Annotated in this window: 55 protein-coding genes, 1 tRNA gene and 1 pseudogene (2 of these 57 running past the window's edge); 20 read left to right on the top strand and 37 right to left on the bottom strand. The window is 69.9% G+C overall.

All coding sequences use genetic code 11. The annotated features are described in order from the left end of the window. The 6 genes from BLT21_RS14620 to BLT21_RS14595 all read right to left on the bottom strand — a co-directional run. On the bottom strand, positions 1–580 hold the 5' portion of the coding sequence (locus BLT21_RS14620; protein ID WP_371113458.1) for an ABC transporter permease. The gene continues 386 nt to the left of window position 1, outside the view; only the first 580 of its 966 coding nucleotides appear in the window; it begins with the start codon at positions 578–580; the stop codon falls past the left edge of the window. 18 nt (positions 581–598) lie between these two features. Next, a complete protein-coding gene (locus BLT21_RS14615) occupies positions 599–2,113 on the bottom strand; it encodes an ABC transporter substrate-binding protein (protein ID WP_091503387.1) in 1,515 nt (504 codons plus the stop codon). 81 nt (positions 2,114–2,194) lie between these two features. Beyond that, positions 2,195–2,890 carry a DUF1684 domain-containing protein gene (locus BLT21_RS14610; RefSeq protein ID WP_256336098.1) on the bottom strand — a complete coding sequence of 232 codons (696 nt, stop codon included), beginning with the start codon at positions 2,888–2,890 and terminating at the stop codon, positions 2,195–2,197. A gap of 130 nt (positions 2,891–3,020) precedes the next feature. Next, positions 3,021–3,431, bottom strand: a complete 411-nt coding sequence (locus BLT21_RS14605; protein ID WP_091503382.1) for a DoxX family protein — start codon at positions 3,429–3,431, stop codon at positions 3,021–3,023. A gap of 9 nt (positions 3,432–3,440) precedes the next feature. Beyond that, positions 3,441–3,902 (bottom strand): DUF3817 domain-containing protein, encoded by a 462-nt coding sequence (locus tag BLT21_RS14600; protein WP_091503379.1) that lies wholly within the window; start codon positions 3,900–3,902, stop codon positions 3,441–3,443. Between the two features lie 22 nt (positions 3,903–3,924). Beyond that, entirely contained in the window at positions 3,925–4,350 is a 426-nt protein-coding gene (locus BLT21_RS14595) for a MarR family winged helix-turn-helix transcriptional regulator (protein WP_091503541.1), read from the bottom strand. Positions 4,351–4,752: 402 nt separating this feature from the next. Here BLT21_RS14595 and BLT21_RS14590 point away from each other — a divergent pair, with 402 nt between their 5' ends. Together BLT21_RS14590 and BLT21_RS14585 are read left to right on the top strand one after the other, a co-directional pair. Further along, entirely contained in the window at positions 4,753–5,223 is a 471-nt protein-coding gene (locus BLT21_RS14590) for a MarR family winged helix-turn-helix transcriptional regulator (protein WP_176786929.1), read from the top strand. A 35-nt stretch (positions 5,224–5,258) separates the two neighbouring features. Further along, positions 5,259–6,563: an MFS transporter gene (locus BLT21_RS14585; RefSeq protein ID WP_091503374.1), complete on the top strand. Its 1,305-nt coding sequence runs from the start codon at positions 5,259–5,261 to the stop codon at positions 6,561–6,563. An 81-nt stretch (positions 6,564–6,644) separates the two neighbouring features. Here BLT21_RS14585 and BLT21_RS14580 read toward each other — a convergent pair whose 3' ends face one another. The 6 genes from BLT21_RS14580 to nrdH form a co-directional block, all read right to left on the bottom strand. Continuing rightward, the gene (locus BLT21_RS14580) at positions 6,645–7,814 is read right to left on the bottom strand and encodes an RtcB family protein (RefSeq protein ID WP_091503372.1); all 1,170 of its coding nucleotides are present in this window, start codon (positions 7,812–7,814) and stop codon (positions 6,645–6,647) included. A 794-nt stretch (positions 7,815–8,608) separates the two neighbouring features. Beyond that, positions 8,609–8,941: a DUF3810 domain-containing protein gene (locus tag BLT21_RS14570; protein ID WP_143024997.1), complete on the bottom strand. Its 333-nt coding sequence runs from the start codon at positions 8,939–8,941 to the stop codon at positions 8,609–8,611. A gap of 357 nt (positions 8,942–9,298) precedes the next feature. After that, complete coding sequence (gene nrdF / locus BLT21_RS14565; RefSeq protein WP_091503364.1) at positions 9,299–10,276, bottom strand: class 1b ribonucleoside-diphosphate reductase subunit beta; 978 nt, start codon at positions 10,274–10,276, stop codon at positions 9,299–9,301. 430 nt (positions 10,277–10,706) lie between these two features. After that, on the bottom strand, positions 10,707–12,875 hold the full coding sequence (gene nrdE / locus BLT21_RS14555; protein WP_091503359.1) for a class 1b ribonucleoside-diphosphate reductase subunit alpha: 2,169 nt from the start codon (positions 12,873–12,875) through the stop codon (positions 10,707–10,709). Next, positions 12,845–13,288, bottom strand: a complete 444-nt coding sequence (nrdI, locus tag BLT21_RS14550) for a class Ib ribonucleoside-diphosphate reductase assembly flavoprotein NrdI (protein WP_176786937.1) — start codon at positions 13,286–13,288, stop codon at positions 12,845–12,847. Before nrdI ends, nrdE begins: the two co-directional genes overlap by 31 nt. Before the next feature lie 9 nt (positions 13,289–13,297). Further along, positions 13,298–13,531, bottom strand: a complete 234-nt coding sequence (gene nrdH, locus BLT21_RS14545; RefSeq protein ID WP_023954603.1) for a glutaredoxin-like protein NrdH — start codon at positions 13,529–13,531, stop codon at positions 13,298–13,300. Between the two features lie 359 nt (positions 13,532–13,890). Between nrdH and BLT21_RS14540 the strand changes: the two genes are divergently transcribed. Continuing rightward, on the top strand, positions 13,891–15,096 hold the full coding sequence (locus BLT21_RS14540; protein ID WP_091503355.1) for an MFS transporter: 1,206 nt from the start codon (positions 13,891–13,893) through the stop codon (positions 15,094–15,096). 26 nt (positions 15,097–15,122) lie between these two features. On the opposite strand, the gene BLT21_RS14535 is transcribed toward BLT21_RS14540, so the two are convergent. After that, on the bottom strand, positions 15,123–15,530 hold the full coding sequence (locus BLT21_RS14535; protein WP_091503353.1) for a pilus assembly protein CpaE: 408 nt from the start codon (positions 15,528–15,530) through the stop codon (positions 15,123–15,125). 66 nt (positions 15,531–15,596) lie between these two features. On the opposite strand from BLT21_RS14535, the gene BLT21_RS14530 reads away from it, so the two are divergent. Continuing rightward, the gene (locus tag BLT21_RS14530; RefSeq protein WP_256336097.1) at positions 15,597–16,757 is read left to right on the top strand and encodes an acyl-CoA dehydrogenase family protein; all 1,161 of its coding nucleotides are present in this window, start codon (positions 15,597–15,599) and stop codon (positions 16,755–16,757) included. Between the two features lie 114 nt (positions 16,758–16,871). Here BLT21_RS14530 and BLT21_RS14525 read toward each other — a convergent pair whose 3' ends face one another. Then, positions 16,872–17,144 (bottom strand): metal-sensitive transcriptional regulator, encoded by a 273-nt coding sequence (locus tag BLT21_RS14525; RefSeq protein WP_091503347.1) that lies wholly within the window; start codon positions 17,142–17,144, stop codon positions 16,872–16,874. 59 nt (positions 17,145–17,203) lie between these two features. Here BLT21_RS14525 and BLT21_RS14520 point away from each other — a divergent pair, with 59 nt between their 5' ends. Then, positions 17,204–18,484, top strand: coding sequence for a DUF445 domain-containing protein (locus tag BLT21_RS14520; RefSeq protein WP_091503345.1), 1,281 nt, complete (start codon positions 17,204–17,206; stop codon positions 18,482–18,484). 4 nt (positions 18,485–18,488) lie between these two features. Beyond that, positions 18,489–18,962, top strand: a complete 474-nt coding sequence (locus BLT21_RS14515) for a SixA phosphatase family protein (RefSeq protein ID WP_091503342.1) — start codon at positions 18,489–18,491, stop codon at positions 18,960–18,962. Positions 18,963–18,968: 6 nt separating this feature from the next. On the opposite strand, the gene BLT21_RS14510 is transcribed toward BLT21_RS14515, so the two are convergent. Next, entirely contained in the window at positions 18,969–19,445 is a 477-nt protein-coding gene (locus BLT21_RS14510; protein WP_091503538.1) for a YbaK/EbsC family protein, read from the bottom strand. Between the two features lie 94 nt (positions 19,446–19,539). Between BLT21_RS14510 and BLT21_RS14505 the strand changes: the two genes are divergently transcribed. Further along, positions 19,540–20,610 (top strand): Glu/Leu/Phe/Val dehydrogenase family protein, encoded by a 1,071-nt coding sequence (locus BLT21_RS14505; RefSeq protein WP_091503340.1) that lies wholly within the window; start codon positions 19,540–19,542, stop codon positions 20,608–20,610. Between the two features lie 310 nt (positions 20,611–20,920). Here the strand turns inward: BLT21_RS14505 and mgtE are convergent, their stop codons facing one another. The 4 genes from mgtE to BLT21_RS14485 all read right to left on the bottom strand — a co-directional run bounded on the left by mgtE (position 20,921) and on the right by BLT21_RS14485 (position 25,884). Then, positions 20,921–22,279, bottom strand: a complete 1,359-nt coding sequence (gene mgtE, locus BLT21_RS14500) for a magnesium transporter (protein WP_091503338.1) — start codon at positions 22,277–22,279, stop codon at positions 20,921–20,923. Positions 22,280–22,689: 410 nt separating this feature from the next. Beyond that, positions 22,690–23,256, bottom strand: a complete 567-nt coding sequence (locus BLT21_RS14495; RefSeq protein ID WP_218125828.1) for an NADPH-dependent FMN reductase — start codon at positions 23,254–23,256, stop codon at positions 22,690–22,692. A gap of 84 nt (positions 23,257–23,340) precedes the next feature. Next, a complete protein-coding gene (locus BLT21_RS14490) occupies positions 23,341–24,705 on the bottom strand; it encodes an SLC13 family permease (RefSeq protein ID WP_091503333.1) in 1,365 nt (454 codons plus the stop codon). Between the two features lie 66 nt (positions 24,706–24,771). Beyond that, positions 24,772–25,884, bottom strand: a complete 1,113-nt coding sequence (locus BLT21_RS14485; protein ID WP_091503330.1) for a PrpF domain-containing protein — start codon at positions 25,882–25,884, stop codon at positions 24,772–24,774. Between the two features lie 237 nt (positions 25,885–26,121). Here BLT21_RS14485 and BLT21_RS14480 point away from each other — a divergent pair, with 237 nt between their 5' ends. Continuing rightward, positions 26,122–27,033: a LysR family transcriptional regulator gene (locus tag BLT21_RS14480; RefSeq protein ID WP_091503328.1), complete on the top strand. Its 912-nt coding sequence runs from the start codon at positions 26,122–26,124 to the stop codon at positions 27,031–27,033. Between the two features lie 54 nt (positions 27,034–27,087). On the opposite strand, the gene BLT21_RS14475 is transcribed toward BLT21_RS14480, so the two are convergent. The 4 genes from BLT21_RS14475 to galU form a co-directional block, all read right to left on the bottom strand. Continuing rightward, positions 27,088–27,160 (bottom strand) — tRNA-Ala (locus BLT21_RS14475). A gap of 49 nt (positions 27,161–27,209) precedes the next feature. Continuing rightward, positions 27,210–28,109: a hypothetical protein gene (locus tag BLT21_RS14470; protein WP_091503325.1), complete on the bottom strand. Its 900-nt coding sequence runs from the start codon at positions 28,107–28,109 to the stop codon at positions 27,210–27,212. A 65-nt stretch (positions 28,110–28,174) separates the two neighbouring features. Next, positions 28,175–28,822: a GNAT family N-acetyltransferase gene (locus tag BLT21_RS14465; protein ID WP_091503323.1), complete on the bottom strand. Its 648-nt coding sequence runs from the start codon at positions 28,820–28,822 to the stop codon at positions 28,175–28,177. 19 nt (positions 28,823–28,841) lie between these two features. Then, on the bottom strand, positions 28,842–29,720 hold the full coding sequence (galU, locus tag BLT21_RS14460) for a UTP--glucose-1-phosphate uridylyltransferase GalU (RefSeq protein WP_091503320.1): 879 nt from the start codon (positions 29,718–29,720) through the stop codon (positions 28,842–28,844). A 65-nt stretch (positions 29,721–29,785) separates the two neighbouring features. Between galU and BLT21_RS14455 the strand changes: the two genes are divergently transcribed. The 3 genes from BLT21_RS14455 to mscL are packed head-to-tail and all read left to right on the top strand — an operon-like array spanning position 29,786 to position 31,202. Further along, entirely contained in the window at positions 29,786–30,382 is a 597-nt protein-coding gene (locus BLT21_RS14455) for a 5-formyltetrahydrofolate cyclo-ligase (RefSeq protein ID WP_091503318.1), read from the top strand. Positions 30,383–30,395: 13 nt separating this feature from the next. Beyond that, positions 30,396–30,674 (top strand): FmdB family zinc ribbon protein, encoded by a 279-nt coding sequence (locus BLT21_RS14450; protein WP_091503315.1) that lies wholly within the window; start codon positions 30,396–30,398, stop codon positions 30,672–30,674. Between the two features lie 30 nt (positions 30,675–30,704). Beyond that, the gene (gene mscL / locus BLT21_RS14445) at positions 30,705–31,202 is read left to right on the top strand and encodes a large conductance mechanosensitive channel protein MscL (RefSeq protein WP_091503314.1); all 498 of its coding nucleotides are present in this window, start codon (positions 30,705–30,707) and stop codon (positions 31,200–31,202) included. 5 nt (positions 31,203–31,207) lie between these two features. On the opposite strand, the gene BLT21_RS14440 is transcribed toward mscL, so the two are convergent. Continuing rightward, positions 31,208–31,402 (bottom strand): hypothetical protein, encoded by a 195-nt coding sequence (locus tag BLT21_RS14440; protein WP_091503309.1) that lies wholly within the window; start codon positions 31,400–31,402, stop codon positions 31,208–31,210. Beyond that, entirely contained in the window at positions 31,389–35,117 is a 3,729-nt protein-coding gene (locus BLT21_RS14435) for an AAA family ATPase (RefSeq protein ID WP_371113450.1), read from the bottom strand. Before BLT21_RS14435 ends, BLT21_RS14440 begins: the two co-directional genes overlap by 14 nt. A 166-nt stretch (positions 35,118–35,283) precedes the next feature. Here BLT21_RS14435 and BLT21_RS14430 point away from each other — a divergent pair, with 166 nt between their 5' ends. Beyond that, positions 35,284–35,805: a methylated-DNA--[protein]-cysteine S-methyltransferase gene (locus tag BLT21_RS14430; protein WP_091503304.1), complete on the top strand. Its 522-nt coding sequence runs from the start codon at positions 35,284–35,286 to the stop codon at positions 35,803–35,805. Positions 35,806–35,897: 92 nt separating this feature from the next. Here the strand turns inward: BLT21_RS14430 and BLT21_RS14425 are convergent, their stop codons facing one another. Both BLT21_RS14425 and BLT21_RS14420 read right to left on the bottom strand, forming a co-directional pair. Beyond that, positions 35,898–37,514, bottom strand: coding sequence for a solute symporter family protein (locus BLT21_RS14425; RefSeq protein WP_091503535.1), 1,617 nt, complete (start codon positions 37,512–37,514; stop codon positions 35,898–35,900). Positions 37,515–37,531: 17 nt separating this feature from the next. After that, positions 37,532–37,882: a DUF485 domain-containing protein gene (locus tag BLT21_RS14420; RefSeq protein WP_091503302.1), complete on the bottom strand. Its 351-nt coding sequence runs from the start codon at positions 37,880–37,882 to the stop codon at positions 37,532–37,534. 122 nt (positions 37,883–38,004) lie between these two features. Between BLT21_RS14420 and BLT21_RS14415 the strand changes: the two genes are divergently transcribed. Then, positions 38,005–38,862 (top strand): LuxR C-terminal-related transcriptional regulator, encoded by an 858-nt coding sequence (locus BLT21_RS14415; RefSeq protein WP_091503300.1) that lies wholly within the window; start codon positions 38,005–38,007, stop codon positions 38,860–38,862. A 21-nt stretch (positions 38,863–38,883) separates the two neighbouring features. Continuing rightward, positions 38,884–39,231 (top strand): histone-like nucleoid-structuring protein Lsr2, encoded by a 348-nt coding sequence (locus tag BLT21_RS14410; protein ID WP_091503533.1) that lies wholly within the window; start codon positions 38,884–38,886, stop codon positions 39,229–39,231. 39 nt (positions 39,232–39,270) lie between these two features. On the opposite strand, the gene BLT21_RS14405 is transcribed toward BLT21_RS14410, so the two are convergent. The 3 genes and pseudogenes from BLT21_RS14405 to BLT21_RS14395 form a co-directional block, all read right to left on the bottom strand. Further along, a complete protein-coding gene (locus BLT21_RS14405; RefSeq protein ID WP_091503298.1) occupies positions 39,271–40,455 on the bottom strand; it encodes a glycosyltransferase family 4 protein in 1,185 nt (394 codons plus the stop codon). 119 nt (positions 40,456–40,574) lie between these two features. Beyond that, a pseudogene (locus BLT21_RS15910) lies at positions 40,575–40,783 on the bottom strand (SDR family oxidoreductase); the annotation flags it as partial. 25 nt (positions 40,784–40,808) lie between these two features. Then, positions 40,809–41,570 (bottom strand): MBL fold metallo-hydrolase, encoded by a 762-nt coding sequence (locus BLT21_RS14395; protein WP_091503295.1) that lies wholly within the window; start codon positions 41,568–41,570, stop codon positions 40,809–40,811. Between the two features lie 206 nt (positions 41,571–41,776). On the opposite strand from BLT21_RS14395, the gene BLT21_RS14390 reads away from it, so the two are divergent. The 3 genes from BLT21_RS14390 (at position 41,777) to BLT21_RS14380 (ending at position 44,652) form a co-directional block, all read left to right on the top strand. Beyond that, a complete protein-coding gene (locus BLT21_RS14390) occupies positions 41,777–42,649 on the top strand; it encodes a manganese catalase (RefSeq protein ID WP_091503293.1) in 873 nt (290 codons plus the stop codon). Positions 42,650–42,909: 260 nt separating this feature from the next. Further along, the gene (locus tag BLT21_RS14385) at positions 42,910–44,058 is read left to right on the top strand and encodes a zinc-dependent alcohol dehydrogenase (protein ID WP_091503291.1); all 1,149 of its coding nucleotides are present in this window, start codon (positions 42,910–42,912) and stop codon (positions 44,056–44,058) included. Positions 44,059–44,061: 3 nt separating this feature from the next. After that, positions 44,062–44,652, top strand: coding sequence for a hypothetical protein (locus BLT21_RS14380; RefSeq protein WP_256336096.1), 591 nt, complete (start codon positions 44,062–44,064; stop codon positions 44,650–44,652). Between the two features lie 16 nt (positions 44,653–44,668). Here the strand turns inward: BLT21_RS14380 and BLT21_RS14375 are convergent, their stop codons facing one another. The 3 genes from BLT21_RS14375 to BLT21_RS14370 all read right to left on the bottom strand — a co-directional run bounded on the left by BLT21_RS14375 (position 44,669) and on the right by BLT21_RS14370 (position 47,488). Then, positions 44,669–45,295 (bottom strand): DUF1349 domain-containing protein, encoded by a 627-nt coding sequence (locus tag BLT21_RS14375; protein WP_091503289.1) that lies wholly within the window; start codon positions 45,293–45,295, stop codon positions 44,669–44,671. A gap of 60 nt (positions 45,296–45,355) precedes the next feature. After that, on the bottom strand, positions 45,356–45,496 hold the full coding sequence (locus BLT21_RS15905) for a hypothetical protein (RefSeq protein WP_256336094.1): 141 nt from the start codon (positions 45,494–45,496) through the stop codon (positions 45,356–45,358). Positions 45,497–45,643: 147 nt separating this feature from the next. After that, the gene (locus BLT21_RS14370; RefSeq protein ID WP_091503529.1) at positions 45,644–47,488 is read right to left on the bottom strand and encodes a DEAD/DEAH box helicase; all 1,845 of its coding nucleotides are present in this window, start codon (positions 47,486–47,488) and stop codon (positions 45,644–45,646) included. A gap of 46 nt (positions 47,489–47,534) precedes the next feature. Here BLT21_RS14370 and BLT21_RS14365 point away from each other — a divergent pair, with 46 nt between their 5' ends. Both BLT21_RS14365 and BLT21_RS14360 read left to right on the top strand, forming a co-directional pair. Then, a complete protein-coding gene (locus BLT21_RS14365) occupies positions 47,535–49,568 on the top strand; it encodes an ABC1 kinase family protein (RefSeq protein WP_176786927.1) in 2,034 nt (677 codons plus the stop codon). Between the two features lie 4 nt (positions 49,569–49,572). After that, complete coding sequence (locus BLT21_RS14360) at positions 49,573–49,926, top strand: LysR family transcriptional regulator (RefSeq protein WP_091503285.1); 354 nt, start codon at positions 49,573–49,575, stop codon at positions 49,924–49,926. A gap of 9 nt (positions 49,927–49,935) precedes the next feature. Here BLT21_RS14360 and BLT21_RS14355 read toward each other — a convergent pair whose 3' ends face one another. The 3 genes from BLT21_RS14355 to BLT21_RS14345 are packed head-to-tail and all read right to left on the bottom strand — an operon-like array spanning position 49,936 to position 54,924. After that, positions 49,936–50,526, bottom strand: coding sequence for a VanZ family protein (locus BLT21_RS14355; RefSeq protein WP_091503283.1), 591 nt, complete (start codon positions 50,524–50,526; stop codon positions 49,936–49,938). 10 nt (positions 50,527–50,536) lie between these two features. Next, a complete protein-coding gene (locus tag BLT21_RS14350; RefSeq protein ID WP_091503280.1) occupies positions 50,537–51,586 on the bottom strand; it encodes an alcohol dehydrogenase catalytic domain-containing protein in 1,050 nt (349 codons plus the stop codon). Beyond that, positions 51,583–54,924, bottom strand: coding sequence for a DUF5107 domain-containing protein (locus BLT21_RS14345; protein ID WP_091503526.1), 3,342 nt, complete (start codon positions 54,922–54,924; stop codon positions 51,583–51,585). Before BLT21_RS14345 ends, BLT21_RS14350 begins: the two co-directional genes overlap by 4 nt. A gap of 96 nt (positions 54,925–55,020) precedes the next feature. Here BLT21_RS14345 and BLT21_RS14340 point away from each other — a divergent pair, with 96 nt between their 5' ends. Then, entirely contained in the window at positions 55,021–55,893 is an 873-nt protein-coding gene (locus BLT21_RS14340; RefSeq protein WP_371113449.1) for a helix-turn-helix transcriptional regulator, read from the top strand. A 16-nt stretch (positions 55,894–55,909) separates the two neighbouring features. On the opposite strand, the gene BLT21_RS14335 is transcribed toward BLT21_RS14340, so the two are convergent. Next, positions 55,910–56,138, bottom strand: partial view of a cellulase-like family protein gene (locus tag BLT21_RS14335; protein WP_091503278.1) — the 3' portion only. Its footprint extends 1,106 nt past the window's final position; 229 of the gene's 1,335 nt are visible here — the last part of the coding sequence; its start codon lies off the right edge, out of view — the gene reads right to left on this strand; the stop codon is at positions 55,910–55,912.

Below are 56,138 nucleotides of genomic sequence, written 5' to 3'. Positions count from 1 at the left end.
GCGCCAGGTCGCTGCCCGCGACGAGGGCGATCGTCAGCACCGGCAGGGTCAGCGACACGAGGGCGGCCCCGGGATCCTCCCAGTCGCGACGAGGGAAGCCGCCCGCCGGCAGCAGCCGCCAGTTGAGTGCGAACACCGCCACCAGCAGGATCCCCACCCAGAAGACGGGGATCGCGCCGCCCAGCTGCGACACCGCCGAGAAGGCGGTGCCGTACCAGGTGCGCGCCCGCCACGCCGCGATGAAGCCGACTGGAACGGCGATGACCACCGACAGCGCGAAGGCGATCAAGGTCAGAGGCAGCGTGACGTTGAGGCGCCGCAGGATCTCGTCGCCCACCGGCAGGTTGTTGGTGAACGAGCGGCCGAGGTCGAAGCTCGCGAGCTGTCCGAGATACGAGACGAACTGCTCCGGGATCGGCCGATCCACACCCAAGCGCGCGGCGGCCGCCGCGATCTCGGCATCCGTCGCGCCCACCGAGATGAGCGCGAACACGGGATTGCCGAGCACGCGCAGCACGACGAACAGGATCACCACGGCCAGCGCGAACGCCAGCAGCAGCAATCCTGTCCGTCGAAGCAGATACCGGGTGATGGGAGATCAGGCCTTCGTGATGTCGGAGACGTAGAAGAGCGAGTTCAGTCCATTCTTCGGCACGCCCGAGACGCCCTCGGCCGCGACGCGCAGCTGCGGGTTCAGGTAGAGCCAGACGCTCGCCGCGTCGTCCGAGATCTGCTGATTGGCCTTCTTGATGAGCTCGGTCTGCTCCTCGACGGACGACGCCGCCTCGGATTCGGCGAGCCACGTCTGCACATCGGCGTTGTCGTAGCCCCAGTAGAAGTCGGGGTTGCCGTAGAAGTTGATGTCGCGGTCGTTGACGTGGCCCTGGAGGGTCGCCTCGAAGTTGTTCTCCGTGTAGACCTTCTGGTACCACTCGTCATCGGTGATGATGTTGATGTTCAGCGTGATGCCGACCTTCGCGAGCTCCGACTTGAGGAACTCCGCCACCGTCGAGTGCACGCCCGAGTCGGGGGTGTCGACGGTGAACGAGAAGCCCGCCTCCTGGCCGGCTTCGGCGAGCAGCTGCTCGGCCAGCTCGGGGTCGTACGGGTTGTTGTCCGCGAGATCGAGATACCAGGGCTCGGACGGGGGCACCATCGAACCGATGAGCTCACCGCGGCCGTCCCAGATCGCATCGAGCAGCTTCTCGCGATCGATCGCCGAGTAGATCGCCTTGCGGACGCGCACGTCGTTGAACGGAGCGATGCGGTCGTTGAATGCGAGCAGCTCCTTCGTCGTCGAGGTTCCCTCGATGATCTGGAAGCCCGCGGCCTCGAACTCGCCGATGCTGTCGGGGTTCGACTGGCTCGTGACGAGGTCGACCGCACCGGTCGTCAGCGCGTTGTTCAGAGCTGTCGGGTCGGCGTAGTACTGATAGACGACGCCGCCGTTCGCGGGAGCATCCCCCCAGTAGTCGTCGTTCACGTCGAGGGTGATCGAGTCGCCCTTGCGGTAGTCGCCCAGCTCGTAGGGGCCCGTTCCGTCGGCCGTCGCGGTGAGGTCGCCGGCCTCTTCGTTGACGATCCACACGTAGCCGAGGTTGTAGGTGAAGCTGATGGACGGCTGCGACAGGGTCACCTCGACCGTCTTGTCGTCGACGGCGGCGACGCTGTCGATGACGCTCAACTGACGCTTGCGAGCGGCGATCGAATCGTCGCCCACGAAGCGCTCGAGACTGTACTTGACGTCCTCGGCGGTGAGCTCCTTGCCGGAGTGGAACGTCGCGTCCTCGAGCGTGAAGGTGTACACGAGGCCGTCGGCCGACACGGCGGTCTCGGCCGCGAGGAGCGGCTCGACCTGCGCGTCGTCGGTGATGCGGAACAGGCCCTCGTACACATTGCCGGTGAAGACCTCGGTGACTCCGGACGAACCGCCGAAGATCTGGTCGAGATTGGTCGGCTCATTCTGCGATCCGACGACGATCTCGGCATCCGGGTCGCTCGCGCCCGCCGAACCGGCGGGGTCGGCGGAACCGGAGCAGCCGGCCAGGACGAGGAGGCCGGCCGTCGCTGCCGCGGAGGCGACGACGAGCCGGGAGAAGCCGCGTGAAGTCACGGGTGTTCCTTTGCTGTGGAGGGGTGCGGTGGTGCGTGGTGCGGCGCGCCACCGTGTCGCGGGATGCGGGTGGGGGGGGTGTCAGAGGGAGAAGTCGCCGGCGAACCGGACCTTCTTCTCGCCGGCGCGAACCGGGAAGGGCAGACGGTTCTGCAGCGGCGGCAGCGGGCAGTTCATCTGGTTCGAGAAGCCGCAGGGCGGCACGACCGCCCGGTTGAAGTCGACCGTCACCGGCGTGCTGTCGCCGGGCGCGAGGTCGCCCGTGGCGCCGGGATGATCGAGGAAGAGGAAGCGACCGGCGCCATAGCTCTCTGCGCCGTTGGTCTGATCGCCGAACACCAGATGGAGCTTGGGCCCGCCGTAGTTCGTGTCGAATGCGGCGAGTCGGTACTCCGTGCCATCGATGACGAACACGAGGTCGCCGGACACCGGCAGCCCGCGCGTCGCGCCACCGTCCTTGATGTGCTCGAAGGGCACGACGCGGTCTTCGTCGACGAGCTCGAAGCGGCCCTCGATCACCCACGCGGGGTCGAAGTCGTAGCGCTCGATCTCCTCGAACGCCTCATTCGCCGGGGAGTCCTGCTGCCAGATCCGATAACCCTCCTGCGGGAGGCCGGTCTCGATGTCCGTCCGCTGGAGGCGGGTGAGGAGAGCGTCGACGGGATGCCCGGCACGTGCCGCCGCATCGTCGACGGCGGGCTCACCGGGAGCCGACCAGTGCGTGAGGACGAGAGCGAGCGAACCCTGCGGGGCCGTCACCGCGGCACGGCGCGACACGGCCCAGTCTCGGTACTCGGACGCTGCCGAGGAATCGGACGCTGTGGACGCGGACGCGGATGTGCTCACCATGACAGGCAACCAAACGCACGGCCCCGACGAGAAATTCCGTGTCGGACTGTTGCAGGCGTCACCCCGCGCGCCCGGGCGTGTCGTTCCCGCCGCCTCCTGCCCACAGCGCCCACGCCACGAGGACCGGCTGCAGGAAGAGTCGTCCGAAACGGCGGCGGTCCGTGTCGAGGCCGGGTGCCGAGGCACCCGTACGCCACTGATGCACGTTCCCCGGCAGGACGGCGACGAAGAACGCCGCGATCGCCGCCCCGATCCGCCGGCGTTCCTTCGGCAGCGCGACGAGACCGGCGCCGAGCACGATCTCGACGGCGCCGCTGGCGACGACGATCATGTCCTTGTCCGTGCGCAGCACCCGTGTCGCCCAGTCGGGGACCGCGATGCGGTACCCGCGCCGGAGAACGGTGAGGTGAGCCGTGCCGGCGGCGATCAGCAGGGCGGCGAGGGCGAAGCGGGCAACAGTGCGCAGCATCCGCTCACGCTACGCCCGCCCGGGAGGCCCGATGACCAGCAGCGCGACATATGCGGTGACGATACCGACCGCGAGGATCACGGCGAGGACGATCGGTCGACGAACGAACCAGCGCAGGAACCCGTCGAGCGGCCGCCGGTCTCGCGGGTCTTCTGTCGCCTCCGTGCGCCACTCTCCGGCGAGGAGGCCGCGCCGCCGCAGCACCATCTCGGTGGGCACCGTCGCGTACGGGACGATCGCGGCACCGACGGCGCACACGGTCGGCACGATCGACCATCTGTTGTTCCATGCGACGAGCACGGCGGTCGCCCCGTAACAGAGGAACACGAAACCGTGGATGCCGCCGCCGATCGTCACGGCGACCGGCAGGTCGAACGCCGACCTGATCACCAGACCGAGGATCAGCAGCGTCCACGAGATCGCCTCCGCGATCGCGAGTGAGCGGAAAGCGGTCAGCGGAGTTCGGAACACCTCCGCACCCTATCGAGCGCGGTCAGACGATTCCTGCGCGGATGCCGTCCATCGAGGCCGCGAGACCCGGCATGTGGTCGCTGAGGGTCGAATCGAGCTCGAGGAGGCGTTGGTGCGCGAGCTCCATGACCTGGAGGCCCTTCGCCGTGATGCGTAGATCGGACGCCGAGCCCGCGTGGGCGGTCGCGTCGGCGACGAGCCCCTCGTCGACGAGAGTGCGCACGGCGGTGTGGGCCGACTGCACCGTGATGTGCGAGCGGCGCGCCAGTTCGGAGAACGAGATGCCCGGCTCGGAGCCGATGTGGCCGAGAAGGCCGAACTTGCGTGTGGACAGTCCGAGGTCGCGCAGTGCCGCCGAGAGCCGGCCCTCCCACGACGCCGATACGGCGATGAGCGCGATGACCGGGCTGAACCTCGGTTCGCGCGTGGGGACAGTGGTTTCCGACACGACCACGATTGTAGGAGGAGCGGCCCGCTCCGCGCGGGTGATCCGATCGACGGGAGTTGTGTCGCGGCTATGAGGGTCGTCCGGCGACACGGGCACGCACGCGTAACGCGCCGTCGACCGTTCGTCAAGGACCACGCATCGCGCATCGGCGATAGTCAAGATGGGAGCACGGACGAAGCGGGAGGATCATCATGATCGCGTACGAAGAGCAGGACGAGCAGAATACCGACATCCGCGGCGAGAAGCCGTTCGGTCAATGGCTCGGCCTCATCAACGGCGGCCGCTGACACCACACGAATGCCCCCGGCATCCTCTCTCGCGAGGAGGATGCCGGGGGCATCGTCATGCGCGGAGCTCTCGCGCAAGAACATAGTTCATCTATGCATGTTGTATAGTCAAGCTATGCAGTTGATAGATGGGGCGGCAGCGGACATCAACCCGGACGCCGCGGCTCACCTGTCGCCCGTCCGCCTGATGTCATCGTCGAGCCGGTTCAACCGTGCCGTCGCGCGGCGCGTCGAGACCAGCGCCGCGGCGGGCACCTGGCGGGCACTGGCCGCCCTCGACGAGCTCGGGCCGACCCGCGTGAGCGACCTCGCCGAATGGCAGCGCGTGAGCCAGCCCACCATGACGACGCTCGTGCGGCGCATGGAACAGGAGGGGCTCGTGCAGCGCGAGCCCGACCCCGGGGACGGCCGGGCCTCGCTCGTGTCGATCACCGAAGAGGGACGTCACCAGTTCGAGGTGTTCCGCGCCCAGGCGATCGAGGTGACCGCTCCCGCATGGGGCCGGCTGAGCGACTCGGACCGCGCGGTGCTCGTGCGCGCCGCGGAGCTGCTCGCCGCGTTGCTCGAGGAGCCCGAACTGCGATGACCACGACAGAGAGGAAGGCACGCGTGACAAGCGCAATGAAGTCAGACCGGACGGCACACGACCGGACGAATGCGACAGCCGAGACCGCGAAGGCGTCGATCTGGCGGCAGCCCGTCGCGGTGTGGGCGATCGCCTTCGCTTGCACGGTGTCGTTCATGGGCATCGGCCTGGTCGACCCGATCCTGCCCGCGATCAGCCGCGAGCTCGATGCGACGCCGTCCGAGACGATGCTGCTGTTCACCAGCTACCTCTTCATCACCGGCATCGTCATGCTGTTCGCCAGCTGGGTGTCATCGAGGCTCGGCGTCAAGAAGACCCTGCTCCTCGGGCTCGCCCTCATCGTGGTCTTCGCCGCCGCTGCCGGGATGTCGGGCGGCGTGGTGGAGATCATCGGCTTCCGCGCCGGCTGGGGTGTCGGCAACGCCCTGTTCATCGCCACCGCCCTCGCGGCGATCGTGGGAGCGGCCAGTGGCGGCAGCCGCCAGGCGATCGTGCTCTATGAGGCATCCCTCGGCATCGGCCTCGCCGTGGGGCCGCTCCTCGGGGGCGCGCTCGGCGAGCTGTCATGGCGCGGACCGTTCTTCGGCACCGCAGCGCTGATGGCGATCGCCCTGCTGGCGATCCTCGTGGTGTTCCGCTCCCCCGCTCCGGCCGCGGGGGCCGTCGCACCGGCCAAGGTGTCGTTCCTCGCCTCGTTCCGCGCGTTGCGGAATCCGGCGCTGCTGACCCTCTCGCTGACGGCGTTCTTCTACAACGTCGCGTTCTTCGTGCTGCTGGCCTACAGCCCGTATCCCATCGAGGAGGCCGCGGCGCAGGCCGGCATGACGTTCGGCGCGCACGAGCTCGGTCTCGTCTTCTTCGGTTGGGGACTCGCCGTCGCGCTCACATCGGTCCTGGTCGCGCCCGTCCTGACGCGCCGACTCGGACTGCGTCCGGTGCTCTTCACGATGCTCGGGCTGCTTGCGGTCGCTGAGGCCGTCCTCGCGGTCGGCATCGACAGCGCGACCGTGCTGATCGTCACGGTGATCGTCGCGGGCCTGTTCCTCGGGGTGCTGAACACGGCACTCACCGAGGCCGTCATGGAGGCGACCGACCTGCCCCGGAACGTCGCGAGCGGCACCTATTCCGGCGTGCGGTTCATCGGCGGTGCGATCGCGCCCGCCGTGGCCGGTCCGCTGGCCGCTGCACTCACTCCCAGCGCGCCGTACTGGCTGGGTGTGGCCGCGCTCGTCGTCGCGATCGTGATCCTCGCGGCCGCCGGCCGCACCCTCGGCCACCTCGGTCGCCCGCACGAGAGCGCCGTGGCCGAGGCGTCCGACATCGGTCAGGGCGACGCCTGACCAGAGGGCATCTGCACGTCGGAGGGTGGACTCCTGGGAGCCACCCTCCGACATGCTTTCTTCCTCCGATGGGGATGCGGGTCAGTCGCCCTTCACGTTCACCAGCTGCCGCAGCGTGTGCCGCACCTCGACCAGGCCGGCGGCATCCTCCATCACCCGGTCGATCGGCTTGTACGCCTGCGGGATCTCGTCGATGAAGGCGTCCGTGTCGCGGAACTCGATGCCCACCATCGCTTCACGCAGCTGGTCGTGCGTGAAGGTTCGGCGCGCGGCCGACCGCGAGTACTCACGGCCCGCCCCGTGGGGCGACGAGTTCAGTGACAGCGGGTTCCCCAGACCGGAGACGACGTACGACGCCGTGCCCATCGACCCCGGGATGAGGCCCGGCCTGCCGGCATCCGCCTGGATCGCCCCCTTGCGCGACACCCACACCTGCTTGCCGAAGTGCTTCTCGCTCTCGGTGAAGTTGTGGTGGCAGTTGATGCGCTCGAGCTCCTCGACGTCTGCGCCCATCGTCTCCGACAGCTGCCGAGTCACGCGGTCCATCATCTCTTCGCGGTTGAGGAGCGCGAAGTGCTGCGCCCACCGGAGCTCGCGGATGTAGCGCCGGAACTCCTCCGTCCCCTCGACGAGGTACGCGAGGTCGGTGTCCGGCAGGTCGATCCACCACTGCTTGGCGAGCCGCTGCGCGACCCCGATGTGGTGCGTCGCGATCTTGTTGCCCACTCCCCGCGAACCGGAGTGCAGGAACATCCAGACCGCGTCGGCCTCGTCGACAGACACCTCGATGAAGTGGTTGCCCGACCCGAGCGATCCGAGCTGGTTCCGCCAGTGCCCGGCGTAACGGGCGGGGTCGAACTCGCTCTTCTCCGCCAGCTCCTCCAGCTCGGCGATGCGCGGTTCGGCGGTCGCGACGATCTTGCGGTTGTCCCGACCCGCCGACAGCGGGATCGCCCGCTCGATCTGCTCGCGCAGCGACCCCAGGTCGCGAGCGATCAGCTGCGACTTCGTGAACTGCGTGCGGACGGCGATCATGCCGCATCCGATGTCGACGCCGACGGCGGCCGGCATGATCGCCCCGAGCGTCGGGATCACCGATCCGACGGTCGCCCCCTTGCCGAGGTGCGCGTCCGGCATGAGCGCCAAATGCGGGTGAATGAACGGCATGCTCGACGCGGTGCGAGCCTGATCGAGAGTCTTCTCGTCGATGATGCTCGCCCACGACAGCAGCCTGTTCGAGAGCTTCTCCATGGTTCCTTTCCTTGTGATGGCGGTCCGGGAACGGGCGCATGGAGAGGAACACACGAACGCCCCGGACCTGTGCGGTGCGGGGCGTTCTGACAGTGGCGGTGTCAGACGTCTCGCACCGGAGGGTACGGCTCATAGCGGAGCTGGAACTGGTCCAGGTCCGCTGCGATCAGGCGCTCATTGCGCATGGTCATGCCGTTCCTCCGGTGATGCTGTGCGGATTCGCGCAGCCTCGTCACGTTACGGGACGAGGAAGCGCGCCGTCAACGGCGAAGGTGGCGCGTGCAAAGGGAATCGGCTCGGCCAGCGTCTTTCGCTCGTTGGTTCTGCGTCGCATCACCGAAGCTGTCTATACCAATAGCACTCAGGTCGCAGCAAGGTCTGGACGAGGTATCTGACACACGAGCACATTGCGATGGTGCACGGCATAAGGCGCTTCGCGAGCGCGTACCTGAGCGAGATCTTCAATGAGCCCGACGCGGGGAAGCGACACGCAGCGGTCGACCGTCTCATCCATCCCGATGTCTGCCACGTCAGCTTCGACAGCTCGGTGTACGGACGGGCCGGGTTCGAACGTCGGATAGAGGAGCTGCGCTCGAGCCTCCCGCATGCTGCCCGCGCAGAGCTACGGCATCCACCCGTTGTTCGCGCGAACACGATGACCTTCAGCTGGCGCTTGGTCGAAGAACGCGGCCAGGTTTTCGCTTTCGGGAGCGCATTCGTCGTCTTCACCGGACGCCTAGCCGCGTGGATCTACACCACGGTCAACGCAGACACCGGCCAGCGACCTTCGTGAGTCACCCAGACAGGATCCGCAAGCGGGCGGCCGCGCGCTCTTCCGCAGTGATCGCCCCCGACTCGGCTAACCGATCGATCTCCGCGAGCTGACTCTCGAGGTCCGCGCGACGCGGACGCAGCACCTGACTGTCGAGCAGAGCATTCGCGACATCGGCCTCGATCGTGTCTGGGTTCCTTCCTGCCCGCCGCAGGACTCGCCGGTTCCGCACGATCGCGTAGATGACGTAGACGAACGCCAGGACGATCAGCACAGACACGACCCCGAACACGATCGGGAACCAATTCGAGATCTCTGACCCAGGCATAGCGGAAATGCTCGATTCGCCGATCATCCCGACACCGTAGCCGCCCAGCTGCGGCGCGGAAACCCCCCAAGATGACCCCGCGCACGATGCCTGTCCTCGCCCAGTGAGCACCCGAGCAGGTCCACGCGGTCGCCGCCAGACCGGTACGCGACGCCGTCGGGACAGACGGTCGAGCGGCGACGTCGAGCGCCGCTGCTGGATGTGGGCGGGCGGCGTCCGGGAGCTCAGCGGCGATCGTGGTGAGCAGAGCGCGCGCTGCTGCCGTGTCGTAGCGGGTGTGGGCAGAACGTGGTCAGAACGACGAAAGGCCCCCGGCTGACCGCCCAGATGGGCGACCGGCCGGGGGCCTTTGTGACGCTCTAGATCCGCGGAATCACGCGGGACTCAGAAGTCCCAGTCCTCGTCTTCGGTGGCCTCGGCCTTGCCGATGACGTACGACGAGCCCGACCCCGAGAAGAAGTCGTGGTTCTCGTCGGCGTTCGGCGAGAGGGCCGACAGGATCGCCGGGTTCACGTTGGTGACCGTGGCGGGGAACATCGCCTCGAAGCCGAGGTTCATCAGCGCCTTGTTGGCGTTGTAGTGCAGGAACTTCTTGACGTCCTCGGTCAGGCCGACGGCGTCGTAGAGATCCTGCGTGTACTGCACCTCGTTGTCGTAGAGCTCGTAGAGCAGCGAGAACGTGTAGTCCTTGATCTCGTCGCGCTCGGCCTGCGTGAGCTGCTCGTAGCCCTTCTGGAACTTGTAGCCGATGTAGTAACCGTGCACGGCCTCATCGCGGATGATGAGGCGGATGATGTCCGCGGTGTTGGTCAGCTTCGCCTTCGCCGACCAGTGCAGCGGCAGGTAGAAGCCCGAGTAGAACAGGAACGACTCGAGCAGGGTCGAGGCGACCTTGCGCTTGAGGGGCTCGTCGCCACGGTAATAATCCATGACGATCGAGGCCTTCTTCTGAAGGTTCGGGTTCTCGACCGACCAGCGGAACGCGTCGTCGATCTCGGGCGTCGAGGCGAGCGTCGAGAAGATCGACGAGTAGCTCTTCGCGTGCACCGACTCCATGAACGCGATGTTCGTGTAGACGGCCTCCTCATGCGGGGTGATCGCATCAGGGATGAGCGAGACGGCGCCGACGGTGCCCTGGATCGTGTCGAGGAGCGTCAGCCCCGTGAACACGCGCATCGTGAGCGTTTGCTCGTCAGGGGTCAGCGTGTTCCACGACTGGATGTCGTTCGACAGCGGCACCTTCTCGGGCAGCCAGAAGTTGTTCACCAGACGGTTCCAGACCTCGAGGTCCTTATCGTCCTGGATGCGGTTCCAGTTGATCGCCTGCACGTGGTCGATGAGCTTGAGCGGTTCGGGAGTCATGGCTGTTCCTTGGCTTCTCAGCATGCGGGGCGAGCAGTGCGCTCGCCCCGCATGGATCAGATCATTTGTCGGATTGTTGTCTGAGGACTGCGGGCCGCGTCCCTCGCCGTCACGAACTGCCCTGACCCCGCATCCCGATGGACCGGGGTCCGGTTCGCCGTTCCGGCTCCGACGCGCTCCGTGGTTGTGTACTGCGGCCAGCGTGCAGCAGTCGCGTTGGATACGAACTGCCCAGTGCGGGCGCTACGGTTGACGGTCGCCATGGCTTCCGTCCTTCCTCCGCCGATGAGGCGGATTGTCCGCGGTGAGCCTGAAGTACTTCTCTCCAGTTCAACTCGTACTAGGCTGTTCGGACGGTTGTGCAAACCGAAAGCCTCGCTCCGCGGGGTGATCTGAGGCCGAAGTGTTAGCGCACTTCGGCCTCAGACAATCACAGCATGCAGCTGACGCACTCGGACATGTCGGTGCCCTCGAGAGCCATCTGCCGCAGGCGGATGTAGTAGATCGTCTTGATGCCCTTGCGCCAGGCGTAGATCTGCGCCTTGTTGATGTCGCGCGTGGTCGCGGTGTCCTTGAAGAACAGCGTGAGCGACAGGCCCTGATCGACGTGCTGGGTGGCGGCGGCGTAGGTGTCGATGACCTTCTCGTAGCCGATCTCGTACGCGTCTTCGTAGTACTCGAGGTTGTCGTTCGTCATGAACGGCGCCGGGTAGTACACGCGACCGAGCTTGCCTTCCTTGCGGATCTCGATCTTCGACGCGATGGGGTGGATCGACGACGTCGAGTTGTTGATGTACGAGATCGACCCGGTCGGCGGCACCGCCTGCAGGTTCTGGTTGTAGATGCCGTGCTGCTGGACCGAGGCCTTCAGCTCGCGCCAGTCGTCCTGCGTGGGGATGTGGATGCCGTCGAACAGACCCTTCACCTTGTCGGTCTGCGGCGCCCACTCCTGCTCGATGTACTTGTCGAAGAACTCCCCCGACGCGTAGGTCGAATCGGCGAAGCCCTCGAAGGACGACTCGCGCTCGATCGCGATCTTGTTCGACGCCTGCAGGGCGTGGAACAGCACCGTGTAGAAGTAGATGTTCGTGAAGTCGATGCCCTCTTCCGAGCCGTAGAACACGTGCTCACGAGCGAGGTATCCGTGCAGGTTCATCTGGCCGAGACCGATCGCGTGGGACCGGTCGTTGCCGTCCTCGATGGAGCGCACCGATGCGATGTGGCTCTGGTCGCTCACCGCGGTGAGGGCGCGGATGCTGGTCTCGACCGTCTGGGCGAGGTCCTTGCCGTCCATCGCCAGGGCGATGTTCATCGACCCGAGGTTGCAGGAGATGTCCTTGCCGATCTGGGCGTACGAGAGGTCCTCGTTGTAGGTCGTCGGGGTGTTGACCTGCAGGATCTCCGAGCAGAGGTTGGACATGTTGATCCGACCCTTGATCGGGTTGGCCTTGTTCACCGTGTCCTCGAACATGATGTAGGGGTAGCCCGACTCGAACTGGATCTCGGCGAGGGTCTGGAAGAACTCGCGCGCGTTGATCTTCGTCTTCTTGATGCGAGCGTCGTCGACCATCTCGCGGTACTTCTCGGTGACCGAGATGTCGCCGAACGGGACGCCGTAGACCTTCTCGACGTCGTAGGGCGAGAAGAGGTACATGTCTTCGCCGTTGCGAGCGAGCTCGAAGGTGATGTCGGGGATCACGACGCCGAGCGAGAGCGTCTTGATGCGGATCTTCTCGTCGGCGTTCTCGCGCTTGGTGTCGAGGAACTTGAGGATGTCGGGGTGGTGGGCCGACAGGTACACGGCACCCGCGCCCTGGCGTGCGCCGAGCTGATTCGCGTAGCTGAAGCTGTCTTCGAGCAGCTTCATGACGGGGATGATGCCCGACGACTGGTTCTCGATCTGCTTGATCGGGGCGCCCGCCTCGCGGATGTTCGACAGCAGCAGGGCGACGCCACCGCCGCGCTTCGACAGCTGCAGCGCCGAGTTGATGCCGCGGGCGATCGACTCCATGTTGTCTTCGATGCGGAGCAGGAAGCACGACACGAGCTCGCCGCGCTGCGCCTTGCCCGTGTTGAGGAAGGTGGGCGTGGCGGGCTGGAAGCGACCGGAGATGATCTCGTCGACGATCTGCGTCGCGAGCTTCTCGTCGCCGTCGGCGAGGCCGAGCGCCGTCATGACGACCCGGTCCTCGAAACGCTCGAGGTAGCGCTTGCCGTCGAACGTCTTGAGCGTGTAGCTCGTGTAGTACTTGAACGCGCCGAGGAAGGTCTCGAAGCGGAACTTCTTGCCGTACGCGAAGTCGTTGAGCTGCTGGATGAAGTCGAGCGAGTACTTCTCGATGACCGCCGGCTCGTAGTACTCCTTCTCGACGAGGTAGTCGAGGCGCTCCTTGAGCGAGTGGAAGAAGACCGTGTTCTGGTTGACGTGCTGCAGGAAGTACTCCCGCGCCGCACGCTTGTCGGCGTCGAACTGGATCTTGCCGTCCGCGCCGTAGAGGTTGAGCATCGCGTTGAGGGCGTGGTAGTCGAGCCCCTCGAAGCGCGTGTCGACCTTGAAGCCGTTATCGGTCAAGGCCGTTTCCAGTGCTGATTCCACCATCGTTCCAATCCTGCGCTCACGCGCTCGACGTCTTCTGGCGTGCCGAACAGTTCCACCTTGTCCAAGTGCGGCACGGAGCACTTGCGGCTGATGATGTCGCCGGCGAGGCAGTACGACTCGCCGAAATTCGTGTTGCCGGTGGAGATGACTCCACGGAGCAGGGTGCGGTTGCGCACGTCGTTCAAGAAGCGGACGACCTGCTTGGGCACCGCACCCTTCTCCTCACCGCGTCCCTGTCCCCCGCCGTAGGTGGGAGTGACGAGCACGAAGGGCTCGGTCATGACGAGAGGCGTCGGTGAGGAGTGAAGGGGGATGCGGAGCGCCGGGAGACCGAGCTTGTCGATGAATCGCGCGGTGTTGCCGGAGACGCTCGAGAAGTACACGAGCAGAGGCGCCCGCGTCGCGACCGCCATGCTCATGGTTCAGGCGAAGCGAGCGGCCAGCTCGTCGATCTTGTCGGGACGGAAGCCCGACCAGTGGTCCTCGTCGGTGATGACGACGGGGGCCTGCAGGTAACCGAGCGACTTGACGCGCTCGAGCGCTGCCGGGTCCTCGGAGAGGTCGAGGACGTCGTATTCGATGCCCTTGGAGTCCAGCGCACGGTACGTCGCGTTGCACTGCACGCAGGAGGGCTTGGTGTAGACCGTGATCGCCATGTCGAGTGTGGTTTCCCTTCGCTTCTTACGCATCTCCGGCTGAGAACCCGCCGGGACCTCAATACTACATATGGGTGCCGACATCGGGGGGCACCACAAGGGGTAGTAGTTACAAGTCTGTAGTTTTGCACCGCTCTCCCCAGGTACAACACATCTTGTCCACCGTTTCATCCACAGTTCTGCGGCCGAACCGGGGGCCCGATCGACCCGTGTTTCCGCGCCTCTCGTCGTCGCGCGCCGAGTCTGTCCACAGGTCGGACGGTAGACCGGCCCACAGACATCCGATTCGGACGGATCTCGTCGCGTCGGCGTGTCGCGGCGTGTCGCCGGAAGGCCGCCGGAATCGCTACCGTGGAGGGGTGGCGGGATACGGAGAACTGCTGCGCACACCGGGTGTCGCGCGCATCATCGCCGCACAGTTGACCGCGCGCTTTCCGAACGGGATGACGAGCCTCGCCGTCCTGCTTCACATCGAGCACGTCACCGGCTCCTACGGGGCGGCCGGTCTGGTCCTGGCGGCCACGTCAGTCGGACAGGCGATCGCGGGACCCGTGACGAGCCGGTGGATGGGCGTATGGGGCATGCGGCGCGTGCTCACGCTCACCCTGGCGGTATGCGCGGCCGCGATCGCTCTGCTCGCGCTGCTCGAGGTCCCGCTGCCTGTCTACATGATGCTCGGTCTGGTCGCCGGGCTCTCGACGCCTCCCGTGCAGTCGGCCGTGCGGACGATCTACCCCAAGATGGTGACCTCGCGTCAGCTCACACCGCTGTTCTCGCTCGACGCGTCGCTGCAGGAGATCATCTGGATCATCGCCCCGGTGCTCATCACCGTCGTCGCGCTGCAGGCGGGCACGGTTCCCGGGCTGCTGCTCATCGTCGTCATCCTCATCGCCGGCGGCGCCTGGTTCATCCTCTCCCCCGAGGTCGGCCGCGTGCGCATCCCGCGCAGCCGGCGCAGCCTCGGCCGTGTGCTGCTCAAGCCTCCGGTCGCACTCGCGACGGCCACCGGCTTCCTCCTCATCGGCGCGTGCGCGGCGGTCGAGGCGGGGGTGGTCGCCTCCTTCGGTCACAGCGGACTCGAGTCGGGCATCGTTCTCGCCGTGTTCGCCGTGGGCAGCCTCGCCGGCGGCCTGTCGTTCGGTCACATCCCGATCGGGCGGTGGGCGATGGCGCGACGTTTCCTCATCGTCACGGTGGGACTCTCCGCGACCATCTTCTCCCTGAACGCGTGGTGGCTCGGCGGCTCGCTCCTGATCGCGGGCGTCGGCATCGCGCCCGCGTTGGCCGTGATGTTCGCCATCACCTCGGCGAGCGTGAAGTTCAGCGAGACGGCCGAGGCGTACGGCTGGATCGGAACGGGGCAGCTCATCGGCGCAGCAGCCGGCTCCGCGGTCGCAGGCTTCCTCATCGACGGGGTCGGGCCGCAGGGCGCCTACATCGCCGCGACGCTCTTCGCCGCCGCCGGGCTCATCGTCGCCGCGGCGTGCGTGCGGTGGTTCCCCGACCTGCGCGGCCGCGACTCGTCGCCGATCCCCGACACCGAGCCGGTCCACACCATCACCTGACCGCGCGCGCGGCGCGGGATGCGGTCTCAGTCGTTGACCCGCCGCAGCATGGCCAGCACGGCCGCCGCGTAGGCGTCCTCGGGCTGCGGATGCTCGAACGCGAGCTGCTGCCCGGCGAACTCGATCTCGACCCGGTGCGTGTCGGCCAGACGGCGCAGGCTGCGGAACCCGCCGCGGAGCATCTCGCGCAGCTGGTCCTCGCGCGGCAGCCATAGCGCCTCGTCCAGGGCCACCGAGTCCAGCGCCCACTCGGTCGTGCCGTTGAAGGCGAGGATCGTGCCGGTCGGGTAGCGACGCGGCTCCACCGTCATCTCGCTGACCGTGAAGACGTCGGCATCGAACTCGGGCTCGTTCAGCTGGAAGCGGTCACCCGATGCCGGATGCCAGACGAGACCGGCCTCGCGCAGGGCCAGCGCCGCGTCGGTCGAGATCATGTGCCCATCCTGCCGCACCGCGTCGAGCGCGAGGCCGGTCGGACGCAGCGAGAGCAGAATGGATGCGTGAGCGACTTCGACCCGGCCCGCTACCTCTCCGACGACCTCATCGAGCGCATCCGCACGCGCGCCGCGACCGTCGACGCCGAGAACCTCTTTCCCGACGACGACCTCGCCGAGCTGCGGGAGGCCGGCTATCTCGGCATCCTGGTTCCGCGCGAGCTGGGCGGCGCCGGGCTCTCGCTCGCGGAGGCCTCGGTGCTGCAGCAGCGTCTCGCAGGCGCCGCACCGGCTACCGCGCTCGCGATCAACATGCACCTGGTCTGGACAGGCGTCGCCAAAGTGCTCTCCGACCGCGGCGACGACGCGCTGCGCTTCGTGCAGGAGGGGGCGGCGGCCGGTGAGGTGTTCGCCTTCGGCATCAGCGAAGCCGGCAACGACCTCGTACTGTTCGGCAGCGACACCGACGCCGTTCCGCAGCCCGACGGCGGATACGCGTTCACCGGCACGAAGATCTTCACCTCGCTCGCGCCGACGTGGGACCACCTCGGGCTGCACGGTCTCGACACGACGAGCGACGACGCGCCTCGGCTGGTGTTCGCGTTCGTCGACCGCACCGATGCGGTGCACGTGCGCGACGACTGGGACACCGTCGGCATGCGGGGCACCCAGTCTCGGACGACGGAGCTGCGTGGAGCACCCGCCTCGGCCGACCGCATCGTGCGCCGCCTCGCTCCCGGCCCGAACCCCGACCCCCTCGTGTTCGGCATCTTCTCGGTGTTCGAGCTGCTGCTCGCGTCGGTGTACACGGGTCTCGCGCGGCGAGCGCTCGACCTCGCCGTCGAATCGGCGCGGGCCCGCACCTCGAAGAAGACCGGACTCGCCTACAGCCAGGATCCCGACATCCGCTGGCGTATCGCCGACATGGCGCTGGCCTACGACGGGATGCTGCCGCAGCTCGAGGCGATCGCGCGCGACATCGATGCCCGGGCCGACCACGGAGCGCTGTGGTTCGCGAAGCTCAGCGGCCTGAAGCACCGCGCCGTCTCCGCGGCGAAGGCGGTCGTCGACGAGGCGATGCTGGTGGCGGGCGGGTCGTCGTACTTCTCGCACTCCGAGCTCGGACGCCTCTACCGCGATGTGCTCGCCGGGATGTTCCACCCGTCAGACCCCGAGTCGGCCCACAGCACCGTCGCCGCCGCGTGGCTCGGCCCACTCACCCCCTGACCCGGCCCGGCGCCCGCCCGGCGCCCGTCGACTCGCCAGAGACTGCGGATGCGGGAGCCGCTCCATCCGCACCTTCTGGCGAGTCGACGGGTGGGGAGGAGAGCGGGCTGGCGGTCAGCGGGTCTCGAGGTCGTAGGCCTTCAGCAGTTCGGCCACCGCCTGCTCGCGAGCGGCACCGCCGCTCTCGAACATGTGGGTGACGTGGGTGCGCAGGTGGTTCTCGATGAGGAGCTTGTCGAGTGACGCGAGAGCCTTCTGGATCGCCCGCGACTGGGCGATGATGTCCATGCAGTAGTCCTCGTTCTCGATCATCCGGGCGAGCCCGCGTACCTGGCCTTCGAGGATGCTCGTGCGGCGCAGGGCGCGCTTCTGGATGTCATCGATCACGCGGTCAGGATACGCCGTGAGCGGGCCGTCCCGGCGAAGCCCCGTGGGAGGATGACCGGATGGCACGCACGCCGACATCCCTGCTCTCGCCCGCCGACCAGGCCCGCCGCCAGGGCCTGCGGCGCATGAAGGCCGTCGCGCTCGGCGCCCTGGTGTTCATGGCGGTCGTGTTCGCGATCTCGTTCCCCCTGCAGCAGACGATCCCCGCGTTCGGGTACGTCCGTGCGGCCGCGGAGGGCGGCATGGTGGGCGCCTTGGCCGACTGGTTCGCCGTCACGGCGCTGTTCCGGCATCCGCTCGGCCTGCCGATCCCTCACACCGCGATCATCCCGCGTCGGAAGGACGAGATCGGCCGCACGCTGGGCGAGTTCGTCGAGACGAACTTCCTCGAGTCGGGCGTCATCCGCGGCAAGCTCGAGTCGATCGGAGTGGCCGCCCGACTCGGAGGTTGGCTGCGTCGCCCCGAGAACGCCGAGCGCGTGTCGTCCGAGGCGTCGGCCGCGGCGTCCGGCATCCTCAACGCACTGAGCGACGAAGAGGTGCAGGACCTGCTCGAGGACCTCGCTCGCGACCACCTGCTCGCGCCCTCGTGGGGGCCGTCGATCGGCGGGTGGCTCGAACGCGTCGTCGAGTCGGGTGCGCATCACGGCGCCGTCGACCTCGCCGTCGACAGCATCGAGAAGTGGCTCGACGCGAACCGGTCGGTGTTCACCGGACTCGTCTCGCGGCGCCTCCCCTCCTGGCTGCCGTCGGTGGCCACGCGGCTCGTCGACGACACCGTCTACCGCGAGGCGCTCACCTTCGTGGCGGCCGTGCGCGCTGACCCCGAGCATCAGGCTCGGCGCGCGGTCGACGGCTATCTCGAGCGTCTCGCCGGCGACCTGCAGGGTGAGACCGACACCGCTTTCCGCCTCGAGGCCGCCAAGGCCGCGGTGTTCGACAGCCCGCGCGTGCGAGCCCTCGCCGCCGAGGCGTGGGGCACCGCGAAGGCGGGACTCATCCGCTCGCTCGGCGACGCCGACAGCCCGCTGCGCCGCCGGATGGCCGCCGCGCTCGTCGAGATCGGCGAGCGTCTGTCCACCGAGCCCGCTCTGCAGCAGCGCATCGACAGCAGGGTGATCGACGCGGCCGCGACGCTGGTGTCGCGGCACCGCGCCGACATCGCCTCGATCATCACCGACACCGTCGAGCGCTGGGATGCGCAAGAGACGACCGAGAAGATCGAGCTGATGGTGGGGCGCGACCTGCAGTACATCCGCCTGAACGGCACGATCGTCGGATCGCTCGCCGGGCTCGTCATCTTCACGGTCGCCCATGCGGTGTTCGGCGCGGGAGGATGAACCCATGACGACGCTGATCCTGGTCCGACACGCCAAAAGCGACTGGGGCTCCCCCGGTCTCGACGACCACGACCGGCCGCTCAACGATCGCGGGCGACGCGACGCGCCCCTGATGGCCGACCGGCTCGTCGCCTCGGGCGTCGGGGTCGATCGGATCCTGGCATCGACCGCCCTGCGCGCCCGGACGACGGCCGCCGCCTTCGGCGCCGCTCTCGGCCTCGAGCCGCAGCTGCGCGACCAGCTCTACGGCGCCGGTGCGCGGGTGCTGCTCGAGACCGCCGGCGGCAGCGGGGTCGGTGCGGTGCTCGTCGTCGCGCACGATCCCGGGATGACGGTGCTGGCCGAACGACTGTCGAACGGCGCCATCGGCGAGATGCCCACGTGCGGCGTCGCGACGTTCACCTGGCAGACCGACGACTGGGATGTCGCGACCGCGACCGATCCCGACGAGTGGGCTTTCGACAGCCCCCGCACCTGAGGCCCGTCAGACGACGGCCACGACGGTGCCGCCGGTGAGTCGGACCAGGTCGTCGAACGTCAGCGGGAAGACGGTGTGCGGCGTGCCGCCGGCCGCCCAGATCTCGTCGTAGCGCGACAGATCCTCGTCGACGAGCGTCGTGAGCGGCGCGGGGTGGCCTGTCGGTGCGACGCCGCCGATCGCTTGTCCCGTGGCCTCACGCACCTGCTCGACGCTCGCCCGGCGGATCTCATCGCGTCCCGTGTGCGCGGCGAGCGCCGCCGTGTCGACGCGGTGCGCCCCACTGGTCATGACGAGCAGCGGCTCGCCGTCCGACCAGAACACGAGACTGTTCGCGATCGCCCCGACCTCGACGCCGAGGGCCGCCGCAGCGAGGGCCGCCGTCGAGGCGGCGTCCGGCAACACGACGATCTCGCCCGGGATGCCGGCGGCGCGCAGGGACTCGTGGACGACGCGGCTGCGCGCGGGGAGATCGGTGGTCACGCTCACACTCTAGAAGGGGCACAATGGCCTGGATGCCGCAACGCCGCGGCGCGACGAGCACGAGCCCACAAGGCTTCGCCGAAAGAGGATCGCGATGACCCACGCCCTGCCCCTGCCAGATTTCACCCACGAGCGCGTGGAGGTGATCACGGGGCGACGGAGCGGACTGTTCATCGCCGCCGCGCTGCACTCCTCCGTGCTCGGCCCCGCTCTGGGCGGTGCGCGCATGTGGACCTACCCGCACTGGAGCGACGCGCTCGGCGATGCCCTGCGGCTGTCGGCCGCGATGACCCTGAAGAATGCGGCGGCGGGGCTCGACGCCGGTGGCGGCAAGGCCGTCATCGGCCTGCCGCCGGGAACCGAGCTCGACGCGGAGCGGCGACGTGCGGCGTTCCTCGACCTCGGCGACGCGGTCGAGTCGCTCGGCGGGCTGTACCGCACCGCCGAGGACGTCGGCTCGACGACCGACGACATGCTCACCGTCAGCGAGCGGACGGCCCACGTCGTCGGGCTGCCCGATCGCGTCGGAGGCTCCGGAGAACCCGCCGGCCCCACCAGCGTCGGCGTGCACGCGTCTCTGCTCGCCACGCTCGAGCGCGTGACCGGTTTGGGGGAGGTCGGCGGATGCCGGATCACCGTCGCCGGGCTCGGCCAGGTCGGCAGCCGACTCGCGGTGCAGCTGGCCGCCGAGGGCGCGCACCTGACCGTGACCGACGTGAACCCCGCCAAGCGAGAGCTCGCGGCGAGCCTCGGGGCGACGTGGATCGAGCCGTCGGACGCCCACCTCGCGGCCGCCGACGTCTTCGTGCCCGCGGGGATCGGCGGAGTGCTGACCGACGAGGTCATCGACGCGCTCGATGCCCGAGCCGTCTGCGGGCCCGCGAACAACCCGCTCGCCAACCGCGCCGGCGCCGACCGGCTCGCCGCCCGCGGCATCCTGTACGCCCCCGACTTCGTCGTGAACGCGGGCGGCGTCATCTATCTCGACCTCGCAGCGAAGCAGCGCGACCGCACCGAGATCTCGACGCGCGTCGAGGGCATCGGCGATGTGCTGCGCCGCATCTTCGACGAGGCCGAGGCCCGCAGGGTCACCCCGCTCGCAGCCGCCGAGTCGCTCGCCGCCGAGCGCCTCGCCGCGGGCGCCGAGCGCTCCGCCCTGGTCTGAGCCCGCACGGCTGCGGGCGGACGGATGCCGGCCGCCCGGGATGCGAGGGATCGTCGCCGACACCCCGTGGCCGCGGCATCCGCCTCGGCGCGTCGCGCACGATCCCTTGCATCCCGGCACGGCGGCAGGGCTGGTAGGACCCCGGGCCTTCCCGGTCGGATCGCGTCGCGCCGATGCTGACCAGCGGGCATGAACCGCCGGGTTGCAAGGGATCGTCGCCGACACCCCGCGGCCGCGGCATCCGCCTCGGCGCGTCGCGCACGATCCCTTGCATCCCGGCACGGCGGCAGAGCCACAACCGGGGTCGGCCTCAGATCTGCAGGATGGCGCGGGCGATGAGGAAGTACAGGATGAGGCCGCTGGCGTCGACGAACGTCGTGATGAATGGGTTCGAGAACACCGCGGGGTCGACCCGGATCGCCCGCGCGAGCAGCGGCATGACTCCCCCGACGGTCGCGGCCATCGTGCACACCGCGACGAGGGTCACCCCGATGACGAGGCCGATGCGGGGTTCGTAGACGAGTGCGGTGGCGCCGAAGCCCACGAGACCGAGGATGCTGCCGAGGAAGAACCCGACGCGCACCTCGCGGCTCAGCACCCGCGCGATGTCGCGGGGTCGGACGTCGCCGAGCGCCAGGGCACGGGTGACGGTCGTCGCCGCTTGATTGCCGGTGTTGCCGCCGGTGCCGATCAGCAGCGGCACGAACAGCGCGAGCACCGTGACCTGCGCGAGGGTGTCTTCGAACGCCGACAGCACCTGCACCGTGAGGGTCGCGCCGACGGCGAGCACGAGGAGCCACACGACCCGCGACCGCACGATCTGACCGATCGGCGTCGAGAGGTACGGACGACGCAGCGGCTCGGCGCCACCCTGGCGCGCGGCGTCCTCGCTCTCCTCGTGCTCGAGGATGCGGGCGGCGTCGTCGACGGTCAGGATGCCGACCAGCCGCTCCTCGCTGTCGACGATCGGCAACGCGAGCAGGCCCCGTTCCGTGCAACGGCGCGCCGCGGTCTCGGCGTCGTCGTCGACGCCTGCGGTCTGGGCGGCCTGCATGATCTCGCGCACGGCGTCGCCGGGTTCGGCGGCGAGCAGGTCGCGCAGGCTGACCACACCCGCGACGCGTCGTCCGTCATCGACGACGGGCAGGGTGTAGACGGTCTCGGCGTCGTGCAGGCGCGCGCGAACCCGATCGAGAGCAGCCGCGACGGTGCTGCTGATGGGAACCGAGACGAATTCGGGGCTCATCCGACGTCCGATGGAGCCCCGCCGGTATCCGAGCACCGCGGCGGTCATTTCGCGCTCGTGCGCGGGCAGGCCCCGCATGAGTCGCGACGCGAGCGAGGCCGGCAGCTCGTCGACGAGCCATGCCCGGTCGTCGGGGTCGAGGTCGCCGAAGATGTGCGCCACCTCGACGTCGCGCAGGTCGCCGATCAGCTCGCCCTGCATGTTGGGCGAGAGCGCCTCGAACACCTGCAGCGCATGCCCTTTGGGCAGCAGACGATAGGCGACCGCACGGTGCCGCCCGTCGAGCCGCTCCAGCACGTCGGCGAGGCGGTCGGGCTCGACGTTGCCGAGAGCCGTGGCGGCCGAGGGCAGGTCTCCGCGCGACAGGGGCGCGGCGATGCCGTCGACGACGATGGTCAGTTCGTTGATCTGCTCCGGAGTCATGGAGCTCTCCTCACGTGGACGCGCGCCCACCCACGGCATCGTCACGGCGACGACGACCCGGGGAACATCGCGAAGGCTGCTGGTGCCATGCACCGCACGCTCGTCCGCTCAGAGGTCGATCTGGTCGACGCGCGGGTCGGCAGCGGGCATGGCGCTGATGATCTCGCGATGGCAACTATCACTGCTCATGGAGCACCTCACCTCGCTTCCTGTCTCTCGCACGTCGACACCGGCAGACACGGGTCCGTCGGCGGTCATGGGCCGCCGGCGGCGATAGGATGCCCCAGGCCGGTGCCCGCCGACCATCGTATGCCCTCGCGCCTGGGAGAACCGTGCACCTGATACGCGCCGCAACGACGAGAGGGCGCCCGGCCGTGAAGCAGGGCGCCCTCTCGCAGGCAGCGTTCAGATCAGCTGACGGGTGCCAGGTTCTTCGCGACGTGCGCGTGCACGGCCTTCAGCCACGAGAGTAGGAAGTCCGACGTCGACTCGTTGGTCACGGTGCCGTCGTCGTCGATCAGGCCCTCGGTGAGCTGCAGGTAGCCCTCAGGCTGCGAGAGCTCGGGCGAGGCGAGGAACGACAGGATCGATCGCAGGTGCTGCTGGGCGACCGCCGTGCCGACCGCGCCCACCGAGATGCCGATGACGGCCGAGGGCTTGCCGGCGAAGCTGTTGTCGCCCCACGGGCGGCTGGCCGTGTCGAGGGCGTTCTTCAGCACACCGGGCACCGAGCGGTTGTACTCCGGCGTGACGATGATCACGCCGTCGGCCTTCTCGACCGCGGCCTTGAACTCGGCGGCCTCGGCGGGGATGGACCCGTCGTTGTCGGCCGAGTAGAACGGCAGCTGAGCGATGGGGATCTCGGTGAGCTCGAGCTCGGCCTGCGGGGCGAGCTTGGTCAGCGCGTTCGCCAGGCGACGGTTGATCGAGGTCGAAGAGATGCTGCCGACGATGATGCCGACGTTATAGGTGGTCATGGACGAAACCTCCCGGGGGATCGATTCATTTGCATACATTGTACGCAGATCACGGCCAGCCTCTCACACCCGCATCGGAGCGCCTCACACCGAGAACGGCACGACGAGCGTCGCCCAGGCGAGCAGCGGGCCCACGAGCACGATGACACCCGAGTACCGCAGGATCCGCTGGTAGAACGCTGCCGGGTCGACGTTCTGCGCGTTCGCGAGGACCAGTGCGCCGTTGGTCGAGAACGGCGAGACGTCGACGACCTTCGCGGCGATCGCGACGGCCGAGATGGCCATCCCCCCGGCGATCGGGCTGCCCTCGATGAGCGGAAGCAGCATCGGGATGGAGATCGCGATGACCGCGGTCGACGAGGCGAACGCCGAGACGACGCCGGCCATCACACACAGCACGAGAACGCCCACGAGCGGTGAGCCGAGGCTGCCGATCCCGTTCGCGACCCATTCGATGGCCCCGGCTTCCTCGACGATGCTGATGTAGGTGATCATGCCCGCGACGAGCAGGATGGTCGACCAGCTGATGCCCTCGACGGCCGCGGTCAGGTGCTTCTTCTCTATGAACGCGATGAGCGTGCCCGCGACGAGCGCCAGGATGCCGATGTCGAGGTGGAAGACCATGGCACCGACCGCGAGCGACACCAGGGCGAGCAGGGTCAGCACCTGCGCGGGCGTCGTCCGCACGCGCGGCGTCTGCAACGTCTGAGTCAGGGTGAGCGTCGAGCCGCGCCCGGCGCCGCCCACCGAGATGTTGCCCGTCGCGGGCACGCGCGGGCCGGGAGCCGCACCGCCTCCCGCGCTCCCATCCGGGCGATCCGCGACGACCGCCGTGAACGCCCCACCGCGGAGACGGTTCTTCCACGAGAAGAACAACTGCGTGAGGATCGCGATGAGCGTCGAGTAGACGAAGGCGGTCACGAACAGGACCATGGGCGAGAAGCCCGGGGTGTCGCCGACCATCCCGCTAACGAGCAACCCCAGGACCGAGATCGGCGAGAGCGACCCGGCGAGGGCGCCGTAGACCACCGTCATGCCGACGGGAAGAGGGTCCATGCCGTGCTTGGCGGCGAAGCTGAGCGCGACCGGGGCCACGAGCGCGACCGCTGCCGGCGGGAAGGTACCCATCGCGGTGAGGATGGCGGCGATCCCGAAGAGCACCCACGGCACGAGCGCCGTGCGGCCCCGCACCAGGCGCACGCCGCGGTCGACGATGAGGTCTACCGTGCCGTTGAGCTTCGCGACCGCGAACAGGTATGTGACGCCGACGATCGTGAGGAACAGGTCGGCGGGGAAGCCGGCGAGCATCTGCTTCTCGTCGAGTCGCAGCACGAGCGTTCCGACGAGGAACGTGCCGATGAACCCGAGGATTCCGATGTTGATCGGGCGCAGAGTGGCGATCACGACCATCGCGAACAGCGCGAGGATGGAGATGAGTTCTGGTGACATCGTTGTCTCCTGACAGAGATTTGCGACGGCCGGAATCCGGGTGGTGGGCACCGGCCGCCTATTCGATCATCGGACGAGGAGGGCTTCCTCGGCCAGTCCCGGAACGTGACCGGGGAGCTGTTCGACCGGCAGCGTCACGGATGCGTCCGCGAGACGCCGCGCCGTTCGCGTGATGCCGACGGCGGGTGAGGTCCCGTGACGACCCACGCGCGTGGTGATGACGCCGGACGGGGTCCGCATCGAGACGATCTCGGCCCCTTCGTGCCGCGCGAGCCGCTCGACGACGGTGCCGGGGACGGTCGCGGCGAGCGTCAGCGCGACGCTCCCCGTGATGGCGAGGGCGGGGTGCGCCTTGCCCATCGACATCATGATGACGCCGAAGTCATGGTCGCCCGCCGTGCTGGGCGACACGATCGCGAACTTCGGCACCGCTTTGAGCGCCTCCGCCGACGTGGCAGCCAGCCCCATGCGGACGGCCCCTTCGCGACGGATCGCGTCGATGCGGGAGAGCAGTTCGGGCCGCGCGTCGATCTCGGCCGGCGTCTCGTGCCCCGTGAGCCCGAGCGCGGCCGCATCGGCGACGACGACCGGGGCGCCGGCGTCGACCAGACTGACCGGCACACCGGCGATCTCCTCCCACGGGCGACCGGACGGCAGCAGGCTGCCCGTCGTTCGGCCTGCGGGGTCGACGAACCACAGCACGACCTCGAGACCCGGGTACGGGACGCCGACGATGCGGGCGTCTCCCGACTCGTCGAACATCCCGCCCGGGGTCGGCACCTCGGCCACGATGAGCTGGCCGGTGTTGGTGTTGAAGATGCGAACCGTGGTGCGCTCACCCCGCGGCACGAGCCATCCCGCATGAAGCGCGTACGGAGCGATGGCCGCCGAGCAGTTTCCGCAGTTGCTCGACCAGTCCACGCGGCCGTCGGCGAGACCGACCTGCGCGAAGGAGTAGTCGATGTCGGCGTCGTCTCGCAAGCTGGGCGCCAGGATCACGGCCTTGCTGGTGGTCGAAGTGCCGCCGCCGAGTCCGTCGATCTGCCGCTCGTCGGGGCTCCCGTACAGGCGCAGCAGGATGTCGTCGACGGGTGCGCCGATGCGCTCGAGCTCGCTGCGGGAGAAGACCCAGCACTTGCTCGTCCCGCCCCGCATGAGTGTCGCCGGAATGTCCAACATGGCCGCCTCCTGAGGTGTCGGCATCCATGCTCGTCGTCCCGAGCATCCAGCAAAATCGCGATCTACTTCACACCCGTGAAGCGCGCCTTCACGCATAGAAGCCCGCGTTTGCGCACGCCAAAGCGATGCGACGTGCCAGATGTAATGCGGCTGACGGCCGCGTGCGTGAAGCGGAGCTTCATCCGCTTTCAGTAGAAGGCCTGCCGACTGTACGGTGAGACGAACGAGGAGGGCTGCATGCTCGATGTGAGACGACTGTCGGTGCTGGTGACGATCCTCGACCACGGCTCGCTGACCGCGGCGGCGAAGTCGCTGGGGTACTCCCCCTCCGCACTGTCGCAGCAGCTGCAGCGCCTCGAGCAGGAGGTCGGACAGCCGCTCGTGCGTCGCCAGCCGCGCGGCGTCGTCGCGACCGAGGCCGGAGCACTGCTCGCAGGTCATGCCCGCTACATCCTGCGTCGCTTGCGCGCGGCGGAATCCGAGCTCGGCGAGCTGGCGGGCCTGCGTCGCGGCCGCATCGCCGTGGGCACGTTCCCCACCATCGGCACCACGCTGATGCCGGTCGCCATCAGCCGCTTTCGCCGCGACTATCCCGACGTGCGGCTCGACGTGCACAGCGCCCGGTTCGACGAACTCGTCGCCGCACTCCACGAGAACACCATCGGGCTCTCCCTGCTGTGGGACTACGAATGGAACCGCATCGACGAGCCCGACCTGTCGTTGACGCCGCTCTTCGAGGACCCGACGGTGCTCGTGGTGTCGCAGGACCACCGGCTCGGACGCACCCGACACGTCACGATGTCGATGCTCCGCCACGAGGAATGGATCGTCCGCAAACGCGATCATCCGGTCGCCGAGGTATTGGAGCGCAGCTGCCGCGCCGCCGGCTTCACCCCGAGCATCGCGTTCGAGGCCAACGACTACCAGGAGGCACTCGCCATGGTGAGCGTGGGTCTCGGTGTCGCGCTCGCACCACGCACGGCCGTCGTCTCGGCGCGACCCGACGTGCGCATCGTCAGCCTCGGCCAGGAGGCGCCCTCGCGCCGTATCGTCATCGCCCACCGCAGCGACCGCGTGCGTCCGCCTGGTGAGCGCGCGATGCACCAGATCCTCGTCGATGTCGCTCGCGAGCAGGCGATCGCGGGCTGAACGCCCCATACGCAGAAACCGGCATCCGTGATGGATGCCGGTTTCTCGTCTCGGTGGACCTGAGGGGATTCGAACCCCTGACCTCTTCATTGCGAACGAAGCGCGCTACCAACTGCGCCACAGGCCCGGAACTCCTCCACACTACCACGGTGCCGGAGGCCCCCCGTGCGCCCGGATCAGCCCACAGCGCGCTGAGCGAGCAGCCGGCGGACGTGGTCTTCGATCTGCGCGTCGTCGACCTGCCCGTTGGGCACGAACGCCGCGGCAGGGGCCTTCGCCGCCCGGCTCGTGAGCGATGCCGGCGCGCGCCGCGCGGCCTCGCGCTGGATGGCCTCGACGACAGCGGCCTGACGGAGAGCCTCGCGTGCGGCAGCCTCATCGAGGACGGCCGCGGCACGCGAACCGGCGGATGCTGTCAGCGGTCGAGGCAGCTCTCGCGGGGTCCACGTAGCGCGTGCGTCGGCGAACTCGAACTCGGGCACCACGGCGGATGCATGCTCCGTGCGGACCGCGACCGACGGAGCCGACCTCTGAGCGCGCGACGCCCGACGGGCGACGGCGGCCATCCGGCTGAGTACGACGGCTGCGACGAGGAAGGTGGCGACACCGCTGATCAGGACCACGGCGGGACCCTGCACCGCGACGAGCCACCCACCGGCCACGATGGCGACGAGTGCCGCGAGAGCGATGACCGTGGCGGCGAGGCGGACGCGACGACGGATGCTCGCACGATGCTCGGGCGACGCGACGCGCTCGTCACGAGCGGTCCGAACCTCGCGACGAGCCTCGACCAGCTGCCGGCGCTCGCTCTCGAGCCGCAGCTGCTCCTTCTCGTGCAGCACCTGACGCGCGAGTTTCTGCTGAGCGAGGGCCGTACGCGTCGACAGCTCGACACGTACCTCGCCGGGGGTCTCGGCCGTCTCCGCGAGCACGCGCAGCGCCTGATTCAGGCGGACGGCGTTGCGCTCGGCGGCATCGTAGCGATAGCGACTGTGCCAGGTCGGCAGGAGATAGACCATCCACAACGCGACCGCGACGAGGACGATCACGCCGCCGCCGAGAACCTGCCCACCCATGCGACAACCGTACGCGGCAACGCCCAAAGGGCCGCATCACGCGACCGCGTGTCTGAAGTTCTTGTTCAGGTTGAAGGTTCGATGCCCGCGGCACGCCGGTCGGCGAGGGGCACGGTGGCCGCTCCGTCCGGCACGGTGCCGTCGAGCCAGCGGCCGAGCACGCCGCGCGGCACCTCATCGGCCAGCAGCGCGAACGAGAAGTGGTCGCGCCAGTCGCCGTCGATGTGGATGTAGCGCCGGCGGAGTCCCTCGTACCGGAACCCGAGCTTCTCGACGACGCGCAGGCTCGCCCGGTTCTCGGGTCGGATGCAGATCTCCATCCGGTGCAGGCGCAGCTCCTCGAAACACAGGTCGGTCGCCAGCGCGACCGAGATGGGAGTGATCCCCTTGCCGGCGAACCGTTCGCTCACCCAGTAGCCGATCGTGGCCGACGACAGCGAGCCGCGCGCAATACCCCAGACGTTCAGCTGGCCCGCGATCTGCCCCTCGTGTTCCATGACGAGGGGCACGCCGACACCGTCACGGTACTGCTGCAGCAGACGACGGATGCCGAGCCGCATGTCGAACGACACGGGCCCGTCGGGGCTCGTCGCCTCCCAGCGCTTCAGCCACGAACGGTTCGCGAGCAGCTCCGACTGCAACACACGGGCGTCACGCGGCCGGACGAGCCGGATGGCCACCGGTCCATGGTGGCGGGGTGCGGTGGCTTCCACGCGCGTTCCCGTTCTCGCGTCAGAGGGTCGAGACGAATTCCTGCAGCCAGGGACGCAGCTCGGGACCGAGGTCGTCACGGTCCGAGGCGAGCTGCACGATCGCCTTGATGTAGTCGAGACGGTCGCCCGTGTCGTAGCGGCGTCCGCGGAACACGACACCCAGCACACCCTCGGTCGTTGCGAGCTCCTGCAGCGCGTCGGTGAGCTGGATCTCGCCGCCCTTGCCCGGCTCGGTGCGCTCGAGGATCTCGTAGACGTTCGGCTTGAGGACGTAACGGCCGATGATCGCATAGTTCGAGGGCGCGTCCTCCTTCTTCGGCTTCTCGACGAGACCGGTGACCTTGACGACGTCCGGGTCATCGGTGGGCTCGACCGCGGCGGCACCGTACAGGTGGATCTGGTCGGGGTCGACCTCCATCAGGGCGACGACGGTCAGGCCCGAGCGCTCCTGCTCGGCGATCATCTTGGGCAGCAGCGGGTCGCGCTCGTCGATGAGGTCATCGCCGAGCATGACGGCGAAAACGGCGTCGCCCACGTGGGCCCGGGAGCGCAGCACCGCGTGCCCGAGGCCCTTGGGCTCGCCCTGACGGACGAAGTGGATGTCGGCGAGGTCGGACGACTCCTGCACCTTGCGCAGCTTGACCTCGTCGCCCTTGCGCGTGAGGTTGTGCTCGAGCTCGGGAACCGAGTCGAAGTGGTTCGAGAGGTTGTTCTTGTTGCGGCCGATGATGATGAGGACGTCGTCGATGCCGGCCTGGGTCGCCTCTTCGACGACGTACTGGATCGCGGGCTTGTCGACGACGGGCAGCATCTCCTTCGGCATCGCCTTCGTCGCGGGAAGGAAGCGGGTGCCGAGGCCTGCGGCGGGGATGACCGCCTTGATGCGCTGCTGAGACATGCGTCAACCATAGCGAGCGACTACCGCCTGCGAGGGATGCGACGCCCACCCTTTACAATCAGGGCATGTCCGACGCGATCGACAACGCCAAGCGCGCTCTGCGGGCGGACCTCCGCGAACGTCGCTCCGCGATGTCGGACGCGGCACGCGAGAGCGCGGCATCCGGCATCCGCGAGCAACTGCGCGAGCTCGTGGCTGCCACGGGCGCCCGCGCCATCTCGTGCTACCTGTCTGCTCCCACCGAGCCCGGCACCCGTGCGTTCATCGACGAGGCCGTCGCGGGCGGCGTGCGCGTGCTCCTGCCGATCAGTCGCAACGACGGACTCCTCGACTGGGTCGTCGCCGAACCGGGCGCGGCCGTCGCCGACGGTCTGTTCGGCATGCCCGAGCCGATCGGCGAGGTGCTGAGTCCCATCGCGGTCGGCGAGGTCGATCTGCTCGTCATCCCCGCCGCCGCGGTCGACGCCGCGGGGATGCGCCTCGGCTGGGGACGCGGCTACTTCGACAAGACGCTCGGTTCGATGGAGAACCGCCCGCCGGTGTACGCCGTGCTCTTCGACTCCGAACTCGTCGATGAGGTGCCGCGCGATCTGCACGATCAGCCCGTCACTGGTGTCGTCACCCCCACCCGAACCGTCGTCCTCGTTCCCGAGGCGCACTGAATTCCGAGGAACCATGCCCACCTACGCCTATGCCTGCAAGTCGTGCGGGCACCGCTTCGATGCGGTCCAGTCGTTCGCCGAGCCCGCGCTGACGGTCTGCCCCGAGTGCTCGGGCGAGCTGCGCAAGCAGTACGGATCGATCGGCGTCACCTTCAACGGCGGCGGCTTCTACCGCACCGACTCGCGCGCATCCGGATCCGGGTCGGGCGCGTCAAGCAGTGGCGGCGACTCGTCGTCTTCGGCATCATCGAAGCCCGAGGCGAAGTCCTCACCCGCCGCGGCGGGTTCGTAGACCCGGCACCGCCGGAAAGGGAGGAGAGCCATGATCAAGGGCTTCCGCGACTTCATCATGCGCGGCAACGTCATCGACCTGGCTGTCGCCGTGGTCATCGGCGGTGCGTTCACGGCGATCGTGAACGCGATCGTCACCAGTGTCATCAACCCGCTGATCGGCCTGGTGTACCAGCCTGATCCGGCGACCGGCGCGATCGGCCCCAAGCTGACCGGCATCCACGGCGAGGAAGTCACCTTCCCGCTCGGCGAGCTCATCACCGCGGTCATCAGCTTCTTCGCGGTGGCCCTCGTCGTCTACCTCGTGTTCGTCGTCCCGATGAACAAGTGGAAGGAGCGTCAGGCCGCGAAGGCCGGCGTCGTCGAGGATGCCGCCAAGCTTCCGACCGAGGCGGAGCTGCTCATCCAGATCCGCGACCTGCTCGAGCGCAACAACGCCGCCACCGAGGCGACGAGCACGGCCCCGGCTCCCGCGGACGCGCCGCTGCGTCGCTCGCAGAACACTCCCCCGGCGGCACCGTCCGCCTGAGCCGATCAATAGTGCGGCGGAACCTCGTTCCGCATCCGCGCATCGTTCGGACCGGATGCCCCGGCCGCGCCCTCGGCGCCGGCCGGGGCATCCGTCGTCTCATCGGCCGAGACCGGCTCCGGCGTCGTGCCGGGCGCAGCGGTCAGGCGCGCGCGACGGCGTCCGACGCGCTCGACCCGTTGGCGGTCACTCGATGACATCGAGCGGCTCGGTGCTGGCATCCGCCGTGGGAGCCTCGGGTTCGACGCCGAGGATCGCGGCGACGCGCGCAGCGACGCCGGCGGGGTCGCTGTAGAGGTCGAACGAGTGCACGCGGATGTAGTGCCAGCCGAGCCGTCGGAGGATCTGCGGACGCAGGCGCAGCGACTCGCGCAGCGACTGACCGATCGTCTCGGGGTCGCCCTCGACGACCACGGCCTTGCCGTCGCGCTGCGCGACCAGCGGCAGCAGCCCGCGGTAGGCGACATCCACCGCGACGCCGAGCCGACGGAGGTTCTGCGCGAGGGCGAGCGTGAGCGGGTCTGCGAGGTCTTCGAGACGGGCCTCGCGCGCCCGGGCAGCGATGCCGCCGAGGATCGACATGAGGGTCGCTGCGCCGTTCTCGAGGCGCCCGTCGTCGAACGCCGACGGACGGATCGACGAGACGATCACCATCGAGCGGCGGGCGCGTGTCATGCCGACCGTGAGCAGTCGCTCGCCGTCGGCCCCCGACAGCACACCGAAGTCGCTGAGCACACGCCCGTGCCGGGTGAGGCCGTAGCCGAGCGAGAAGACGACGCGGTCGCGGCTCTCGGCCACCGACTCCTCGAGCCCGAGCACGGCGAAAGGCTCTGCGGTCTCGCGGCCGACGAACTCGGCGACGTCCGAACGTCCGGCGAATGCGGCTTCGACGGCGGCGCGGATGCGCAGGGCGTGCTTCGTCGACGCGGTGACGACCATGAGCGACTCGGTCGGACGGTTGACGGCGTGCTCGACGACGAGGGTCACGACGCGCGCGACCTCGGCATCCGGGCTCTCGACCGCGCCGGAATCGGGGTCGGGTGCGCCCACACCGCCCTCGACGTAGTCGACGCTCAGGCTGCCGCGGCCCAGGTACGACCCCGCCCACGGGAACGAGACGATCTCGCCGCCGTAGAAGGCCTCGTTGACGAGCTCGGCGAGGTCCTCACCGCCCGCGCGATAGCTGCGGGTGAGCGTCTCGACGGGCACGATCTCGGCCAGGCGCTCGAAGACGCTGCGCTCCTCCGCGTCGGCGACCGGGTCGTCGGACGGGTCGCGATCCGCGGCGATCTCGAAGGGCGTCGGACGCTGGGTGACGGGGTCGCCGAACGCGACGACCTGCCGACCGCGGCGGAGCGCCGAGGCGGACTCGGCGACGCTCAGGGCTCCGGCATCGGCGAGCACCACGACGTCGAAGACGGGGCGTGCCGGCAGTGCGGCGACCTCGTAGGGCGACGCGATCCAGACGGGTGCGAGGGTGCGGAGCAGGCGCGGCGCGACGGCCAGCAGCTCGGCTGCCGACGCCGTGCCTTCGCGGAGCGCCGCCTTCAGTGCGGCGGTCTCGTCGGCCTCGTCGACGATCGCGATCTTCCAGCGCGTCGCGAGCTCGGCCGCGAGCTGCTGTCCCGCCGATGCGGCGTGCGCCTCGTCAACGAGGCGGAAGTCGCGCTCGAGGCGGTCGACGACGCTCGTGTTGGCGCCGAGCAGCGCGCGGTCGCTGCGGAGCATCGCCTCGAGGGCCGACTGCCACCACGCGAACTCGAACTCGGCGGCGACCCGCTCCTCGGGCACGTGCCGCACCGAGAGCTCGGTGAGCAGCCCCTCCAGGCCCAGCGAAGCGAGCTCGCCGCGCAGAGTGGCGCGCTCGACGAGATTGTCGAAGACGTCGGAGTCGGCGGCGAGGCCGGCCAGGGTGCGGACGAGATCGGGGATGGGGGTCGCGAGCAGGTCGTGACCGGGACCGAGCACGCGCGACAGCTCGGCGAGATCGGCATCGACGCGCTGCCATGAGGTCGCGACGGCGTCGAGCCCCGCGGGGATCTCGGGGACCACTCCGACCTCGGCGAGGCGGTGCCACTGCTCGCGCTGTTTCTGCACCCGGACGAGGGCATCGTGCATGTCGGTGACGTGCATGCCCGGGCGCACGTACTCCTTCGACAGCCGACGCAACCGACGTCGCGTCGCGCCGTTCATGTCGGGGGTGTCGCGCCGGGTGGAGTGCGCCTCGATCAGGTCGCCGAGCGGGCGCTCGAACACGGTCAGGCTGAAGCGGTCGAGCGAGGCACGGATGCCCTGAAGCAGCCGGATGTACGCGCCGAGCTCAGCGAGGGTCGTGAAGGGCCGCATCCGCGTCTGCCCGATGAGTTCGTACGCGCGCTCGAGGATCTCGGGGATCTCGGCGCGGTGCAGCCGGCCCGCCAGCGCGTGGGCAGCGCGGGCCTGCTCGGTGGTGTCGAAGGCCACGCCGTACCAGGGCGAGTCGTCGGGTCCGAAGCGGAACTCGCCGAGTCGCGCCGCGGTGGCCAGCGACGTGGCCGCCTCGGCGCGCCGGGTCGACAGCCGCTGCAGCGTGGCCGCGTCGAACCGGGTGGCGGCCGAGGGCTGCGGATTCTGCGCCGCGATCGTCGTCAGCTTCTGCAGCACCTCGAGGGGCGAGACGCCGAGCATCGGATGCCGCTGCGTGAGCGAGACACGGTAGTCGCGCAGCACCGTGCGCAGGCGCACCAGCGCGTCGTCGATCTCGCCCATCTTGGGGTGCTGCGCCTTCTCGTTGCGCGCGATGGCGCGGATGAGGTCACGGTGCACGCTGCGCGGCGAGACCGCGAGCCCGGGCAGACCGATACCGGCGAGGCGGTGGCGCACCCCTTCGAGGGTGGAGCGGCGGGCGCTGACCACGAGGACGCGCTTGCCGCGACGGACGAGCTCGCCGACCGCATTGATGACCGTCTGGGTGCCGCCGGTGCCCGGCAGCGTGTGCACGACGAGCGACTGGCCTGCGACGATGCGGTCGAGCACGCCCTCCTGCTCGGCGTCCGCGTCGAGCAGGAGCCGGTCGGATGCCGGGGGCCGGTCGTCCGACGGCACGGCGTCGGGCACGGGCTGCCGCGTCGCGATGAGCGCGCGGTCGTCGTCGTGTCCGGCGAGCGCGTTGAGGACGGGGACGTCGAGGTCGGCGGCGTCGCGCTCCGCACGGGCCGCGACGTCGGCGAAGGTCGACACGATGAGGCGCGGCTGCACGGTGAAGGTGTCGACGTGAGCCGTCAACGCGCGCAGGTGGTCGATCACCGGCTGCGGTTTGAAGACGCCGCCCTCGTAGGCGAGCGCCGCGAGACCGCGGCGGTCGAGGTCGATCCCGAAGTGCGTGCGCGCGATCTCGACGAGCTCGGGGTTGACGGTGAACGAGCCGTGCAGCTTGAGGTCGAAGTCGCCGTGGTGCCGCCGGATGGCGAGCGGCCGCAGCAGCACGGGCGCGTTATAGGTCAGTCCGCCGGCGCGCCACGAGGCGAAGCCGACGCCGAGGTGCACGGTGTCGAGCCCGCGAGTCGTCCGCAGCTCGACGTCCTTCGCCGTGATGCGGCCGGCCGCGAGGCGGGCGGTGCGCAGCCCGACCTCGTCGCGGAAGAGGTTGGAGAGCAGGGTGGAGCGGCCCGTGATGAACTGCGGCAGACTGCCGGGGTGGGCCTTGGTGATGTCGATCCCGACGTCGTCGGAGGCGATGTAGTGCAGCAGGGTCGAGCGGCCGCCGAGCCGGGCCGCCTGCACCCGGATGCGGTCGCGCTCGGAGTCGGCGATATGCGCCACGACCGTGTCTTGTTCGGCGACGTCGAGGTGCGCAGGGGTCACCGAATCGACCCGAACCTCGTCGGTCGCGTCCGGACGGACGGCTCCTCGATCTCCTCGCCACACAGCACACACCCTAAGCGGCGCGTCCGCATCCGGGCCTCAGGCGCCGCCGAGTTTCGCGCTATTGCCGGCGCCCCGGAGGAACGGCGATTCCTCCCCCACCGTCCGACACGACGATCGGTCCCCTGTAAGCGTCGGTGCTGCGTCGATCAGGCAACGCGCTGGAGATGATGGAGCCATGACCGACGCAGCATTCGCGGTGCACCCGACACCGCTGGGCCCGGCGCTACTCGTGATCACCGAGACGGGCCTCGCATGGCTCGAGATCCTCGATCGTCCCGCTGAGATCGCCCTCGCGGATGTCGCCCTCGCGCTGGGTTCGCCGCCCGTGCACGATGCCGACCCCGCAGCCGCTCTCGCGGCGGAGCTGGATGCGTACTTCGCGGGCGAGCTGCGCGAGTTCGCGACTCCGATCGACTGGCTCCTGGCTCCCGCGGGCTTCGCACGCGAGGCGCTCCGGCGCGTCTGCGAGGTGCCCTACGGAGAAGTGGCGACCTACGGCGAGATCGCCATCGCCGCCGGGTCGCCGCGCGCGCACCGGGCCGTCGGCTCCGCCTGTGCGCGCACCCCCGTGTCCATCGTGGTACCCGCGCATCGCGTGGTCCGCAGCGACGGCTCGATCGGCGAGTACGGCGGACACCCCGAGCGCAAACGCCTCCTGCTCGACCTCGAGAGCAGAGCCGACTCCGGACGCGTGTAGGCCGCGCCGGAACGGACGGCGGCCCCGGGCGTCGCGCACCCGGGGCCGCCGTCGCTGTCGTCGATCCGCGATCCGTGGGACCGACCTCGCGGTCAGTGGTCGACCGCCTTCTCCGCCCCGTGGCCGGTCAGCGAGCGCACCTCCATCTCGGCCGCCTTCACCGGATCCTCCCGGCGTCGTTCGGTGACCGAGCCGAGCCATCCGAGGAGGAACCCGAGCGGGATCGACACGATCCCGGGATTGTTCAGCGGCCAGATCGCTGTGCCGACGTTCTTGAAGACACTCGTCTCCGTACCCCAGAACACGGGCGACAGGACGATGAGGATGATCGCGGCGGCGAGACCGCCGTACATGCTCCACACCGCGCCGCGCGTCGTGAACCTCCGCCAGAAGAGCGAATAGATGATCGTCGGGAGGTTCGCCGAAGCCGCGACGGCGAAGGCGAGCGCGACCAGGAACGCGACGTTCTGACCCTGCACCCCGATGCCGCCGACGATCGCGAGGATGCCGATGACGACGACCGTCCGCCGGGCGACCTTGACCTCGCCGTCGGGCAGTACGTCGCCCTTCTTGACGACGTTCGCGTAGATGTCGTGGGCGAACGACGCCGCCGCCGTGATCGTGAGCCCCGCGACCACCGCGAGGATCGTGGCGAAGGCCACCGCCGAGATGAATCCGAGCAGCAGGGGTCCGCCGAGCTCGAGGGCGAGGAGCGGCGCGGCGGAGTTCACGCCGCCGGGCGCGGCCGCGATCCGCTCGGGCCCGACCAAGGCGCCCGCGCCGTAGCCGAGGACGAGGGTCAGCAGGTAGAACAGGCCGATGAGCCAGATGGCCCACACCACCGATCGACGCGCCTCCTTGGCCGTGGGGACGGTGTAGAACCGCATCAGCACGTGGGGCAGGCCCGCGGTTCCGAGCACGAGCGCCACAGCGAGCGAGATGAAGTCCCACGGGTTTGCGCCGTATTGCAGCCCGGGTCCGAGGATGGCCTCGCCCTTCGGCGATGCTGCGACCGCGCTCTCGAGCAGGGTGTTCAGGTTGAACCCGTTGATCGCGAGCACCCAGATCGTCATGACGAGGGCGCCGCCGATCAGGAGGAACGCCTTGACGATCTGCACCCAGGTGGTGCCCTTCATCCCGCCGATCAGCACGTACACGATCATCAGCACACCGACGACGGCGACCACGATCGACTGGCCCACCTGCTCGGTGATACCCAGCAGCAGAGAGACGAGTCCACCCGCTCCGGCCATCTGCGCGAGCAGATAGAAGAAGCACACGGCGAGGGTGGTGATGGCCGCGGCCATCCGCACCGGTGTCTGCTTGAGCCGGAACGACAGCACGTCGGCCATCGTGAACTTGCCGGTGTTGCGCATGAGCTCGGCCACGAGAAGCAGCGCGACGAGCCACGCGACGAGGAAGCCGATCGAATAGAGGAAGCCGTCGTATCCGTTGATCGCGATCGCGCCGCAGATGCCCAGGAACGACGCCGCCGACAGGTAGTCGCCGGCGATCGCGAATCCGTTCTGCGGCCCTGTGAACGACCGGCCCGCCGCGTAGTAGTCGGCAGCGGTCTTGTTGTTGCGGCTCGCCCGGATGACGATGAACAGCGTCACCGCGACGAACGCGCCGAAGATCGAGATGTTCAGGACGGGGTTGTTGTCGACGGTCTCACCCGCCGCGACGACCGCCGCCCCGAAGCCGTTCACCGCTTCCCAGAAGCCGTTCACGAACCCGCCTCCTGGCGCTCGAGATCGTGTCGGATCGACGACGAGACCGGATCGAGCTTGTGGTTGGCGTACCAGACGTAGCCCATCGTGATGGCGAACGTCGTGACGAACTGGCCGAGGCCGAACACCAGCCCGACGGTGATGTCGCCCGTGACACGCTGCGCCATGAAGTCGGTCGCGAACGACGACAGCAGGACGTAGACGAAGTACCAGACGAGGAAGACGATCGTCAGCGGCCACACGAAACTGCGGTGTTTGCGCTTGAGTTCCTGGAAGGGCGCCGACTGTTCGACGGCGACGTAATCCACTCCCGCAGGAGGCGGCGAGTGGGTGTTGGATGCGGTCATGTGGCCTCCTTGCCTCATGGTGAGCAGCTGCTCCCTCGACCGTCGTCGTCGACGGACCGCGGTGGTAGGGTCGACGCTACGAAGGCGGCAACGAGGCCGTCACCCCCGGAAGTAGGTAGTGCGTGACAGCGCTGGCGGCCCCCGAGAACGACGCGCAGCTGGTCTCCCGCGCGATCGACGAGCTGGCACGCAGCACACGCTTTCCCGTGGTCTTTGGCGGCCTCGAGAGCCAGGGCTCGGTGCACGTCACCGCGATCGCCGGCGCACGCTCCCACGCCATCGACGACCTCGTCGTGCGCGTCGGCCGCGGCCTGGGCGGTGCCGCCATGATCGAGAAGCGCCCCCGGTTGGCGCTCGACTACCGGACCGCCCGCACCATCACGCACGACTACGACCGCGCGATCCTCGGCGAGGGCATCGCGACGCTGTTCGCCGTGCCCATCGTCACCGACGGTCGCGCCCGCGGGGTGCTGTACTGCGGCTCGTGGTCTCAGGCGCCGGTCGGCGACCTCGTGGCCCGGCCCGCCTTCCGCGCCGCCGACGCGATCGGCACCGAGCTCCGCATCCGCGACGAGGTGCAGCGCAGGCTCTCGCTGACCCCGCCGCCCGAAACGGTGGCAGGGCTCTCGCCCTCGGCGCGTGAGGACCTGCGCGAGAGCTTCGCGGAGTTGCGCAGCATCGCCGCGACGGTCGACGACGCCGAGCTGCGTGCGCGGCTCGCGGCGGTCGAGCGCCGCCTGACCACGGTCGCCGGCGAGGGCGCGAGCGCGACACCGGATGCCGACGTGCAGCTGTCGCCCCGCGAGCTGGACGTGCTGGCCTGCTGCGCCCTCGGATCGACGAACGCCGAGATCGGGGCAGCGCTGAGCCTGAAGGAGGGGACGGTCAAGTCGTACCTGCAGGCCGCCATGGCGAAGCTGGACGCGTCGACCCGCCACGCCGCCGTAGCACGCGCTCGGCGCATCGGGCTCCTCCCCTGACCCGACGCTAGGGTGATCCGCATGGCTCGCAAGATCATGCATCAGCTCGTCGACGACCTCGACGGCACCGTCCTCGAGATCGGCGACGGCGAGACGGTGATGTTCTCCCTCGACGGCGTCGCGTACGAGATCGACCTCACGGACGAGAACGCCGACCGCCTGCGCGACGCGCTCGCCCCCTTCATCGACGCGGGCCGCCGCATCAGCGCGGGCTCGGCCATCGGCCGCACCGCCGCCCGCACGCAGCGCCGCTCAAGCCAGCGCGACTACGCGCCCATCCGGGCGTGGGCGGCCGAGAACGGCTACGAGGTCTCCGAGCGCGGCCGCGTGCCCGCATCCGTGCTCGACGCGTACGACGCCGCGCACTGACGCGCACCTTCTGGGCGGGCCGGGGCCGGGCGGGCCAGGTCAGGCGGCGAGCCGGAGGCGGCGGCGCTGACCGGCGACGACGGCGGCGTACTCGGAAATCATGCGATCGCGGCCCAGGCGGCTGCGGGCGGCGAGCGCGGCGGCGCTGAACGCTCCACGCTGGGCGATGGCCCGGCACCATGCTGCGGCGATCGCGTCGGGATGCCGGTCGGCGACGATGCCGATGCCCGCGACGAGCCGCGCGGCGTCGCCGACATCCGTCGTCACCGGGATCGCTCCGCTCGCCGCGCCCTCGAGCAGGCATAGCGGGGCCGCCTCGCCGTAAGCGCTGGTCAGCGCGACCACGTCGGCGGCGCGGTACACGGCGGGCATGTCGTCGCGGATGCCGAGGGCGTGGATGCGGTCTGCCCCGACCGCGGCGACGAGAGCGGCGAAGCCCGGGTTCTGCGCCGTCATACCCGCCCCACACAGGATGTAGTGCGCGTCCGGCACGAGCGCCCGATGGGCCGCGACCGACCGCAGAAACAGCTCCGGGTCCTTCATCGCGTCGAAGCGGGCCGCGTAGGCGACGACGACCTCGTCGTCGGGAATGCCCAGCTCGCGCCGCACGGGATCGCCCCCGCGCGTGATGGCGGGGCGGAACCGCGACAGATCGATCCCGTTGTCGACGACGTGACGCTCGATGTCGCCGAGGACCGGTGCGTAGGCGGCATCCGTCGACCGCGCGCACGAGACGGATGCCGTGACGATGCCGCGCCGCACGCTCTCGCCGAGCCACACGAGCGCCTCCCCGGAGTGCCCGGGGTCGGACCGGTGCAGGCACGCGACGACGGGCCGGTCGGGCAGCATCATCGCGTCGTCGAGGGCGAGCAGGAGCCCGAGCGGCTGCTCCTTGAGCGTGAGCACCACGTCGGCGCCGGCGATCGCGCGCGCGGCCGTGCGCAGCTGCCGCGACGAGAAGGCGTGCGGCGCGTGGGGCACCGCCGCCGCCGTCTTGCCGAGCGAGGTGATCGCCACTCCGGCCGCACGAAGCGCCCGATACCGCGGGTCGGCGGCCATGTGCTGGATGGTCGATTCGCGCCTCGCTCGCGACGCGATCGCCAGCACCCCGTGGCTCTGCCCGCCGCGCTCATGGAGACCGGCGACGACGTCGCTGTGCAGGATGCGGGCTCCGCCGGCGAAGAAGCCCTCGGTGAGGGTGAGGACGCGAAGCGGAGCGCTCATGCAAGACCTTCGGGATCGACGCGGCAGGTGCGATCCATCGTGCGGCAACGCCCGTCCGCGGTGCGTGAACCGCGGACGAGCGTTGCGTGAACGTACAGCGACGCCCGGGGGCTCCGGTCTTAGAGGATCGGCTTGCCCCCCGTGACGGCGAGGCGGGCGCCCGATATGTACGACGCCTCATCCGAGGCGAGGAGCACATACGCGGGCGCGAGCTCGGCCGGCTGCCCGGCTCGTCCGAGCGGCGTCTGAGCGGCGTCTGCTCGCTGAAGCTCTCGACCGCGTCCGCCGGCAGGGTCGCGGGTATCAGCGGAGTCCAGATCAGGCCCGGCGTGCAGGTTGGGCGAGGGAGACGGTCAGTCCACCCCGCGCGACCGGGCGATCGCGACCGCAGATGCGATGCCCCCGCGGTCCCAGGCCTCGCCGTGGCCGGGGAGCACGAGGCTCGCCTCCGTCTCAGCGAGCAGACTCAGTGACCGCAACGCGTCGTCGCTGCGCGCGGTCGCGGCACGCGCGACGACTCGCGGACCCGTGCGGCCGGTGTAGGGGTCGAGGGTGACGAGCGCGTCGCCGGTCAGCAGGATGCCGCGGGCCTCGAGCAGGAACGCGCAGTGCCCGCCGGTGTGCCCGGGAGTCGCGATCGCGACGATGCCTCCCGCGAGCGGGATCATGTCACCGTCGAAGATGGTCGGATCGGCGCGGACCCCCGTCACCCCGAGCGCGCCAGCTACGACCACGCGGCCGAGGATCGGGACGGCACCGGGATACCGGAAGGGATACGGGAGGCGCGCGTTCTCGTGGGCGTAGCGGTACGGATGCCGCACGAGCTCGGCGTCGCCCGGGTGGACCCGGGGCACGAGGCGATGCTCCTCGACGAGCCGTTCGCACATGCCGACGTGATCGAAGTGCCCGTGTGTCAGCAGGAGAGCGTCGATGTCGGACGCCCGCGCGCCGAGCGAGGCGAGGGTGCGCTCGAGCAGCGGCCAGGTACGCGGCAGCCCGGCGTCGATGAGCACGAGCCCGTTGTCCGCGGCGACGAGGTACGCGTTGACCCCGGCGCGAGCGAGCTGGAACACGCCGTCGGCGACCTCGGACACCCGCGGTCGGTGATCGGTCATGAGTCTCCCCCTCGGTGTGCGCCGATCCTGCTGTCGGTTCGCGACGAGCGCGCGGGGGTTGACACGGGGCGGGGTCTGCGGGCCGCGCGGGCGCGATGGTCGCACCGCGTTGCGGGCGAGTCAAGGCCCGCGGCATCCGTCGGAACCCGGTCCTACGTTCGCCGCCCCGGCGCATTTCACGCTCGGCCGATCCCCCAGGAGGCGCGATGTTCTTCCATCGTCAAGAACTGCAGTTCACTGCGACACCCGACAAGCCGGATGCGATCTTCGCGCGGCGAATGCAGGAGGTGCTCGGCGGCCAGTACGGCGAGATCACCGTCGCGATGCAGTACGGGTTCCAAGCGTGGAACGCCCACATCCCCGGCAAGTACCGCGACCTGCTCTACGGCATCGGTGCCGAGGAGTTCGGCCACGTCGAGATGCTGGCGATCATGATCGCGCAATTGCTGGAGAAGGCCCCCGCCGAGCAGTCGGAGGCGGCGGCGAAGTCGGATCCCGTCCTGGGTGCCATCATCGGCGGTATGGACGTCCAGGCCGCGATCGTCGCGGGCGCCGGCGTTCGTCCCGTCGACTCGAACGGCAACCCGTGGCAGGGCTCGTACGTCACCGCGAGCGGCAACCTGCTCGCCGATTTCACCGCCAACGCCAACGCCGAGATGCAGGGGCGCCTGCAGGTCGCCCGGATCTACCACATGACCGAGGACAAGGGCGTCCGCGACATGCTCTCGTTCCTCCTCGCCCGCGACACCATGCACCAGAACCAATGGATCCGCGCCGCCCAGGAGCTGCGCGAAGAGGGAGTGGAGGACATCCCCGTGCCGTCGAACTTCCCGCTCTCGAACGAAGCGCGCGACCACTCGTACAAGTACATCAACTTCTCCGACGGCGCAGCCGCCGCGGAGGGCTCGTGGGCATCGGGCCCCACCCCCGACGGCAAGGGCGAGTTCACCTACCTCGACGGCCCCGACACCTCGGTGCCGATGCCGCCGCCGACGCAGCCCGACCCCCGGTTCTACGGCACGGACGCCAAGCCGAACATCATCGACAAGGCGGAGGGCTTCATCCGCGACAAGCTCTGACCCCGCCGCGTGCGCGACGTCGCTGCGCGCCGATGCCGTGCGTCGATGCAAGGGATCTCGACCGCCACCCCGACCGGATGCCGATCCGACCGGGGTGACGGGTGTGTTCTCTTGCATCGGCGACCGGGTCTGCGACGCAGCAGAGGTTCGCGCATCCGCGGGCGGGCACGATAGCGGCCGGGGCGGGCATCGTCCACCCCGTGGGCGCGCATCGCCCCGGGGCGCAGGGTGGCGGCACCACCCCGGCAGAAAGGCGATCGATGAAAGCCATGACGTACCGCGGACCGTACAAGGTGCGCGTGGAGGAGAAGCCCGATCCGCGTATCGAGCATCCGCACGACGCCATCGTCCGAGTGAAGCTCGCCGCGATCTGCGGCTCAGACCTGCACCTGTACCACGGGATGATGCCCGATACCCGCATCGGCCATACGTTCGGCCACGAGTTCATCGGCGTGGTCGAACAGCTCGGGGGCGCGGTGACGAACCTCGCCGTGGGCGACCGGGCGATGGTGCCCTTCAACATCTTCTGCGGCAGGTGCTACTTCTGCGCCCGCGGTCTCGTCTCGAACTGCCACAACGTGAACCCCAACGCCACGGCGGTGGGCGGCATCTACGGCTACTCCCACACCACGGGCGGCTACGACGGCGGGCAGGCCGAGCTCGTCCGGGTGCCCTTCGCCGATGTCGGCCCGTCGGTCATCCCCGACTGGATGTCGGACGAGGACGCGCTGCTGCTCACGGATGCCTACTCCACCGGATACTTCGGTGCACAGCTGGGCGGGATCAGGGAGGGCGACACCGTGATGGTGCTCGGTGCCGGGCCTGTCGGTCTGGCCGCGGCGCAGTCGGCATGGCTCATGGGCGCCGGACGGGTCGTCTCGTTCGACCACCTCGACTACCGGCTGACCAAGGCCGGCGATTTCGCGCATGCCGAGACCGTCAACATCTCGGAGCATCGTGACGTCGTGCTCGAGATGAAGCGGATGACGGACTACCTCGGCGCCGACGTCGTGATCGACGCGGTCGGCGCCGAGGCCGACGGGAACCTCACGCAGCACGTGACGTCGGCCAAGCTCAAGCTGCAGGGCGGCTCGCCCGTCGCGCTCAACTGGGCGATCGACGGCGTCCGCAAGGGCGGGCGCGTCTCGGTCATCGGCGCCTATGGACCGCTATTCAGCGCCGTCAAGTTCGGCGATGCCATGAACAAGGGCCTGACTCTGCGGATGAACCAGGCGCCCGTGAAGCGGCAGTGGCCGCGCCTGTTCGAGCACATCCGGAACGGTCACATCGCGCCGCGCGATCTCATCACCCACCGCATCCCGCTCGACCACATCGCGGAGGGGTACCACATGTTCTCGTCCAAGCTCGATGACTGCGTCAAGACCGTCGTCGTCCCCGCGGAAGGCTGATCCATGAGCACCGACTCGACCGACGTCCCGACGCCCTACACACCGAGCGTGCCGCGTCCAGCCCCCGACCGGGCCGCCCTGCGTGCGCGCATCCCCGGGTGGGGAGTGGACCTCGACCCCGCCGACCGCCCGTCGGGCACCGTCGAGGTGATCGACGACGAGGCGGCCGGACGCGGGATGCCGACACGGCAGGCCCTCGACCCCCGTCGCGAACGCTCGATCGAGCATGCGTTCCTCACGCCGGTGTACGGCACGGCGCAGCCCCTGCACGGGCTGTCCGGGGGTATCCGCCGACTCGCGTACGACCGGTTCAGCGAGGGCCGCGCGGCACACTGGCTGCTTCTCATCCTCGGGGACCGGGTCGAGGCGATCGGAGCGCACGTGCGCTCGCTCGCGTCGTTGCGCCCCGACAACCCGATCACCGAGACCGGTGTGCTCGCCGAGACGCGGCGGCATCCGATCCGTTCCCGCATCGGCCGCGGTCGCGTCGACCTGCGTCACACCTGGATGGACCCCCTCATCGTGGCGGGTCCATGGATCCTCGCCGGGTGGGCCGTCATCGGCATCGCGAGGCGCGCGCTGCGGCGGCACTGAGACGGCCGATCGCTGCTCAGGAGCCGTCGCGCAGGTCCCGCAGCCTCCTCTCGGTGAGCGCGACGTCGGCGAACCGGACGGCGCAACCGTCACCCGTCGGGCTCTGCACCTCGAAGCCGATACGCACCTCGTCGTCCTCGCCGAGAGGCAGGGCGAATGCACGCACCATGGACCAGGTGTCGCCGTCGATGGACGCGTGGAAGGCGAACACCGGTCCGACACGCGACACCCGCAGCCATACTTCGGCACCGGGGACATCGAAGGCGTTCGCATCGTCCGAGACGCCGCGTGTCACGACGGAAACGACCATCGGGCCGCCCGAAGGAGCGGCTTCGAAGCAGAGCTTCGCCCACCGCCTCTCATCGACCCACACGAGGAGAACGCCCGCATCGAAGGTCGCTCCAAAGTCGACGCCGACCCGTGACTCGAAGGTGAAGTCGCCGGTCGGAGCAGACGCTGTCAGCCTCACCGCGTTCATCATGGACTCCGCCGCCGTGCTCGATGCACCACTCGGATCGACGAAGAGATCACTATGGGGCTTAGCCGTGGCGGCGACACCGGTATCGTGCACGTGCCATGCCCAAGCCTCGGACGGGACCAGCGCGACAGGGAATCCGGGAACGACGACAGCGGTGGTGCTCATGACCCCAGTATCCCGAAGATCGAAGCCCCACCGCTGACGACGGACGACGGACGACGGCCGTCAGCCGTCGGTGCGGGCGTCCTCCGCCGCCTCTTCGGCCTCGGCGCCCTCCTCGGGCGACTCCGATCCGGCCGCTGCGGCGGAGTCGCCGCCGTGGGTCGCGTCGTCGTGGCCGTGGTGGCCGTGGTGCTGCTCGCTCATGCGGTGCCTCCGATCGTGGGTGGCGTCCCGAGCACTCGGAACATCACCCACTGTGCCCCGTCATGGCCGGGGAGCGAACGGGGCTTGCCGCGCCGCGCGATCGGTGCTCGGCGCGACGCAGCGTCGACCGTCGCCGCCGAACGCGGGTCAGTCGTGATCGGCGCGATGGCGCGGCTTGCGCGCGGGGCGGTCATCACGGTCGTCGCGCGAACCGCGGTCGTCGCGATCGCGGCCGCCGAAGCGGTCGGAGCCGCCGCGGTCGTCACGGTCGCGCGGGCGACGGCCGGGACCGCCGGTGTCGACGCGGATCTCGATCGCCTTGCCCGAGATGCGGGTGTCGGACAGCCGGTCGAGCGTCGACTGCGGCATGTCGGACGGCAGCTCGACGAGCGAGAAGTCGGGACGGATCTGGATGGCGCCGAAGTCGCCACGGCTCAGCCCACCCTCATTGGCGAGCGCTCCGACGATCTGACGCGGCTCCACGCGGTGGCGCTTGCCGACCGCGATGCGGTACGTCGTCATGTTCGGGTTGCTCCCCCGCGGGCGACGCTCGGGGCGCCCGTCGCGGTCGTCGCGGTCGAACGTGCGCGGGGCACGATCGTCGCGCGGCGCGCGGGCCCGCGGCTCGGGGTCGGGCTCGAGCAGCAGCGGCGTCTCGCCCTGCGCCACGACGGCGAGGGCCGCCGCGACGTCGACCTCGGGCACGTCGTGGTGCCGGACGTAGTGGGCGATGATGTCGCGGAAGCGCTCCACGCGCTCGGTCTCCTCGAGCGCCGCGGTGATGCGGTCGTCGAAGCGCGAGAGGCGCGTCACGTTGACCTCGTCGACGCTCGGCAGCTGCATCTGCGTCAGCGGCTGGCGCGTCGCGCGCTCGATCGCGTTGACGAGACCGCGCTCGCGAGGCGTGACGAAGCTGATCGCGTCGCCGGTGCGGCCGGCGCGACCGGTGCGACCGATGCGGTGCACGTACGACTCGGTATCGGTCGAGATGTCGAAGTTCACGACGTGCGAGATGCGCTCGACGTCGAGACCGCGCGCGGCGACATCCGTGGCGACCAGGATGTCGAGCTTGCCCGACTTGAGCTGGTTGACGGTGCGCTCGCGCTGCACCTGGGCCACGTCGCCGTTGATCGCGGCGGCGGAGTAGCCGCGGGCGCGCAGCTTCTCGGCGACCTCCTCGGTCGCACTCTTCGTGCGGGCGAAGACGATCATCGCCTCGAAGTTCTCGACCTCGAGGATGCGGGTGAGCGCGTCGATCTTCTGCTGGAACGACACGATCAGGTAGCGCTGGGTGATGGTCGACGAGGTCGTCGTCTTCGACGCGACGGTGATCTCTTCGGGATCGTTCAGGTACTGCTTCGACATGCGACGGATCGCGGCCGGCATCGTCGCCGAGAAGAGGGCGACCTGCTTCGTGTCGGGGGTGTCGGCGAGGATCGTCTCGACGTCCTCGGCGAAGCCCATCTTCAGCATCTCGTCGGCCTCGTCGAGCACGAGGTACTTGAGCTCGGAGAGATCCAGCGTGCCCTTGTCGAGGTGGTCCATGATGCGGCCGGGCGTGCCGACGATCACGTGGACGCCGCGGCGAAGCGCCGACAACTGCACGCCGTACCCCTGTCCGCCGTAGACCGGGAGGACATGAACGCCCTTCGTGCGGGCCGCATACTTCTCGAACGCCTCGCAGACCTGCAGCGCGAGCTCGCGGGTGGGGGCGAGCACGAGGGCCTGCGGGGTCTTCTGCGCGAGGTCGAGACGGTCGAGGATCGGCAGCGCGAACGCGGCCGTCTTGCCGGTTCCGGTCTGCGCGAGGCCGACGACGTCGCGTCCCTCGAGCAGCGTCGGGATGGTCGCGGCCTGGATCGCCGAGGGGGTCTCGTAACCCACGTCGGAGAGCGCCTTCAGGACCTGCTCCCCCAGTCCGAGGTCGCGGAAAGTGATGACGGGCGGCTCGTCGACGGACTCGGGTGCGGACTGTTCAGCAGAAGTGGACACGCTTCAGGGTAGTCCGCCGTCGCCGAGAACGCATGATCGGCCCGGCATGCGCGGGCGCGGTGGCATAGCCTCGAAGCACGACGACGGGCTCGAGGGGGTACGGATGCCGGAGTGGCTGATCTTCGCCATCGCCGCGGTCGTGTTCGCCGTCATCGCGACGTGGCTCGCCAAGCGCGCTCTCGAGGCGCGCGTCGGGTGGGTGCGGGGGCCGCTCGTCTCGCTCGTCGTCTTCGTCGTGTTCGGGCCGCTGGGGGTCTGGGTGCTGCGCGAGGCCGGTGTGCTCGAGGACGGTCGCCTGCTCACCGACCAGCCGATCGCCTTCGGATTCGTGCTCCTCGTGCTCGCGTGGCTGTTCGCGATCGTGCTCATCGCCCTCATCACGCTCGAGCTGATGTGGCCGGCGCGGCCGCCCGTCGGTCCCATCACCGCCGTCCGCGAGGCGCTGCACCGCCGACGCCGCGCCATGCGGTACGCCCGCATCGTCGCGATCGCGTCGCGCCACGGCCTCGACGGGGTGCGCAGCGAATCGGCCCGGGCCGAGCTGCCGCGGGCTCTCGCGGCGACGCTCGATGACGCCGGGGTCACCTTCGTCAAGCTCGGTCAGATCCTCTCCACGCGCGGCGATCTGCTGCCCGCCGAGATCACGACCGCCCTCGCGTCGCTGCAGATGGACACCACTCCCATCCCCTGGAACGACGCGAAGTCGGCGATCGAGACGCAGCTCGGCCGTCCGATCGAGCTGGTCTTCGCGAGCATCGACGAGACGCCGCTGGCCGCCGCGTCGGTCGGACAGGTCCACGCGGCGCGTCTGCGCGACGGCACGTCGGTGGTCGTGAAGATCCAGCGCCCGAAGGCGCGTGCGCAGGTCGCCACCGACCTCGACATCATCGAGCATGCCGCCGCCGACCTCGAGCGGCGGACGACGTGGGCGAAGGATGTCGGCGCCTCGGCGCTCGCGGCGCAGTTCGCCGTCGCGCTGCGCGAGGAGCTCGACTACCGCGTCGAGGTCGCGAACATGGAGATGCTGCGCGACTCGATGACGTCCGCCGACGCACGAGCGGTGCGCATCCCGGACGTGTATCCGGAGCTGTGCAGCGAGCAGCTGATCGTGATGGAGCACGTGCGCGGCGTGCCGTTCAGCCGACTGCCGGAACCGGGCAGCGACTCCCCCGGCGCCGTCGCCCGCGACGACGCGACGCGCATCGCCGACGCCGTGCTCGACGTGATCGTCGGGCAGATCGCGCTGCGCGGGGTGTTCCACGCCGACCTGCATCCGGGCAACCTCATCCTGCAGCCCGACGGCATCGTCGCCCTCATCGACTTCGGCTCGGTCGGCGTCGTCGAGCGCAGCCTGCGACGGCTGCTGCTCCCTCTGCTCGTCGCCCTGCACAACGAGGACGATTCGGGAGCGACCGATGCCGTGCTGATGCTGGTCAAACCGCGGGCCGACGCCGACCTCGACATCGGCGCGCTGCAGCACGACATCGGCGTCATCCTCACCCGCATGCACAACTCGCGCGCCGATCAGCACCTGTTCGCCGCGCTCATCGAGGTGCTGCGCCGTCACCGGCTCGCGCTCCCTCCGGGGCTGCTCCTCGCCTTCCGCACGCTCGGCGCCGTCGAGGGGACCCTCCGGCGCCTCGACCCTGACTACGACATGATCAAACGCGCGCTCTCCCGCGCCCCGCACTACGCGCTGCACCTGGGCGACCCGCGCGCGGCGGCCATGACCGCTCAGGTGCAGGCGCAGCTCGGTCTCGAGCGGCTGCGCGAGCTCCCGCGTCGTGTCGACGGCATCCTCGGAGACCTCGAGTCGGGTCAGCTGACGGTGCGACTGCGCGCGCTCGAGGCGCCCGACGACCGATCGTGGGTCGAATCGCTCACCGGGCGGCTGACCACCACCGTCGTGGGCGCGACGCTGGTCATCGTGGGTGTGATGCTCGGCGTCGCCGACCACGGCCCGCTGCTGACCGACACGGTGTCGGTGTTCCCGTTCCTCGGTAGTGTGGTCGGGCTCGGCGGACTGCTGCTGCTCCTGCGCTCGCTGCGCACCGCGCTGGTCAGGCGCGACGGAAGGTGACCCCATGAAGATCCGCGACCTCGTCCATTTCATCGCGGCCGCCGAGACCCTGCACTTCCCGCGCGCGGCCGAACGCCTCGGAGTGTCGCTGCCGGTGCTCTACTCCTCGCTCGACCGGCTCGAGGAGGAGGCGGGGCACCCGCTGTTCACGAAGGACGGCGGCAAGCCCGCTCTGACTCCGGCGGGCGCGCTGCTGCTCGACGACGCGCGGGCCGAGGTCGCCGCAGCCCCCGCACCGGCCGTCGCGCCCAAGCAGAAGTCGACGTCGGGCGGCAAGGCGAAGGCGTCGAAGGGCTCGGGTCGTGCACCGATCGTGAAGGGCCAGCCGAAACCGTACAAGAAGCGTCAGGGGCGCTGACCCCCGCCGTCATCCTCGGATGGACGTGCTCTCTGCCGGCTCGGTGGCGCCTCGCGGGCTCCACCGGAAGGGATCGATCAGACGGGACAGCACGGGCACGCGTGCGAGCAGCGTGAGCACGCCGTAGCCGATGGCGCCGCCCGCGACGTTCGAGAGGAAGTCGTTGATGTCGGCGATGTGGCCACCGGCGAAGAACGCCTGCGCCGCGAGCTGCGCCGACTCGACCCCGAGACTCGTGAGCGCGGCCGCCCCGACGACCTTCAGCCAGGTCGGCCGCGCGAGCAGCAGCGGGATCAGGATGCCGAGGGGCACGAAGACGAGCATGTTCGTGAGAGCGTCCTCGACCTCGTAGTCGACGAACGGGAGGAGCGACAGACCGGGCGTCCACGGCCCGCCGGAGTCGGGCTTGTCGAGGAAGATCGGGAAGACGGTGTTGCCGACGATCCCCGCGGCATAGACAGCGAGTGCCGCGGCGACGGCCATGCGCGGGAGCGTCAGCCGGCGACGCGCCGACAGCGTCACCAGCAGGATGACGAAGACGACCAGGCCGAGGGGCACGACTACCGGCAGGACCGGCACTTCGCCGAACGGATCACTCATCCGACCGACGCTACCGCCCCGGCCCGTCGAGCCGCCGCACGCGGGGGTCGACGAGGAACTTCATCGCGTCCGGAGCGGAGTTGCGCGCGAAGAAGTCGGCGAGGTCGTCGAGCCCGCCACGGGCGGTGACGAGGTCGTCGACCCGCACGGCGCCCGAGGAGACGAGGTGGATGGCGAGGGGCCAGGTGTCGACGTAGCGGAACAGCCCCTCGATGACCAGCTCGCGGCTCTGCACCAGGAAGAGGTCGAGCTCGACCGAGGCCGCCCCCATGCCGACGAGCACCGCGCGACCGGCGCCTCGCAGCGAGCGCAGCCCTGCCGCGATCGCGGCACGCGCACCCGACGCGTCGACGAACGCGTCCATCCGGCCGTCGAGTGCGGCCACGTCGTCCGGGTCGACGGCACGGGTGGCCCCGTGCGCGAGCGCGACCTCACGGCGTGCGGCGATGGGGTCAGCCACGACGACTTCCGCGGCCCCGAACGCGCGAGCGGCGGCACCGGTCAGCACCCCGATCGGCCCGGCGCCGGCCACCAGCACGCGCGACCCGGGCACGACGCCGGCCTTGCGGACGGCCGCGATGCCGACCGACAGGGGCTCGACGAGCGCTCCCTCGTCGTCGCTCATGGTGTCGGGCAGCGGGTGCGCGGCATCCGCGGGCACCGCGAGGTATCTCGCGAACGCGCCGTCTTCGGGCGGGGCCGAGGGGAACCGCATCCGTTCGCAGAGGTTCGAGCGCCCCGCACGGCACGCGGGGCACCACCGGCACGGACGCTGCGGGTCGATCGCGACGCGCTGTCCGACGCGATGCTCGTCGGCCGGCGACGCGACGGCGGCGATGACCCCCGCGGCCTCATGACCCAGGATGAGCGGCCGCTCGACCACGAGGTCGCCGACGCGTCCGTGCTCGAAGAAGTGCACGTCGGAACCGCACAGTCCGACGGCGGTGAGCTCGACGAGCACGTCGCCGGGCTCCATCGCCGGAACCGGCACGTCGCGCACCTCGAGGCGTCGCGGCTCGACGAGCACGCTCGCCATCATCCGGTCGGCTCCGGCGCTCATGCGAGCACCTCGCGGTCGGCGTCGGCGGTCGCCGCGGCAGGAGTTCCCGATCTCTCCGTGGGCTCGCCCGAGCCATCCGCCGCGTCATACCGCGCGAGCGCGGCCTCGAGCTCGTCCGCCCGTCTCCGCGCGTCGTCGGCGGGGTCGAGCGAGAACAGCAGCGTCTCGGGCAGCGAGGTGGCGAAGTAATCGATGCGCGCGGGCGTCGTGCGCAGTTCGGTCGACCGCGCGGCCACGCGCGAGCGCAACGAGGCGGCTGTGCCGTGGTCGCCGCGGGCGCGGGCCGCCCGGGCGCCGTCGAGCGTGTCGGCGCCGACCTCCCCTGCGACGGACTCGTCGACCGCGCGACGCCACGCAGTATCCGCACCCGCGGCATCGCCCGCCTCGGACCGGGCGCGCCCGAGCCGCAGCCAGAGCGACGCGCGGTCGTCGAGCAGGTGCCACGCCTCGCCGAGCGACCGGGGCGCGTCGAGCGCCCGCTCGATCACGGCCCCCGCGGCATCCGGCCGCAGCTCGTCGGCCCGCGCGAGGCAGGCGCGGGCGAACGCGCGGATGGCGATCCCCTCGCCACCCTCCCACGGTTGCAGCGGCCGTGAGAGCAGCAGGTCGATCGCCTCGGCCGCGCGGCCCGTCGCGGTCAGCAGGTCGGCGAGCGTCACGAGCAGGTCGTCGCGCACCGTGATGAGCTCGCGGTGCGGTTCGAGCCGCGCGAGGCGTGCGGCGGCCGGGATGCCGCGGCGCTGCGCGAGCTGGTCGAGCTCGAACCACAGCCGGGGATCGGCACTGGACCGCACGGCGCGGTCGTAGAGCGCGGCAGCCGAATCGAGGTCTCCCGCGACCTCGACCGTCGCGAGGGCGGCGTTGCGCAGCAGCACCGCGTCGTCGGTGGTCTCGGTCAGGGCCTCGCGCCAGAGGTCGAGGGCGTCGGCGCGACGACCGCGGTCGTAGAGCCACATCCCGAGCAGCGACCGGGCCCGCGCGTCGGCCGGGTCGGCGGCGACGGCCCGGCGCAGGGCGTCGTGCGCGTCGAGGCCGGCCGGGAACGCCCAGTCCGCCGGTGCCTGCTGTGCGCGCCGGCGTGCCGCGGATGCCTGCTCGTCGTCGCCCGCGTCGGCGAGCACAGCCGCCCTGCGGTACTCCGCGACAGGCGCGGCGGCGCCCGTGCCGGCGGCGGGGGCGGTCGTAGCCGCGGCGAGGACGGCGAGCGCGGCGTCGCGCTCGCCCGCGCGTTCCAGGTCGCCGGCGAGGTCGAGCAGCATCAGGCCGTCGGCGGGCAGGCGCCGATCGGCGAGGTAGCCCGTCAGCACGTCGAGCGGGTCGTCTTCTCGGAGCGCAGCGAGCTCGGCGTCGGCGTCCGCCGTCCGTCCGAGGCGGCGAAGCAGGATGATGCGCAGCTGCCGGGGCAGCGGATCGTCCGCCCCGAACCGCCGCGCATCGTCGGCCCGGCCGAGCGCGTCGAGGTCTCGTCCCGCGCGGGCATCCGCCAGGCCCATCTGCACGCTCGCGGGGTGGGCCCACCGCACGTCCCATGCGGCCTTGGCGAAGGCGTCGTATGCGGCCTCGGCGTCGCCGCGACGCAGCTCGACGAGCCCGAGCCGGTAGTGGGCCTCGCCGTCGGCCGGGTTCGGGTTGCGGAACGTGAGTCGCTCGATCGCAGTATGCAGATAGGCCCGCGCACGGTCGTACTCGCCGCGTGCCGTGGCGGCGGCTCCGAGGGCCGTGTTCGACCGCGCGTCGCCCGCGTCGCGTTTCACCGCCTCGAGCCAGTACGGCTCGGGCTGACGGGTCGGGTGGCGGTACTGCGCGAGGTGCACGCCCGTCAGGTACAGCTCGTCGGCCGACGCGATGTCGGCCGGCAGCGGCGGCTCGGTGGCCACGGCCGGCTCGGGCGCCGCATCGTCGTCGGCCCGCGGGCGCCATCGCACCAGCTCCCGGTCGCCGCTGGTGACGGTGACCTCGACGTCGACGGCGCGCAGGTCGCCGCCGCGCAGGTCGTCGCCGCTCGCGACGTCGTCGCCCGTGAGGGACTCGACGAACGGACGACCGGGCTCGATGTCGACGACGCGCTCGACCACGCGGTCGCCGACCGCGACACGGATGCGCGCATCGCGGACCACCGCGGTCGACACGACCCCGACCTCGACGCGCCCGTCACCGACCTGGACCGACACCGCGGCATCCTTGGTCGCCTGGTGCGCCGCGCCGATGCCGGTGATGGGGTACCAGAACTGCGAGAACGTCTTGACCTCGCCGGGCGCCAGGTACGAGAAGTCGGGCTGGTTGTCGGTGTAGACCCCGGCCATGAGCTCGACGTAGGCGCCGTCGCCGTCGGTGAGCTGGTCGTCCCACGCGTGTCCGAAGGGCGCGTTGCCCCACGTCCATTGCTTCTTGCCCGGCGCGATGCGGCGATCGGCCCAGTGGACGAAGCCCGCGCCGGCGGCATGGTCGTATCCGCCGAAGAAGTCGTCGCGGGTCTCGACCACCATGTACGAGGTCGGCACGGGGATGTTGCCGTAGTAGTCGATGCGGTCGGCATCCGGATGCTCGGCGTCGACGCGGGCGGGATAGTCCACCCCGTAGTACGGACGGTCGGCCCGCGGGAATGCGGTGACGGCCCGCCGAGCGTGATCGGCGACGTACCGCACGTCGGTCGGGAAGAACGACTGATAGTCCTCGTGGGCGCGCGCCGCGACGTTCGCCCACCACAGGAACGTCTGGGGCACGTCGGTGCGGTTGTGCAGCCGTGCGCGCAGCTCGATGAGCGAGCTGTCGGGACGCAGGCGGACGCCGTGGGTGCCGCGCATGCGCGCGAAGGGGTCATGGTCCGACATCCACACCGTCACCGCTCCGTCGGGCTCGCGCTCGATCCAGCTCTCCATCGGCAGGAAGGTCGCCGGTCGATGGTGCTGCGGCCAGTTGAACTCGACGCCGCCCGACACCCACGGGCCGGCGAGTCCGACGAGAGCGGGCTTGATGACGTTGTTGCGGTAGAAGAAGTCGTAACCCGCGGTCTTGTCGTAGCCGATGTGGATGCGGCCGCCGAGCTCGGGCAGCATCACGAGCCGGATCCAGCGGTTCTCGATGTGCACGGCGCGCCACGCGCGGTCGCGGGGCTCGGATGCGATGCGCTCGGTGAACGGCAAGGGGTAAACGCGTCCGCTCGAGCCCTGGTAGACGCGCCGATCGAAGAACATGGGCAGCTTCTCGGGCGGCGCCGGTTCGTACGTGGCGATCGTGAGGTCCTGCTCCCAGACGGCCACGCCGCCGTCGTCGAGCGCCGCCTGCTCCCCCGGCGGAGGCTCGGGCAGGCGCAGCGGAGTCGTCGAGGTCGAGTGCATGCCTCCAGCGTCGGCGATCGCGCGTGCTCGCGACATGGCGGAAGCGGGGCTCACCCTGGACGATCCGACGACCACTGGAACGCGCGATGTGCCATCATGGCATCCGTGGCCATCTCAGACGGATTCGCCGGCGAACGGCTCTGCGTCGTGCCCGGACCGGCGATCACCGCCGCCCTCCAACGTCCCGTGACGCGTCGGCTCGTCGTCACCGACGCCGGCTGGTTCCCGCACGCGACGGACCACGGCCGAGTGCGGGAGCGCGGCATCCGCACCACCATCGTGATCGTCTGCACCGCGGGCGCCGGCTGGCTCGAGATCGACGGCGTGCGCCACCGCGTGAGCGCCGGCAGTGCGGTCGTCGTGCCCGCACGCACACCCCACTCCTACGGCGCTGACAGGGACGACCCCTGGACGATCTGGTGGTGTCACGTGGTCGGGTCGGACGTCGATGACCTGACCGCGGCGATCGGCACCACGGCGGCGCGGCCCCTGGTGCGGCTGCACAGCATCGAGCGCGCCGTGGCCCTGCTCGACGAGATCGTTCGCGGGCTGGAGCGCGACCAGTCCCCCGTGCGTCTCGTCGCCGTCACCGGTGCCGCGTTCAAGCTCATGACCCAGCTGGCGTCCGATCAGGCACTGCCGGAGCGGGGCGACCCGCTCGAGCGCGCGATGACGTTCCTGGCCGAACGGCTCGACAGCGCGGTGCCGGTGGGCGAGCTCGCGGCGCTCGTCGGGGTCTCGGCCTCGCACCTCACGTCGCTGTTCCGGCGGGCGACCGGCGGCGGGGTGCTGGCGTATCACACGGCGCTGCGGATGACGGCGGCGCGGACGCTGCTCGAGCGCACCGATCGGACCGTCGGCGAGATCGCGGGCGAGGTCGGCTACGCCGACCCGTTCTACTTCTCGCGGCACTTCCGGCGCGTGCACGGCATGAGCCCGAGCCGCTTCCGCGAGGAGCGACGCGGCTGAGCCCGTCGGGCGGCGATCACGCCGTGCGGGGCGGCCCCGAGGTCGTCGGCGCCGCGAGGATCTCGGCGTTCAGGCGCCGCTGCCAGGCGACGTCCGCCCACTGCGGATGATGCGGTGCCGCGTTCGAGCTCAGCACCATACCCCACACCCCGTGCTCGAGCGCCGTCCGCACCCCGTGCTCGGCGAGCTCCGTGCCGACGGGCCCGTCCTCGAAGTCGGCGCGCAGCGGCGTGTATCCGACCCAG

The sequence above is a fragment of the Microbacterium sp. cf332 genome (genome assembly GCF_900102175.1).
Classification (GTDB): domain Bacteria; phylum Actinomycetota; class Actinomycetes; order Actinomycetales; family Microbacteriaceae; genus Microbacterium.
The sequence above is the reverse complement of the archived record's forward strand: the minus strand, read 5'-3'. Positions and strand labels throughout refer to the sequence as shown.

Bases quoted from the DNA above. Each gene is read 5' to 3' on its own strand.
- BLT21_RS14405 (WP_091503298.1), bottom strand. From the start codon at position 40,455: ATGAGCGCTCCGCTTCGCGTCCTCACCCTCACCGAGGGCTTCTTCGCC.
- BLT21_RS14585 (WP_091503374.1), top strand. From the start codon at position 5,259: ATGAAGTCAGACCGGACGGCACACGACCGGACGAATGCGACAGCCGAG.
- BLT21_RS14340 (WP_371113449.1), top strand. From the start codon at position 55,021: ATGGCATCCGTGGCCATCTCAGACGGATTCGCCGGCGAACGGCTCTGC.
- BLT21_RS14605 (WP_091503382.1), bottom strand. From the start codon at position 3,431: ATGCTGCGCACTGTTGCCCGCTTCGCCCTCGCCGCCCTGCTGATCGCC.
- BLT21_RS14395 (WP_091503295.1), bottom strand. From the start codon at position 41,570: ATGACCGATCACCGACCGCGGGTGTCCGAGGTCGCCGACGGCGTGTTC.
- BLT21_RS14375 (WP_091503289.1), bottom strand. From the start codon at position 45,295: ATGAGCACCACCGCTGTCGTCGTTCCCGGATTCCCTGTCGCGCTGGTC.
- nrdE (WP_091503359.1), bottom strand. From the start codon at position 12,875: ATGGTGGAATCAGCACTGGAAACGGCCTTGACCGATAACGGCTTCAAG.
- nrdI (WP_176786937.1), bottom strand. From the start codon at position 13,288: ATGGCGGTCGCGACGCGGGCGCCTCTGCTCGTGTACTTCTCGAGCGTC.
- BLT21_RS14365 (WP_176786927.1), top strand. From the start codon at position 47,535: ATGCGCGGGCGCGGTGGCATAGCCTCGAAGCACGACGACGGGCTCGAG.
- BLT21_RS15905 (WP_256336094.1), bottom strand. From the start codon at position 45,496: ATGAGCGAGCAGCACCACGGCCACCACGGCCACGACGACGCGACCCAC.
- BLT21_RS14505 (WP_091503340.1), top strand. From the start codon at position 19,540: ATGACCCACGCCCTGCCCCTGCCAGATTTCACCCACGAGCGCGTGGAG.
- BLT21_RS14485 (WP_091503330.1), bottom strand. From the start codon at position 25,884: ATGTTGGACATTCCGGCGACACTCATGCGGGGCGGGACGAGCAAGTGC.
- BLT21_RS14515 (WP_091503342.1), top strand. From the start codon at position 18,489: ATGACGACGCTGATCCTGGTCCGACACGCCAAAAGCGACTGGGGCTCC.
- nrdF (WP_091503364.1), bottom strand. From the start codon at position 10,276: ATGACTCCCGAACCGCTCAAGCTCATCGACCACGTGCAGGCGATCAAC.
- BLT21_RS14535 (WP_091503353.1), bottom strand. From the start codon at position 15,530: ATGATCTCGACCGACGCGGCGCTGGCCCTGCGCGAGGCCGGTCTCGTC.
- BLT21_RS14480 (WP_091503328.1), top strand. From the start codon at position 26,122: ATGCTCGATGTGAGACGACTGTCGGTGCTGGTGACGATCCTCGACCAC.
- BLT21_RS14390 (WP_091503293.1), top strand. From the start codon at position 41,777: ATGTTCTTCCATCGTCAAGAACTGCAGTTCACTGCGACACCCGACAAG.
- BLT21_RS14490 (WP_091503333.1), bottom strand. From the start codon at position 24,705: ATGTCACCAGAACTCATCTCCATCCTCGCGCTGTTCGCGATGGTCGTG.
- BLT21_RS14355 (WP_091503283.1), bottom strand. From the start codon at position 50,526: ATGAGTGATCCGTTCGGCGAAGTGCCGGTCCTGCCGGTAGTCGTGCCC.
- BLT21_RS14450 (WP_091503315.1), top strand. From the start codon at position 30,396: ATGCCCACCTACGCCTATGCCTGCAAGTCGTGCGGGCACCGCTTCGAT.
- BLT21_RS14580 (WP_091503372.1), bottom strand. From the start codon at position 7,814: ATGGAGAAGCTCTCGAACAGGCTGCTGTCGTGGGCGAGCATCATCGAC.
- BLT21_RS14440 (WP_091503309.1), bottom strand. From the start codon at position 31,402: ATGTCATCGAGTGACCGCCAACGGGTCGAGCGCGTCGGACGCCGTCGC.
- BLT21_RS14495 (WP_218125828.1), bottom strand. From the start codon at position 23,256: ATGACCACCTATAACGTCGGCATCATCGTCGGCAGCATCTCTTCGACC.
- BLT21_RS14345 (WP_091503526.1), bottom strand. From the start codon at position 54,924: ATGCACTCGACCTCGACGACTCCGCTGCGCCTGCCCGAGCCTCCGCCG.
- BLT21_RS14590 (WP_176786929.1), top strand. From the start codon at position 4,753: ATGCAGTTGATAGATGGGGCGGCAGCGGACATCAACCCGGACGCCGCG.
- BLT21_RS14380 (WP_256336096.1), top strand. From the start codon at position 44,062: ATGAGCACCGACTCGACCGACGTCCCGACGCCCTACACACCGAGCGTG.
- mscL (WP_091503314.1), top strand. From the start codon at position 30,705: ATGATCAAGGGCTTCCGCGACTTCATCATGCGCGGCAACGTCATCGAC.
- nrdH (WP_023954603.1), bottom strand. From the start codon at position 13,531: ATGGCGATCACGGTCTACACCAAGCCCTCCTGCGTGCAGTGCAACGCG.
- BLT21_RS14360 (WP_091503285.1), top strand. From the start codon at position 49,573: ATGAAGATCCGCGACCTCGTCCATTTCATCGCGGCCGCCGAGACCCTG.
- BLT21_RS14455 (WP_091503318.1), top strand. From the start codon at position 29,786: ATGTCCGACGCGATCGACAACGCCAAGCGCGCTCTGCGGGCGGACCTC.
- BLT21_RS14410 (WP_091503533.1), top strand. From the start codon at position 38,884: ATGGCTCGCAAGATCATGCATCAGCTCGTCGACGACCTCGACGGCACC.
- BLT21_RS14470 (WP_091503325.1), bottom strand. From the start codon at position 28,109: ATGGGTGGGCAGGTTCTCGGCGGCGGCGTGATCGTCCTCGTCGCGGTC.
- mgtE (WP_091503338.1), bottom strand. From the start codon at position 22,279: ATGACTCCGGAGCAGATCAACGAACTGACCATCGTCGTCGACGGCATC.
- BLT21_RS14350 (WP_091503280.1), bottom strand. From the start codon at position 51,586: ATGAGCGCCGGAGCCGACCGGATGATGGCGAGCGTGCTCGTCGAGCCG.
- BLT21_RS14420 (WP_091503302.1), bottom strand. From the start codon at position 37,882: ATGACCGCATCCAACACCCACTCGCCGCCTCCTGCGGGAGTGGATTAC.
- galU (WP_091503320.1), bottom strand. From the start codon at position 29,720: ATGTCTCAGCAGCGCATCAAGGCGGTCATCCCCGCCGCAGGCCTCGGC.
- BLT21_RS14430 (WP_091503304.1), top strand. From the start codon at position 35,284: ATGACCGACGCAGCATTCGCGGTGCACCCGACACCGCTGGGCCCGGCG.
- BLT21_RS14520 (WP_091503345.1), top strand. From the start codon at position 17,204: ATGGCACGCACGCCGACATCCCTGCTCTCGCCCGCCGACCAGGCCCGC.
- BLT21_RS14385 (WP_091503291.1), top strand. From the start codon at position 42,910: ATGAAAGCCATGACGTACCGCGGACCGTACAAGGTGCGCGTGGAGGAG.
- BLT21_RS14570 (WP_143024997.1), bottom strand. From the start codon at position 8,941: ATGATCGGCGAATCGAGCATTTCCGCTATGCCTGGGTCAGAGATCTCG.